Origin of the sequence: Alteromonas halophila (assembly GCF_014651815.1) — a bacterium.
Lineage (GTDB): Bacteria > Pseudomonadota > Gammaproteobacteria > Enterobacterales > Alteromonadaceae > Alteromonas > Alteromonas halophila.
Window position 1 is genome coordinate 1 of sequence record NZ_BMXP01000006.1, and the last position, 57671, is coordinate 57671.

General features: G+C 50.2%; 47 protein-coding genes (1 of these 47 running past the window's edge). 30 read left to right on the forward strand and 17 right to left on the reverse strand.

Annotated features, from left to right (window positions below):
* Positions 1-32: 32 nt before the first annotated feature.
* A complete protein-coding gene (locus IE054_RS11985) occupies positions 33-2039 on the reverse strand; it encodes a methyl-accepting chemotaxis protein (RefSeq protein ID WP_189406701.1) in 2007 nt (668 codons plus the stop codon).
* Between the two features lie 474 nt (positions 2040-2513).
* On the opposite strand from IE054_RS11985, the gene fur reads away from it, so the two are divergent.
* Complete coding sequence (gene fur, locus IE054_RS11990) at positions 2514-2939, forward strand: ferric iron uptake transcriptional regulator (RefSeq protein WP_189406702.1); 426 nt, start codon at positions 2514-2516, stop codon at positions 2937-2939.
* A gap of 89 nt (positions 2940-3028) precedes the next feature.
* Here the strand turns inward: fur and IE054_RS11995 are convergent, their stop codons facing one another.
* From IE054_RS11995 to IE054_RS12010, 4 genes are read right to left on the reverse strand one after another with little or no spacing between them, the layout of a single operon-like run.
* Positions 3029-3895 carry an aminotransferase class IV gene (locus IE054_RS11995; RefSeq protein ID WP_189406703.1) on the reverse strand — a complete coding sequence of 289 codons (867 nt, stop codon included), beginning with the start codon at positions 3893-3895 and terminating at the stop codon, positions 3029-3031.
* A complete protein-coding gene (locus tag IE054_RS12000; protein WP_189406704.1) occupies positions 3892-4845 on the reverse strand; it encodes a 5-oxoprolinase subunit C family protein in 954 nt (317 codons plus the stop codon). The genes IE054_RS11995 and IE054_RS12000 overlap by 4 nt, the downstream gene beginning before the upstream one ends.
* Positions 4838-5530, reverse strand: coding sequence for a 5-oxoprolinase subunit B family protein (locus tag IE054_RS12005; RefSeq protein ID WP_189406705.1), 693 nt, complete (start codon positions 5528-5530; stop codon positions 4838-4840). The genes IE054_RS12000 and IE054_RS12005 overlap by 8 nt, the downstream gene beginning before the upstream one ends.
* 38 nt (positions 5531-5568) lie before the next feature.
* A complete protein-coding gene (locus tag IE054_RS12010; RefSeq protein WP_189406706.1) occupies positions 5569-6321 on the reverse strand; it encodes a 5-oxoprolinase subunit PxpA in 753 nt (250 codons plus the stop codon).
* 65 nt (positions 6322-6386) lie between these two features.
* Here IE054_RS12010 and IE054_RS12015 point away from each other — a divergent pair, with 65 nt between their 5' ends.
* From IE054_RS12015 to IE054_RS12035, 5 genes are all read left to right on the forward strand, one after another.
* A complete protein-coding gene (locus tag IE054_RS12015) occupies positions 6387-7235 on the forward strand; it encodes a CvfB family protein (RefSeq protein ID WP_189406707.1) in 849 nt (282 codons plus the stop codon).
* An 18-nt stretch (positions 7236-7253) separates the two neighbouring features.
* Complete coding sequence (locus IE054_RS12020) at positions 7254-7661, forward strand: OsmC family protein (protein WP_189406709.1); 408 nt, start codon at positions 7254-7256, stop codon at positions 7659-7661.
* A gap of 176 nt (positions 7662-7837) precedes the next feature.
* Positions 7838-8911, forward strand: coding sequence for an efflux RND transporter periplasmic adaptor subunit (locus IE054_RS12025; protein ID WP_189407014.1), 1074 nt, complete (start codon positions 7838-7840; stop codon positions 8909-8911).
* 23 nt (positions 8912-8934) lie between these two features.
* The gene (locus IE054_RS12030; RefSeq protein ID WP_189406710.1) at positions 8935-12228 is read left to right on the forward strand and encodes an efflux RND transporter permease subunit; all 3294 of its coding nucleotides are present in this window, start codon (positions 8935-8937) and stop codon (positions 12226-12228) included.
* The gene (locus IE054_RS12035; RefSeq protein ID WP_189406711.1) at positions 12221-15286 is read left to right on the forward strand and encodes an efflux RND transporter permease subunit; all 3066 of its coding nucleotides are present in this window, start codon (positions 12221-12223) and stop codon (positions 15284-15286) included. The genes IE054_RS12030 and IE054_RS12035 overlap by 8 nt, the downstream gene beginning before the upstream one ends.
* A 91-nt stretch (positions 15287-15377) precedes the next feature.
* Here IE054_RS12035 and IE054_RS12040 read toward each other — a convergent pair whose 3' ends face one another.
* From IE054_RS12040 to IE054_RS12050, 3 genes are all read right to left on the reverse strand, one after another.
* The gene (locus IE054_RS12040) at positions 15378-15701 is read right to left on the reverse strand and encodes a DUF3718 domain-containing protein (RefSeq protein WP_189406712.1); all 324 of its coding nucleotides are present in this window, start codon (positions 15699-15701) and stop codon (positions 15378-15380) included.
* Between the two features lie 401 nt (positions 15702-16102).
* Entirely contained in the window at positions 16103-16897 is a 795-nt protein-coding gene (locus IE054_RS12045; protein WP_189406714.1) for a DUF2189 domain-containing protein, read from the reverse strand.
* 305 nt (positions 16898-17202) lie between these two features.
* The gene (locus IE054_RS12050) at positions 17203-17736 is read right to left on the reverse strand and encodes a hypothetical protein (RefSeq protein ID WP_189406715.1); all 534 of its coding nucleotides are present in this window, start codon (positions 17734-17736) and stop codon (positions 17203-17205) included.
* Positions 17737-17947: 211 nt separating this feature from the next.
* Between IE054_RS12050 and IE054_RS12055 the strand changes: the two genes are divergently transcribed.
* From IE054_RS12055 to IE054_RS12095, 9 genes are all read left to right on the forward strand, one after another.
* Entirely contained in the window at positions 17948-19168 is a 1221-nt protein-coding gene (locus IE054_RS12055) for a pyridoxal phosphate-dependent aminotransferase (protein WP_189406716.1), read from the forward strand.
* 41 nt (positions 19169-19209) lie between these two features.
* Positions 19210-19812 carry a 5'-deoxynucleotidase gene (gene yfbR, locus IE054_RS12060; protein ID WP_189406717.1) on the forward strand — a complete coding sequence of 201 codons (603 nt, stop codon included), beginning with the start codon at positions 19210-19212 and terminating at the stop codon, positions 19810-19812.
* 50 nt (positions 19813-19862) lie between these two features.
* Positions 19863-21233, forward strand: a complete 1371-nt coding sequence (locus IE054_RS12065; RefSeq protein ID WP_189406718.1) for an anti-phage deoxyguanosine triphosphatase — start codon at positions 19863-19865, stop codon at positions 21231-21233.
* A gap of 262 nt (positions 21234-21495) precedes the next feature.
* A complete protein-coding gene (msrP, locus tag IE054_RS12070) occupies positions 21496-22503 on the forward strand; it encodes a protein-methionine-sulfoxide reductase catalytic subunit MsrP (RefSeq protein ID WP_189406719.1) in 1008 nt (335 codons plus the stop codon).
* On the forward strand, positions 22503-23132 hold the full coding sequence (gene msrQ, locus IE054_RS12075; RefSeq protein ID WP_189406720.1) for a protein-methionine-sulfoxide reductase heme-binding subunit MsrQ: 630 nt from the start codon (positions 22503-22505) through the stop codon (positions 23130-23132). The genes msrP and msrQ overlap by 1 nt, the downstream gene beginning before the upstream one ends.
* 367 nt (positions 23133-23499) lie before the next feature.
* Positions 23500-23856: a deoxyguanosinetriphosphate triphosphohydrolase gene (locus IE054_RS12080; protein ID WP_189406721.1), complete on the forward strand. Its 357-nt coding sequence runs from the start codon at positions 23500-23502 to the stop codon at positions 23854-23856.
* 43 nt (positions 23857-23899) lie between these two features.
* On the forward strand, positions 23900-24370 hold the full coding sequence (locus tag IE054_RS12085) for a YchJ family protein (protein WP_189406722.1): 471 nt from the start codon (positions 23900-23902) through the stop codon (positions 24368-24370).
* A 151-nt stretch (positions 24371-24521) separates the two neighbouring features.
* The gene (locus tag IE054_RS12090) at positions 24522-26354 is read left to right on the forward strand and encodes a M2 family metallopeptidase (RefSeq protein WP_189406723.1); all 1833 of its coding nucleotides are present in this window, start codon (positions 24522-24524) and stop codon (positions 26352-26354) included.
* Between the two features lie 157 nt (positions 26355-26511).
* Positions 26512-27606: a DUF2855 family protein gene (locus IE054_RS12095; RefSeq protein WP_189406724.1), complete on the forward strand. Its 1095-nt coding sequence runs from the start codon at positions 26512-26514 to the stop codon at positions 27604-27606.
* Positions 27607-27677: 71 nt separating this feature from the next.
* Here the strand turns inward: IE054_RS12095 and yfbV are convergent, their stop codons facing one another.
* A complete protein-coding gene (gene yfbV / locus IE054_RS12100) occupies positions 27678-28127 on the reverse strand; it encodes a terminus macrodomain insulation protein YfbV (protein ID WP_189406725.1) in 450 nt (149 codons plus the stop codon).
* Positions 28128-28392: 265 nt separating this feature from the next.
* Between yfbV and trxB the strand changes: the two genes are divergently transcribed.
* Genes trxB through infA form a run of 4 tightly spaced genes read left to right on the forward strand, consistent with a single transcriptional unit; the run spans position 28393 to position 31149 of the window.
* Positions 28393-29352, forward strand: coding sequence for a thioredoxin-disulfide reductase (trxB, locus tag IE054_RS12105; RefSeq protein ID WP_189406726.1), 960 nt, complete (start codon positions 28393-28395; stop codon positions 29350-29352).
* A 43-nt stretch (positions 29353-29395) separates the two neighbouring features.
* Positions 29396-30145 carry a leucyl/phenylalanyl-tRNA--protein transferase gene (gene aat / locus IE054_RS12110; RefSeq protein ID WP_189407016.1) on the forward strand — a complete coding sequence of 250 codons (750 nt, stop codon included), beginning with the start codon at positions 29396-29398 and terminating at the stop codon, positions 30143-30145.
* The gene (locus IE054_RS12115; protein ID WP_229805121.1) at positions 30142-30885 is read left to right on the forward strand and encodes an arginyltransferase; all 744 of its coding nucleotides are present in this window, start codon (positions 30142-30144) and stop codon (positions 30883-30885) included. The genes aat and IE054_RS12115 overlap by 4 nt, the downstream gene beginning before the upstream one ends.
* Before the next feature lie 45 nt (positions 30886-30930).
* Positions 30931-31149 carry a translation initiation factor IF-1 gene (gene infA, locus IE054_RS12120; protein ID WP_189406727.1) on the forward strand — a complete coding sequence of 73 codons (219 nt, stop codon included), beginning with the start codon at positions 30931-30933 and terminating at the stop codon, positions 31147-31149.
* 82 nt (positions 31150-31231) lie between these two features.
* On the opposite strand, the gene clpA is transcribed toward infA, so the two are convergent.
* A complete protein-coding gene (gene clpA, locus IE054_RS12125; protein WP_189406728.1) occupies positions 31232-33508 on the reverse strand; it encodes an ATP-dependent Clp protease ATP-binding subunit ClpA in 2277 nt (758 codons plus the stop codon).
* Between the two features lie 22 nt (positions 33509-33530).
* Entirely contained in the window at positions 33531-33851 is a 321-nt protein-coding gene (gene clpS, locus IE054_RS12130) for an ATP-dependent Clp protease adapter ClpS (RefSeq protein WP_189406729.1), read from the reverse strand.
* Between the two features lie 199 nt (positions 33852-34050).
* On the opposite strand from clpS, the gene cspD reads away from it, so the two are divergent.
* A complete protein-coding gene (gene cspD / locus IE054_RS12135) occupies positions 34051-34269 on the forward strand; it encodes a cold shock domain-containing protein CspD (RefSeq protein WP_189406730.1) in 219 nt (72 codons plus the stop codon).
* A gap of 223 nt (positions 34270-34492) precedes the next feature.
* Here cspD and IE054_RS12140 read toward each other — a convergent pair whose 3' ends face one another.
* Positions 34493-36718, reverse strand: a complete 2226-nt coding sequence (locus IE054_RS12140) for an NADP-dependent isocitrate dehydrogenase (RefSeq protein ID WP_189406731.1) — start codon at positions 36716-36718, stop codon at positions 34493-34495.
* A gap of 380 nt (positions 36719-37098) precedes the next feature.
* On the opposite strand from IE054_RS12140, the gene IE054_RS12145 reads away from it, so the two are divergent.
* From IE054_RS12145 to IE054_RS12175, 7 genes are all read left to right on the forward strand, one after another.
* A complete protein-coding gene (locus tag IE054_RS12145) occupies positions 37099-37647 on the forward strand; it encodes a pseudouridine synthase (protein WP_189406732.1) in 549 nt (182 codons plus the stop codon).
* Positions 37648-37860: 213 nt separating this feature from the next.
* Entirely contained in the window at positions 37861-38970 is a 1110-nt protein-coding gene (gene mnmA, locus IE054_RS12150; RefSeq protein WP_268245067.1) for a tRNA 2-thiouridine(34) synthase MnmA, read from the forward strand.
* Positions 38970-39596, forward strand: coding sequence for a high frequency lysogenization protein HflD (gene hflD / locus IE054_RS12155; protein WP_189406733.1), 627 nt, complete (start codon positions 38970-38972; stop codon positions 39594-39596). Before mnmA ends, hflD begins: the two co-directional genes overlap by 1 nt.
* Positions 39597-39610: 14 nt before the next feature.
* Positions 39611-40978, forward strand: coding sequence for an adenylosuccinate lyase (gene purB / locus IE054_RS12160; protein ID WP_189406734.1), 1368 nt, complete (start codon positions 39611-39613; stop codon positions 40976-40978).
* A 62-nt stretch (positions 40979-41040) separates the two neighbouring features.
* Positions 41041-42237 (forward strand): adenylate/guanylate cyclase domain-containing protein, encoded by a 1197-nt coding sequence (locus IE054_RS12165; RefSeq protein WP_189406735.1) that lies wholly within the window; start codon positions 41041-41043, stop codon positions 42235-42237.
* Positions 42238-42263: 26 nt separating this feature from the next.
* On the forward strand, positions 42264-43382 hold the full coding sequence (locus tag IE054_RS12170; protein ID WP_189406736.1) for a JmjC domain-containing protein: 1119 nt from the start codon (positions 42264-42266) through the stop codon (positions 43380-43382).
* 36 nt (positions 43383-43418) lie between these two features.
* Entirely contained in the window at positions 43419-43877 is a 459-nt protein-coding gene (locus IE054_RS12175; protein ID WP_189406738.1) for a GNAT family N-acetyltransferase, read from the forward strand.
* 24 nt (positions 43878-43901) lie between these two features.
* On the opposite strand, the gene IE054_RS12180 is transcribed toward IE054_RS12175, so the two are convergent.
* Both IE054_RS12180 and ydiJ read right to left on the reverse strand, forming a co-directional pair.
* The gene (locus tag IE054_RS12180; protein ID WP_189406739.1) at positions 43902-44330 is read right to left on the reverse strand and encodes a DUF4826 family protein; all 429 of its coding nucleotides are present in this window, start codon (positions 44328-44330) and stop codon (positions 43902-43904) included.
* A gap of 21 nt (positions 44331-44351) precedes the next feature.
* The gene (gene ydiJ / locus IE054_RS12185) at positions 44352-47432 is read right to left on the reverse strand and encodes a D-2-hydroxyglutarate dehydrogenase YdiJ (protein ID WP_189406740.1); all 3081 of its coding nucleotides are present in this window, start codon (positions 47430-47432) and stop codon (positions 44352-44354) included.
* A gap of 174 nt (positions 47433-47606) precedes the next feature.
* Between ydiJ and IE054_RS12190 the strand changes: the two genes are divergently transcribed.
* Complete coding sequence (locus IE054_RS12190) at positions 47607-47825, forward strand: PGPGW domain-containing protein (RefSeq protein ID WP_189406741.1); 219 nt, start codon at positions 47607-47609, stop codon at positions 47823-47825.
* A gap of 49 nt (positions 47826-47874) precedes the next feature.
* On the opposite strand, the gene ppsA is transcribed toward IE054_RS12190, so the two are convergent.
* Positions 47875-50247, reverse strand: a complete 2373-nt coding sequence (gene ppsA, locus IE054_RS12195; protein WP_189406742.1) for a phosphoenolpyruvate synthase — start codon at positions 50245-50247, stop codon at positions 47875-47877.
* A 204-nt stretch (positions 50248-50451) separates the two neighbouring features.
* On the opposite strand from ppsA, the gene ppsR reads away from it, so the two are divergent.
* The gene (gene ppsR, locus IE054_RS12200; protein WP_189406744.1) at positions 50452-51264 is read left to right on the forward strand and encodes a posphoenolpyruvate synthetase regulatory kinase/phosphorylase PpsR; all 813 of its coding nucleotides are present in this window, start codon (positions 50452-50454) and stop codon (positions 51262-51264) included.
* 42 nt (positions 51265-51306) lie between these two features.
* On the opposite strand, the gene IE054_RS12205 is transcribed toward ppsR, so the two are convergent.
* Together IE054_RS12205 and IE054_RS12210 are read right to left on the reverse strand one after the other, a co-directional pair.
* Entirely contained in the window at positions 51307-53286 is a 1980-nt protein-coding gene (locus IE054_RS12205; RefSeq protein WP_189406745.1) for a tetratricopeptide repeat-containing sulfotransferase family protein, read from the reverse strand.
* Positions 53287-53365: 79 nt separating this feature from the next.
* A complete protein-coding gene (locus IE054_RS12210) occupies positions 53366-56053 on the reverse strand; it encodes a TonB-dependent receptor (protein WP_189406746.1) in 2688 nt (895 codons plus the stop codon).
* A gap of 296 nt (positions 56054-56349) precedes the next feature.
* Here IE054_RS12210 and IE054_RS12215 point away from each other — a divergent pair, with 296 nt between their 5' ends.
* Positions 56350-57671, forward strand: the 5' portion of a protein-coding gene (locus IE054_RS12215; RefSeq protein WP_189406748.1) for a BCCT family transporter. 649 nt of this gene lie beyond the right edge of the window; 1322 of the gene's 1971 nt are visible here — the first part of the coding sequence; the start codon lies at positions 56350-56352; its stop codon lies off the right edge, out of view.

Genomic DNA, 57671 nt, shown 5'->3' on the forward strand with positions numbered 1-57671 from the left:
GGTCACACCGTGACCAAGGGGGCGTTTTACGTTTACAGCTTAAATCGCTCTACTGCGTTTCGCAGGCTGTTCATCTGGGCATCAAGCTTCATAGTCGATTCGTTTGCCTGACGGGTGCTCTGAGCGCTCGAGTCGGCCAGCTCAACGATAGTGGTCAGTGTTTGCGCCACATCAGCCAGCAACACATCCTGCTGCTGCGTATCATTCACTATTTGACTGTTAATCTGGCTAAGCTTTTCAATAATTGCACTGATGCTGCCAACCTGTTCATTTACCTGCTCGGTTATCTGAACACTTTCACTGGCTTGCTCGCGCCCTTCACTAATCGCAGACACAGCCTGCTGAGCATCCCGCTGTAAGCTGTCTATCATTGCTTCAATTTCTTCCGTGGAATTTTGCGTACGGGTAGCCAGCGTCCGAACTTCATCGGCGACCACAGCAAACCCTCTGCCCTGTTCGCCCGCACGCGCCGCCTCGATAGCAGCGTTAAGTGCCAGAAGATTGGTTTGTTCCGCAATAGTTTTAATCACATCAAGAATACTGCCGATATTTCTGCTGTTCTCATCCAGCCGGTTTATCACCTGTGCAGACGACTCAGCCTGGGTAGCCTGATTGTTCGCCTGATCGCGATTTTTACGTACCAGCGAGGATATCGCCTGACTCTGCTGAGACACCGTGTTCAAGGCGGCCATCGCCTCTTCAATCTGGGCAAGATTACTATGGCTGGTATTCTGAATATTCTGCGTGTTTTCAGACGTTTCCGTTACCTTTTCGCGCTGGGCATCGACATTCTTTAAGCTGTGTTCACCGAGCGCCACACTTTGTTTCGTTACTTCTACCAGTTGCTTTTCCTGCGCCAGGATATTGCCGACCAGATCCCGCAGGCTGTCGGCAAGCGAATTCACCTTAGCGGACAACGCGGAAAATTCATCATTGCCTTCGTTTTCAAGCTTGACCGTCAGATCGCCTTTACTAAGCTGAGAAAGACCCCGGTTAATGCGGGCAAGGGGCCGGGCAATACTGCGTGTCGCGATAATGGCCAGCACAAACGCGGCGGCCAGACCAATAACGGCTACCACAACATTTTTAACCAGATTATTCTGCACCGATTCCAAAATGGCATTCTGCCCTTCCAGGGTTGAGCTACTGACGTTATCAAATAAAGTATTAATGTTGGCAAGCGCCCCGTCCAGCGCGCTATTCGCGGCCTTACGATGTCGGCTACTGGCGTCAATTTTATCCAGTTTCTCCTGCTGAAGTGCAATGAGCCCCTCTTCGCCCTGAAGCTCAGTGAGTAAGGTGTCGTACTGCTCATTAAATGCCGCCACAGTGCCACCGTCGTCAATCCCTTCCGCCAGCCGGTTAATGTAGTCCTTATCTACCAGCAGGTTACTGAGCTGATACTCAAGGTCTGTAACAATGTTTGTTGTCACCTGCGGGTCAGATGTCGCCGCGAGTTCACTAAAAGCGGTATTCATTGTCAGCAGTTTATTGTCAATGTTGGTGCCCGCCCCAATCAGCGTCTGTACACCACGGATATCCGGATCAAGGTAAGATAAATCCAGCATCAGGGCACTGGCTTCATCCGCGGCCATTAACACAGATTCCAGTTTTGTTTGTATGGCATTTTCAAGACGGATGCGCGCCATTAGGGCGTCGTACATTTTTTTACTCTGCGCCACATATTTCTGACTCAGCGTCACTGCATCATTCGCCGAACCATTGTTTGCAAGGTTTTGTTTCAGTGCGTTGATTTGCGACAAAAACTGAGCCGACAGCGTAACGAACTGCTCCCTGTTTGCGGTAAGACTGTTGACGGTATCTTCGTGGAAGCCATTGGCGGTGATTGTCGACAGCGACAGAATGTCTGTTTTCACGTCGACCATCTTCGCCTGTACGGGCATTTTTACTTCAACCACGTCAAATGCCGATGCGCGGATGTCTTTAAGCCCAAAATAGGACAAGATGCTGGTCAGTAATAGCAAGCAACCAAAGAGCCCAAAGCCAAGGCTGATTTTTCGTATAACCGTTAACTGCATTTTTTTACTCTTATTCAAACTTCCTGCGGTAATTATCGCCAAGGTACAGATATAAATGTTCTGATTGCACTGCCCGAAACGTCAGACCAGTTTAACAGTATGTTAATGCAATGCATGTATTATTTTGCGCTTAAATGAGGGTTCATCTGGCAATAAACCCCTTTGTACCGCCCTGTTCTTCTTATCGGACGCTCTGCGCAAAGCTAAATGCCTGATTGTGTTATTTTTGCGAATTGTTTCAACAATGTAAATTTACATGCTGCACGCAAAGCGCGTGCTGAGGTGGCTGCCTGCAGGCGATTCAGGCACGAAAAATTATATCGCACACGATAAATATTCCACCCGCTACATCGCCATCCGTCATACTGCGCAAAAATCCATCGACCTTTATTACTTAGCGCTGTTTTACTTTCAAATCAGTCTGAGTTACCTATAATAGGTGCATCTTCTGGAAAGGCGTATTTGTGGTAAATAATGGATCAGAATAAAGAACTGAAAAAAGCGGGGCTGAAAGTAACCTTACCCCGCCTTAAAATCCTGCAGATCCTACAGGATCCGGAAAATCAGCATATCAGTGCCGAAGACGTCTACAAGATCCTGATTGAACAGGGTGAAGAAATTGGCCTGGCGACTGTCTACCGTGTTCTGAACCAGTTTGACGATGCCGGTATCCTTAATCGCCATCACTTCGAAGGCGGCAAGTCAGTTTTTGAAATAAGCCACAAAGACCATCATGACCATCTGGTTTGCCTCAAGTGCGGTAAAGTCGTTGAGTTTGAAGACGACATCATTGAGGAGCGCCAGGAGCTGGTAGCGAAGCAAAATAACATGAAGCTCACGCACCACAGTTTATACCTGTACGGCGAGTGTACTGACGATAACTGTGAACAACTTGATTAGTCAGCAATCGCCGATGTCTGTATAGCGCGTCCCTGTGCTGAACAGACAAACGTCCTGATAATAACGCCTGCGTAACGCAGGCGGTGTTTTTACAGAATGAATTTATTGGTGTGATAGGCCTGAATTGCCATCTGCCAACAGGCGCCAACGTCGCCTTTGCCTATTGTTTTACCGCCGACCTCTGTCACCGGCGCAACTTCTTTACTGGAACTGGTAAGCCAGACTTCATCTGCTGCAAGCAGTGCTTCACGACTAATAGGCTGCTGTAATACCTCAACGCCCTGGCTTGCAAGGCTTTCAATTAATAACATCCGGGTTATACCAGACAACAGCTGATGGTCGAGCGGCGGTGTCATTATTTGCTTATTCTTAACAACAAAGACATTACTGGAACTGGCTTCAGTAATTTCACCGTCCCGGTTATACAGAAGGGTCTCCTGTAAGCCTCGCTGATGGCCTTGCTGATAATGCATGATGTTCCCTAACAGCGATGTCGACTTGATATTACAACGCTGCCAGCGTAAATCTTCAGCCAGGTCCACTTGAAGCCCAACGGCCTCAGCACGGGTCTCCGGCTGCGGAGCAGGAAAAGGAAAGGCGTAGGCAAAAACCGTGGGCGGAATACCTTCTGGAAAAGCATGATGACGCCGGATGTCGGCGCCACGGCTAACGTGCAGATAAAGCCCGATATTCGCATCCGGCATCTGTTGCTTATTTTCGCTGATAAGCCTGTCGAGAATCGTTTTCCACACATCAGCCGTCAGCCCGTCACGAATCTGCAACGCATCAAGACCAGCTCGCATGCGCGCCATATGTGCGTTAAAGCCCACAAACCGCCCATTATAGGTTGGAATGACTTCATAAATGCCATCACCGTATAAAAAGCCGCGATCCAGTGGCGAAATCCGGGCGTCTTCCAGCGGCAGATACTCCCCGTTTAAATACGCAATAGTCACGCCTCGCCCCCCGTTAAACGCGCCCGCTTTTCCAGCTTCAGTAAATAAGCTGAACGGGCAGTATTCATATCCGTCTGCCGAAAAGTCACCACATCCCCCGGCACAGCCTGGGCAAAACGGTTAATATCCAGCAGTGTTACACATCCGAGCTTCGGATAACCGCCCAGCGTCTGACGATCACGCATCATTACAATCGGCTGCCCATCCGGCGGTACCTGAATGGCCCCCAGATTAATCCCTTCTGAACGCAGGCTTCTCGAGCGGCACGCGACGGCCGCACCGGATAGCCGGTACCCCATTCGGCTGATTTTGTTCGATACCCGATATTCGCTGTTGTAAAACAGGCTGGTTGTCGCAGACGTAAAATCACGATGCTGATACCCCGCTACCACGGATACCGGTGCTGTCAGATCATAGTCAGGCCTGAATTCTTTATTCAGTTGCCGGATAAGGCGTGGATTTTCAGGTAACATCGCCACCGTATCGCCGGGCTGCAGCGCGTCGCCAGTGCCTGTTAATCCGCCAAGATGTTCCCTGCTCACTGTGCAGACACTGCCAATAACCGACTCTACGGCCCACTCTGCAGCAACCGCCATATAACTTCGCTGTCCAGGACGGTCAGCTTTGACGGAAATCACATCGCCCTCTTTAACAGACAACGTCGTCCAGCTGGGCTGGGGAACCTGGTTGACATGCACATCAGCACTCGGACCGGTAACGCTGAGCTGGACGTTTATATGACTGACAAAATCGGCATCTCCCATCACCTCAAATGCAGTCGTTCCCGGCGTGTTGCCACACAACCAGTTCGCCCACCAGTAGGCGTCGTGATCCATGGGGCCTGATTCGCTAAAACCAAAACGCTGCGTACCCTGTCTGCCACTGTCGACCAGTAAAGTAGCAAAGCCCGCTTGTCGTACTTCAATCCCTGTCGCCGGTACACTAGTCATCCTTCATCTCCCGATAGGTTGCTTCGTCAATCGCCTCAAATGTCACGGTGTCACCCACAGCCAGCCTTGCTGTGTAAGTTTCCGATCCATCAAACATAGACAGCGGGCATAACCCCAGCAGATTCCAGCCACCAGGAGAAGACTGCGGGTATACGGCGCTCTGGTTATCAGCAATGGCAACTGCCCCCTGCGGGACTTTATCCCGTGGTGTCGAAAGCCGTGGGCAGGCAATGCGGTCATCAACCTCTCCCATATACGCGAAGCCCGGCGCAAACCCCACCGCAAATACGCGGTAAAGGGCTTGCTGATGAATGCGAATCACGTCATCGGTAGTGATCCCGGAGTGCGCAGCGATGTGCCTGAGATCGTTCGCGGCAGGCGCGCCATACCAGACTGGCAGTGAATGACGTTTGCCTTCTACCTGACTAGTATCCGACACCACATTGAGCTGGCGCAACGCATGATAGACGTGATGGTTATCCACCTGACGGATATCAAAAACAATAAGCAGCGAATCATAGGCGGGAAGTGTATCTTTCAGCCATGCAAAGGACGCGTTTAACAGCGCATGTTCCCATGCCTGACAATGATTATTTCGGGTTGTCAGCGAGTCACCGCTGAAATACAAAATAATGCCATCCATACCGGCGGGCTCTATGCCACGAATAGCATCAAAGGGTGTCATTACACCTCCTTTTACTTTTTACTTTTAACTTTTTACTATCAGGATGTCGCACTGAGCTTTCGCTTCGTGAGTGCCAGGCGCAGTTGTTGTGCCATGGCAATGGCATCTTCTGAGTCGCCGTGTACACACAGGGTGTCGACTTTGAGCGTGAGCTGCCTGCCGCCTGCGGTGGTGATGTACCCATCATCCATCAGACCCGTTGCCTGGGTGAGCGCCTCAGCTTCACTAAGCACAGCGCCGTGTTTGCGTCTTGACATCAGGTAGCCGTCGTCTTCATAGCGGCGATCGGCAAAGGCTTCAAACTCAAGGGTAAGATCAAATTCAGCGGCTTCATTGAGGTGGGTTTCAAAATCCGGATGCGCCTGCATCATCAGTACCAGCTCTCCTTCCCCCGCTTGTGCAACGGCACGCATAACATTTCGCCGTAAATCAGCGTCGCGCATCAGGTCATTATACAGTGCGCCGTGGGGTTTCACATAGTCCAGTGTCACATTCTGAATGGCTGTCATACCACGCAACGCGCTAATTTGATAATGCAGACAGGTGATAAGCTCACGCTCAGGCATGGTCATGCTTCGCCGGCCAAAGCCCTGTAAATCCGGGTATGCGGGATGAGCCCCTATTGAGACATTGTGTTTTTTAGCCAGAGCAATGGCGTCACTGATGGCAACAGGGTCGCCAGCATGGTAGCCACAGGCCACATTAGCCTGGTCGATATGGACCATGATTTGCTCATCGACGGCCATTCTCCATGCGCCGAAACTTTCGCCTAAGTCGCAGTTTAATTTCATTGTGGTTTAGCTCCCATCATGCTTCAGGTATTATGTTACCCGTTTCTAACTAAAAGTCAGGCCTGATGATTAACGTCGGTAATGTAAATGTACTTCGGGTGACAGATGAGTACCCGTTCGGTTTTCACCTTCACACCACGCAACCTGATAGCACTGCGTCAGAAGCTGTGTTGCTGTCTCATGAGAACGCACCTGATGGCCTTAAGGTTGATGATGTCGTGTCAATGTATGTGGCTACGAATCAACAGGGCGATTTGATTGCCTGGCCAACCCCACCGCAACTGTTAGTGGGTGAAGTTGGGCCACTAAAGGCCGTGAGTGCTACGCATTTCGGCGCCTTCTTTGAGTGGGGCGGACAACAGGATTTACTGGTGCCGAAAGACTGGCAGGAAACGCCCGTGAACCCAGGCATGCAGTATATCGTTCATGTTTTTCATGATGAGAAAACCAACCGGTTGCTCGGCGCGACCCGGCTGCATCGGTTCTATAGTGAAACCTCTGCCTACCTCACGTCGGGCCAACCAGTAGACTGCCTGGTGTATGCCAAAACAGAGCTGGGGTTTAAAGTGCTTATTAATAAACAGGCTCTGGGGCTGCTTTTCCACAGTGACGCATATAAACCATTGAAAGTAGGTGATAATACCTCAGCAGTTATTAAGCAGGTTCGTGATGACGGTAAGATTGACGTGGTGCTGCAACGCGATGACGATGCTGGGCGCGATGCGCTGCAGCAGGCAATTGTGGAAGATCTGATTGCCCATGGCGGCCTCTCTACACTTACCGATAAAAGTAAGCCCGAAGATATCTACGCCCGCTTTGATGTTAGCAAGGGTGCCTATAAAAAAGCACTGGGCGCCCTCTACAAACGCAAAGTGATTACGCTCACTGACGGCGCCATCAGACTGGTTAAATAAAATCAAAAAGGATCATGCATGAAAGCAACCGTAAACTGGGATAAGGACCTTGCGTTCACTGGCACCACCGACACCGGCTACAAAACCGTCATGGATGGCGACGGTAATGCCATTTCCCCCATGGAATCTGTGCTAATTGCCGCTGGCGCCTGTTCCAGTGTCGATGTTGTCGAAATCATGAAGAAAGGCCGGTTTGCCATCACCGATTGCCGCTGCGATCTGGATGCCAGGCGCGCTGAGGATGCACCGCGGGTGTTTACCCAGCTGCATGCCCATTATGTGGTCAGTGGCAGTGGCCTGACTGACAAGGCAGTCGCCCGCGCTGTGTCATTGTCTGTAGAGAAATACTGCTCAGTCATGCTGATGCTTAAAGACAGTGTCGATATTTCCACCAGTTACGAAATTGTCGATACGGATACACAGTAGTCATACCCGCCACCTATTAGCCAATCAGGCTAACTGACCGGTTAGCCTGCTCACCCCCTGCCTGCATAATAAAGCGTAAGATATTGATATAAAAGCCGTTATAATTTGTTAACGTTTATGGCACAAAGGGTGCTTCCTTGCCTGATATTAAAGACTATTACGATCAGGTATTGACCATGGAACTGAAATACACCGCCTTACTCCCTTCTCTTACACTGGCACTTTTGTTATCTGTCCCGCTGTCTGGCTGTGGCAACGTGGGCGCAAGCGATGCTGCAGAAACTGCTGACGAAGACATCGCTCTGAATATTCCGGTTGAAGCCCAGCGCGTTGCTACCGGCACTATTTCATCAAGCTACAACACCACAGCCACGCTGGAAGCAAAAGAAGAGGCCTTCGTCGTGGCCCGTGCATCTGGGATCATCGAAGCAATTTTTGTTGAAGAAGGCGACTATGTTGAAAAAGGCCAGGTACTGGCGCAACTGGATAAAAAGCGCTACGAACTCAATCTCACCAAAGCCCGCGCTGACCTGAAAGGCATAGAACAGGAGCTGGCTAAAATTGATAAGGTCTATTCCAAAAAACTGGTGAGTGATGACACCTATGACAAGCTCAGTGCGCAGTATGAGTCAGCCAAAGCGTCGGTCAAACTTGCAGAACTGGATTTGAATGAGGCCACCATTACCGCCCCCATCAGTGGATATATCGCTGAACGCAATGCCAAAGTAGGTAACCTGACAGAGTCGTTCCAGCGCGAGCGCATGTTCCATATTGTCCAGCAGCGTGAATTGCAGGGGATCGTATATCTGCCCGAGAGTGAGTTGCCGAATGTCGTAAAAGGCCAGCAGGCTGAATTAACCATTGCGGCGCTGAATAATACCCGGGTTAACGCATTTGTAGAACGTATCAGCCCGGTGATTGATGCAGAGACAGGTACGTTCAAAGTCACTCTGCGGGTACCAAACCCTCAGGAAACCCTTAAAGCCGGTATGTTCAGTGATGTCGCCCTTCAGTACGCCACGCACGACAACGCAACACTGCTCCCTCGTCGCGCACTGGTCAGCATTGATAACAAGGTCAGTGTGTTTGTCGTCAAAGACGGCGTTGCCAGCAAAGTGGATATCGCGACCGGCTTTGAAAGCGGCGACATGGTTGAGGTGACCCAAGGCCTTTCCGGTAATGAACAGGTGGTGGTGGTCGGCCATCAGAATCTCAAGGATCAGTCCCCGGTTGACGTTGTAAATGGCTGAGCGCCGGCGTAAAGGAGAACCTCATGCGTATTGTTGATATTGCGGTTAAACGCCCCGTCGCGATGGCCATGTTTACGTTTGCTGTGCTGCTTTTTGGCATGGTGAGCCTGGGCCGGTTATCGGTAAACCTGTTACCAGAATTGTCCTACCCTACCCTCACTATCCGCACCGACTATGATGGCGCAGCGCCAGTCGAGGTGGAACAACTGGTATCCAAACCAATTGAGGAAGCCATCGGTGTGGTAAAAGGGGTACGTTCCGTTACCTCTACCTCCCGCGCCGGCCAGTCTGATGTGGTAATGGCATTTGCCTGGGGCACAGATATGGATTTTGCCAGCCTAGAAGTGCGTGAAAAGCTGGATGTGCTGCAACTGCCACTGGATATCGAGAAGCCCCGGTTACTGCGTTTTAATCCAAGTCTGGACCCAATCATTAAAATGGGGCTTGGCTTTAATCCCGATGCACAGTCTGGAAACGCCAGCATCAGTCAGATGAAAAGATTGCGTCTGTATGCCGAAGAGCAGATAAAACGTGAACTGGAGTCCATAGAAGGCGTCGCATCAGTACGCATTGGCGGCGGACTGGAAAACGAAGTCCAGGTGCTGATTGATCAGCGCAAGGCCAGCCAGCGCAATATCAGTGTCGCCAGTGTGATAGACCGGCTGCAAAAAGAGAACGTCAATACAGCCGGTGGCCGGGTTAAAGATGGGAGTCAGGCGTTTCTGGTCAGAACCTTAAACGAATTTGATAACCTGTCTCAAATCGCCAATATGTACGTCGGACGTTTCGAAGGCAAAAATATCCGCTTACAAGATATTGCCGAGGTCTCAGATACCTACAAAGAACGTGACGCCATCACCCGCTTTAACGGCATCGAAGGTGCTGAAATTGCCATTTATAAGGAGGGCGATGCAAACGCCGTAGATGTTGCTGCGAAAGTCGGTCAGGCACTGACGCGTATCCAGCGTGCACTGCCGGATCAGTATAGCCTGTCCACCGTCTATGATCAGAGCATATTTATCAAGCAGGCTATTGATGATGTGCAGTCAGCGGCGCTAATCGGCGGTCTTCTGGCCATGCTGGTGCTGTACCTGTTTTTACGGGACTTCTGGCCTACCTTCATTATTTCACTGTCTATCCCGGTGTCGGTGATTGCCACCTTTAACCTGATGTACGCCAACGATATCAGCCTGAATATTATGAGTCTTGGTGGTATTGCACTGGCCGTCGGTTTGCTGGTAGATAACAGTATTGTGGTTCTTGAAAATATCGATCGCCATCGTCGTCAGGCGCTTAACGACGAGGCCAGAGCCGACGCTGCCGCTATTGGTACCAAAGAGGTAGGCAGCGCGATTGTCGCTTCGACACTTACCACCATGGCCGTATTTGTACCGCTGATTTTTGTCGAAGGTATTGCCGGACAGCTGTTCCGCGATCAGGCTCTCACCGTCTCCTTCGCCCTGGCAGCGTCACTGCTGGTGGCTATTACCCTTATCCCAACTCTGGCTGCACGACGTCAAAAGCGTCACCAGGCACATGCCGATGTGTTTGATACCCCAGCCCCGGCTAAACCGGAAAGTCGTTCCGGTAAAATTTTCTACTGGCTCACGCTGCCTGTCAGGCTGGTATTTCGTGCCGTTTTTGTGTACCTGCCAGCAATAATCATGACCCTGTCTATCGCCTTGTGGCGCATAACTGGCAAAGTACTGCTGGTAATACTGTCACCGCTGGCATGGCTGTTTCGCCGTGGGTTTGATGCGCTGGCGCGGGTTTATGACACAGCACTCAGCTGGGCGCTAAAAGCACGCGTTGCCGTAATTACACTGGCATTGCTGGCGACGGCCGGTGCTGCGCTGCTCATTCCCCGACTGGGCATGGAGCTTATTCCGGCAATGTCACAGGGTGAGTTTCATGTAGACGTATCACTGCCTGCCGGCAGCCGCATCCAGCAAACCGATCGTATACTCGCACAGTTAGCTGACGTTGCCAGCCAGCAACAAAGTGTGGCGCGCACCTACTCACTGGCCGGCACCGGCAGTCTTGTCAGTGCCGCACCCAGTCAGGGTGGCGATCACTGGGGACGACTGAATGTGGTGATGAAACCCGGCACTGCGCCAGAACAAATCACTGAAGTGAAGACTGTCATGCGGGCTTTTCTGGCGCGTCAGGCGGGCGTGCAAAGCCAGTTCGGCGAGCCAGAGCTGTTTAGTTTTGATGCTCCTGTTCAGATTGAATTGCAGGGCTACGATTTAAACCAGTTGCAACAGGCCAGTCAGCGTCTTACTGAGCAGCTGGATAACGACGATCGTTTCGCGGATATTACCAGTACGCTGCGTCAGGGTAATCCTGAACTTAAAGTTCGCTTTCATCAGGCAAAACTGGCCCGTCTGGGCCTGGATGCGCCAGCTGTGTCAGAACTGATAGCGGCGAAAATTGGCGGCCGTGTGGCCACCCAGTACAGTGTGGATGATCGCAAAATTGACGTACTGGTACGGACCATGGACAGCCAGCGTGACAATGTCAGTGATGTAAAAGCCATCATTATTAATGCAGGCGGTCAGCAGCCGATCCCACTGGGGGCCGTGGCTGATGTCTATATGAGTGTTGGGCCCAGTGAGATTACCCGGGTCGGTCAGCAACGTGTAGCGCTTATCGAAGCAAACCTTGCTTATGGCGATTTGGCAGACGGTGTTGCTGCCGCACAGCAAGCCATTGACGCGCTTAGCCTGCCGCTCTCTATGGATGCAGTGATTGCCGGTCAGAGTGAGGATATGGAACGCAGCTTCTCATCGCTGCAACTGGCGCTTGGCCTGGCAATTTTCATGGTTTATCTGGTGATGGCATCGCAGTTTGAATCGCTGCTTCATCCGTTACTTATCCTCTTCGCGGTACCGCTGGCCGGCGCGGGATCGGTATATGGCCTGTGGCTGACCGGTACCCACGTCAGCGTAGTGGTGTTCATCGGGCTTATCATGTTATCGGGCATTGTCGTTAACAACGCTATTGTTTTGTTCGACCGCATTAATCAGTTACGCCAGCAAGGCATGGACAAACACAGCGCCATCATAAGTGCCGGTAAATCGCGCCTGCGGCCGATTATCATGACCACGCTGACCACTATTTTAGGCCTGTTGCCAATGGCTATCGGGTTTGGTGATGGTGCTGAGGTCCGCACCCCAATGGCCGTTACGGTTATTTTCGGTCTGCTGTTTTCAACCTTGCTGACACTGCTGCTGTTACCGGTACTTTACAGTGTCTTTGATCGCAAGGTGACCGATGCCGACCAGGCCGAAACCAGGGAGCGGGTCTATGGATAAGTTTGCCAATGCCGGCGCGGGCCTGGCCCGCTTTGCGATACAGCGTCCGGTCACAGTCTGCATGTGTTTTTTCTCTATGCTGGTGTTTGGCATTATTGCCGGACGCTTACTGCCGCTGGAGAAATTTCCGGGCATTGATATTCCCGAAATGGTGGTACAAATCCCCTACCGTGATGCCACCCCTGCCGAAGTAGAACGTATGATCACCCGGCCAGTCGAAGAAGCCATAGCCACCATGTCAGGGATCAAACGTCTGCGCGCAAGCTCCTATGAAAACCGTGCACAGATTTTCGTAGAATTCGACTGGGACGAAAATATCAAGGCAAAAAGCATTGAGGCGAGGGAAAAAATTGATGCTATCCGGCATCTGCTACCCGATGATGTCGAACGTATATTGGTATTTAAATTTAATACCAATGATATGCCGATTTTCCAGCTGCGGGTCTCCAGCGATCGTGATCTGTCACTGGCGTACGACTTGCTCGAACGTAACCTGAAGCGTCCGCTTGAGCGGGTACAGGGTGTTTCCAAAGTCGAACTTTACGGCGTCATGAAAAAACAAATTAATATCCGTCTGATGCCCGATAAGCTTGCTGCGTACAACATCGATACCAACAAACTCGGTGAAACCCTGCGTAATGCAAACTTTTCTATGACAGCCGGCCACATTATGGCCGGTGATCAGAAAATTCTGGTTAATCCTGTTGGTGAGTTTACTGATATCAGCGATATAGAGAATCTGTTAGTGCGCGACGGGATCCGGCTACTTGATATTGCCACCATCGCCTATGAAATCCCTGAGCGAAACGAGGGCCGGCATCTGGACAGAACCTTTGCCGTTGGCTTTAACATTTTCCGTGAGTCCGGCAGCAACCTGGTCGAGGTATCAGACCGGGTAATGAATGTTATCGAGCAGGCCAAGCGCGATCCGGAGTTTGCCGGTATCAGCCTGTTTGTGATGGACGATATCGCAGACAGCGTTACCTCCTCGTTGTCTTCACTGGTCATGGCTGGGCTGGTTGGTGCAGGATTATCGGTGATTGTTCTGTTTGCCTTTCTGCGTCAGCTTTCCACCACACTGATTGTCGTGTTATCGGTGCCCTTTTCGATTTGCATTACCTTAGGAGTCATGTACCTGACCGGCTATACCCTCAATATTCTGTCACTGATGGGCCTGATGCTGGCAGTGGGTATGCTGGTGGATAACGCCGTGGTGGTAACGGAAAGTATCTTTCAGGAGCGCCAGCACGATGGCGATGCCAAACGCGCTACGCAGCGAGGCGTGGCAAAAGTCAGCCTGGCCGTTATTGCTGGTACCACCACTACCGCCATCGTATTTTTGCCCAATATTGTAGGTGTCAAAATTGATGTTACGGTGTTTCTCGAGCATGTGGCCATCGCCATTTGTATCTCGTTGTTCGCGTCACTGATTATTGCCCAGACGCTGATCCCGTTGCTCAGCGCCAGATTGCGAGTTCCGGTGCAAGAGCAACCGGTTACGCCCGGCTATATACATCGCTACGGACGCATACTGAAGTGGACACTGCATCATCAGGGTAAAACAGCGCTCATTGCACTGGCTATTTTACTGAGCACCGCGATCCCGCTTTCGGTGGTGAGTGGTGATGAAGAGGGCAATAACAATCAGGAGCGGATATGGCTGAATTACCATATCACGCAAAACTACCAGATGGATGAGGTTGAGAAAGCCGTCAACAGAATGGAAGAATACCTGTATGCCAATCAGGAAGCTTTTCATATCAAACAGGTATATACCTATTTCGAGGCAGGTCATGCCGTGAGTGGTATTACGCTTAACGAAAACCTGCCAATAACAGTGGCTGCCTTAAAAGAAAAAATCCGCGCGTCAATGCCAGCCTTCCCCCGTGCACGCCCCTCATTTCAGTGGGAGTCAGGAAATGGTGGCGGTGTTCGTCTGACATTACTCGGCGAGTCTTCAGGGCGCCTGCTTACCCTGTCTGAAGATATCATTCCCAAACTAGCCAGTATTGAAGGGCTAAATGATGTGCGCGCCGATACAGGCTCAAGGCGTGATGAGCTGCAAATACGTATAGACCGCGAAAAAGTGAACCGGCTTGGACTCAACGTCAACGACATTGCTGGCCTGGTCGGCACTGCGTTGCGAGGCACCAATTTACGTACATTCCGATATGGCGACGCGGGTGAAGTGAACGTCAGGCTGATGTACGGTGAAGATGTACAGTCTTCGGTTGCCGAGCTCAAAAACGTGACAATTTCTACAGCCGATGGCGTACGCACATCACTGGCGATGATTGCCGATATTTCCGTTGCACCTCAGCTGTCAAAAATTGACCGGAATTACCGCCAGACTGCGCTCACCATTGGTGCCAACCTGTCTGATGATCTGACGGTTGAGCAGGCCCGCGAGCGAATTACCCAGGTTATGGACTATGTCGTACTTCCCACAGGCTACGCATGGACGCTGGATGGCAGTTTTCAGCGTCAGGACGAGGCTAATGCCGTCATGCAGATGAATATGCTGCTGGCAATCTGCATGATTTATGTGGTGATGGCGGCGCTGTTTGAGTCATTGCTGTTACCCACGGCGGTCATCACATCGCTGCTGTTCTCGTTTACCGGGGTATTTTGGGCGTTCCTGGTCACCGGCACCTCCATGTCGATCATGGGCATGATAGGAATGCTTATCCTGATGGGCATTGTGGTGAATAACGGCATTGTACTGGTAGATCGCATCAATCAGATGATTGCGCAGGGAACCTCACTGTACAGTGCAGTATTAGAAGGCTGTCAGGACAGGATAAGGCCCATTCTGATGACCGTGGCGACCACCGTGCTTGGCCTGGTGCCCTTAGCCGTAGGCAGCACCAGGATAGGCGGCGATGGTCCACCGTACTCACCAATGGCCATCGCCATTATAGGCGGCTTACTGTTCTCTACGCTGACCAGCTTATTCCTGGTCCCGCTTGCCTATGTCCTGTTGCTTAAGCTGCGCTTTCATACCCAACGTATGGTGGCTAGCAGTCGCGCTAGGGTATCCCGTTGGGTACGGATATGATCCCAGCATAACGCGCCAGCAATAGCCTTTCGCTGACCGGCCTGGTTGACGTCCAAACAGCCAGGCCAGTCGCGCCTTAAGCCTCATCTTATTAGTTCCGAGATGTCAGATAGCGATGCACGGTCGTTGCATTACGTTCCAGCGAAAATTGGATCAGGCTGGTTCCATTACAGGTCAAGCCATCTTCCGCCGTCACCAGACGAAGTACTTCTCGCTTTGATCCGCCAATCAGGCCGACATTTCTGGCCAGACTGGTACGCATTACCCGTACATCGTCCATAACAATAGCTTTGCAGAAACTTGAAAACTGCGTGTCACCCACAAAGCGGTACTCTTTTTCCGGTGTCGCAGCGAAGGCACTAGCACTCACCAGCGTCGCACCCAGAATAGCGGTCAGTGTATTGCGAAGTTTCATGATGTCATCCTCAGTCGTTAATACTCAATAGTTCCAGTGCATTACCGTGACGCCTGAACCGTTATAGCGGTTGCAGGGAGCACAGGAGTTCTGCCCTGGCCCTTTTAGTTATGCACTAACGCAGGACGTTTGTCTGTTTGAATAATGTTGAGACCGGGTAAAACTTCAGTAAATCAATATGTTACCGATTGGTTAACTAAGTAAACCTTTGATTTATAAAGCTATTGCGAAAACAGTTATAACAAAAGTGAATAAGAATAACCTGATGAGGGCAAATTGTTCTAATACTTTAGTCTAATAATTGCGCAGATAATGTAATCAAATTACACATTTAACAAAAAAATAGCCATATTGATAAGTGCAACACCCTCAACACGGCCTTATTTTGTAATTTTATTTCATTATTCGTAGTCACGACCACGCTTAGTAACGATAGTGTCGATGTAAGCATGCCAGGAAGCATACCCCACCAGCGGCATCAAAATAATAAAGCCGACAAACCCGGTGACGAAGCCAATGGCCACGGCGGTGAAAATCATACCGCCCCAAATCAACATGGGTAATTTATTGACCCACACTGCGTTCACACTCGACAGCACTGCAGTGGCCAGATCAACCTTACGTTCCATCAGAATAGGCTGTGTAAAAGCAGTAATGAACAACATGACCAGCGTGAACAGACCACCAATAATTGTCCCAAGAGCCAGGAATGGCAACAGACTCTCAAAATTCTCATCCAGATATGGTGGATACAGAGCATGAATAAGTGAGGCCACACGCAACCAGAAAATCATCAGGACTAGCAATAATATCCCAAACCCCCACTCGTTGACGGCATTACGTTTCATGGCTTTCAGAGAATGAGACAGGGTGGGTTTATGATTTTTTTCGTACTCCCAGCTAATATCGTACAACCCGGCCGCGAGAAAAGGACCAATCAGCATAAAGCACACCATGGCTGGCAGGATCACCAGATGCCACCCGGTCATTTGCACCAGATACATTATCAACCAGGGAATAACGGCAAACAGCAGCCCATAGAAAAATGTGAGGCCCGGACTTCGTAACGCATCGCGCAGCCCCAGCGACAGCCATTTTATAGGATCGCCGATATCGAGCTCTTTACACGGTATAACCCGGGCTATCCCGCTCTCAGTAATGGCATTTTGCGGCGTTTCTTTAAATTGCTGTGACATAATTTTTCACCCTTGATGCTATGTCGGCCTGCCGGCACCGGCCCGTTGGCCGACGCCCCCTTCTCTTCTACGATAGACATAGAATTGCGCGTTCACAATTATTTTACATTATGTGGTTAAAAATCAACCACTAGCAAGTGTTTTAATACAGGGAAGATGCGAAGTAAGTGTAGTATCACTCTGCGAGTCCTGAAACGCGTAGTCGCAGGGGCATATTTTACGCGCTATGACCTGCTATAGTCTGCCCTGAGCAGGCATCTGGCTGTGAGCCTGAGCGGCGACAGACTTGTACGCACCTTCTCTAGTTAAAGCAGACAGGCTGGAATTGCGCAAGGTTGCCAGTGAATAACGGTGGCGAATTGCTGAGATAATGCCGCATTAAACTGCGCGAAGCGGGTGACGTTAGTGGATGTAGCACCAGTACAAGCCAGCGTAAACCGGTGACAATTGTTATCAATAACATCGTAATCTGCGTATTCATAGATCCGGCTAACCGCTCGGTCGGCCGCGCCGTTGGCAATGAGCGGTGTATGATGTTCATCACAGGCCGCATAAATTCGCGATCCCGAACGATTCGCAAGAAAACGGCGTGGTGATATCGCCCGGACCAGACCATTACCATGTCGCTCAATAATATGATCATCAACCCAGATACCGGTGTGCTGAAACACGCCATAAATGCCACAGCACACCACAGTACCATCCTGTGGTTTAACCATTGTGCTGTCCTCGCCGGGAAAATGCTTAATATGCCCGTCAGACACCTGTTTTTCGCGCGCTATTTGCGTACCTGCCCAGGCTGTCAGTCCAACCCCCAGCCATACTAAAGGTAATGCCATCGTTGTCACTCTGTTAAGGGCATCAAGCCATTCGAATCAAAACACCCCCTGTCAATATACCGGGTGTGTAGTAAGTATTTTAATTAATTGACCGGTTGTCCAGTCGGCGCGCCACAATAAATGTATGTAAACGTGTCTGTTGATAATTAGGGCTTAGCAAGTGTGGCCGTTTGCGATACTCTCACCCCTACGGAATTAAGGCAGGTATAGTATGAAAACAGTAGTGCGCTCTCATAAACTGGACAATGTGTGTTATGACATCCGTGGCCCGATTGCCGAGCAGGCCCGGAAAATGGAAGATGAGGGGCACCGGATCCTCAAACTGAACATTGGCAACCCCGCCCCTTTTGGCTTTGATGCGCCCGACGATATCCTTAAAGATGTTATCCATAACCTGCCTACATCTCAGGGGTATTCTGACTCCACCGGTATTTACGGGGCCCGGGTGGCCGTTATGCAGTACTACCAGCAAATGAACATTAAGGATATTCGGATTGATGATGTTTACATTGGTAATGGGGTGAGCGAACTCATAATGATGGCGATGCAGGCACTATTAAACCATGGCGACGAAGTGTTGCTCCCTGCGCCGGACTATCCGCTGTGGACGGCGGCCGTCAGTCTGTCTTCAGGTGCGCCGGTCCATTACCGTTGTGACGAGCAGGCTGGCTGGTTCCCGGATATTGACGACATCAAGAAAAAAATCACCAGTAAGACCCGGGCAATCGTGCTGATAAATCCTAACAACCCAACCGGCGCCGTGTATGACAAGGCGTTACTTGAGGAGGTAGTTAAACTGGCGCGGGAGCACTCGCTGGTCATCTACAGCGACGAGATTTATGACAAGATTTTGTATGACGGTACAAAACACACCTGCATTGCCTCGCTGGCTGATGATGTCTTCTGTGTGACGTTAAGCGGCTTGTCGAAAAATTACCGGGTCGCCGGGTTTCGCGCTGGCTGGCTACTGGTTAGCGGTAACAAACGTGTTGCCCGGGAATACATTGACGCACTGAATGTGCTTTCGTCTATGCGTATGTGCGCCAATGTGCCCTGCCAGAGCGCAATACAGACCGCGCTGGGTGGGTATCAGAGTATTCAGGATCTGGTGCATGATGGCGGCCGGTTAAAAATCCAGCGGGATATCGCCAGTACCATGCTGAATCAGATTGACGGCATAGAATGTGTGACACCGAAAGGCGCCATGTATTGTTTTGCGCGGGTTGATGCAAAAAAATTCAATATTACCAACGATGAGCAAATGATTTTCGATTTGCTAAGCAAAGAAAAAATTCTGCTGGTACACGGACGGGCGTTCAACCTGAACGAAGGCGTGTATTTTCGTCTGGTGTTCCTGCCCCACAGCGATATGCTGATCCCCGCCATGGAACGCATTGAGCGGTTCTTCTCGCAATACCGCCAACAGGTCTGAAGGTAAAGACGTTTGAAGCCCAAAATGAGATAACGATAACGATGAAACAAAGCACATTTTTAGCCTGGATCCTGCGCATGCCACTGATAAAGCGCTGGGCACTGATGCATACCATTAAAGGCGAAAATATTGCCGAACATTCACATCAGGTCGCGGTGATAGCGCACCTGCTTACGGTCATAAAAAACACCCACTACGATGGCGATCTGAGTGCAGAAAAAGCCGCGACCATTGCGCTGTATCATGAAATTTCAGAGACCAAGTTACAGGACGTCAACCACGTTACCAAATACCATAATCCTGAAATTACCCGTGAATTTAAAAAGCTTGAGAAGCTGTCAGAAATTGAATGCCAGCGTTCACTGCCTGACACGTTGCAGGCCATGTTTTCGGATTTGCTGATTCAGGATAATGTTGATCCCGCGTACAAAAAAATCGTAAAAGCGGCGGATCTCATCTCGGCTTACTTAAAAGCCTGTGATGAGATCCGTTTTGGTAACAGCGAATTTGAGCCGGTTAAAGCGCGCTTAAACAGGATGCTGGCCACTTTTAAAGAGGAAATGCCCGAAGTAAATCACTTTATGGATGTGTTTGCGCAAAACTGCCTGGTCAGTGTTGATGAGCTCTCCGAACAGGATCATTAACCGCGTCAACTGTCTATCGCCTTAAGAGAGTGACAAAGAGCACAACGCTTATGGATGCCGAATTTAACGCTACATCTCACCGCCACCATGACTGGGAACAGGCCTTATTTGAGCGCCGCCTGCCCCGCTCACAGTCACGGGATGGTGATCACCGTAATCCTTTTCAGCGTGATAAAGCACGGGTACTGCATTCTGCCGCTTTTCGCCGCCTGCAGGCGAAAACGCAGGTGCTGGGGGTGGGTTTAAGTGACTTTTACCGTACCCGACTAACCCATTCGCTGGAAGCCGCCCAGATAGGTACGGGTATCAGTGCGCAACTGGCGGGCAAATTCCCTGAGCTGGCCGATACCCTGGCCATCGACAGCAACCTTATCGAAACGCTCTGCCTCGCTCACGACATTGGGCACCCACCCTATGGCCATGGTGGCGAAATTGCCCTTAACTATATGATGCATGAACATGGCGGCTTTGAAGGTAATGGCCAGACGTTCAGGATCATCACGCAACTCGAACCGTATACCGCTGACCACGGCATGAATTTAAGCCGTCGCAGTATTCTGGGGCTGATTAAATACCCGAATTTCATTGATGCACTGACCAACCCGATGCTCTGTGGTGCACGGCCGGCCTCATTACGTCAGGTCAGGGCCAGTGAATGGCACCCGGCCAAAGGCTTGTTCCGCTGTGACCAGAACTTATTCAAGTGGCTGCTTGAACCCTTTTCTGATAGCGATGCAGAGCATTTCTCACGGTTTGACACGGCCGACAATAAGCATGGAAAAACCCGTTACAAATCTTTCGATTGCTCGATCATGGAACTTGCTGACGATATTGCCTATGGTATTCACGACTTAGAAGACGCCATTGTCATGCATATGGTCGAGAAGTCAGAATTTATCCAGGATGTTGCCCGCCCACTTTCAGAAATGGAAGTACCATGGCTGTCTGAACATTGCCTGACACTGACTGAGCGTTTGTTCAGTGCCCATCACCACGAGCGTAAAAATGCAATCGGTGCACTGGTGAACAGTTTTATTACATCGATTTACATTCGCGAGGTTGATGGGTTTGACCATCCGCTACTGCGTTATAACGCCAGCTTTCCGGAAACATTCGAGCAGGCACTGGGCTTATTCAAACGCTTTGTTTTCAAAAAAGTGATCTGCCGGCCTGACGTGCAAACGCTGGAATATAAAGGTCAGTTAATTGTTATGGAGCTGTTCGAGGCATTCAGTGCCGACCCTGCCCGCCTGTTACCTGACAATACTCAGCGCCGCTGGCGAACTGCTGAACAACAGGGCCAGGGGATGCGAGTTATCGCTGATTACATCTCTGGCATGACCGATGAATTCGCCTCGCGCCTGTACACCTCGCTATTTGTACCCAAGACGGGAGGCGTCAACGACAACCTGCATTTCTGATAATACAGTACGAACGCCAGCGTAAATGAAGGAAGAGCTTTCTTACCAAGGGCGATTGCCATTGCCCGCGAAACCTGCCTTGCGACTACGCACTTCAGGACTCGCTGAGTGATGATAGACTTATTCGCATCTTCCGTAAACATCGTTAATCAGGAAAATGAAATTGTTCTGGCCTGTCACCGGTCTTAATACGTAGTAAGCAGGAACCTGAAGTCCCGGTGCGCCCGTGTGCGCATAGTATCTGAAGTTGAGGAAGTTGCGTATGCCATCGCCATTTAAGCCGTCCGTGAAACTCACCGATAATGACGTGACTGACGAACGTGTCTATCGCTCCCGCCGGCGGATTCTCAAGCAATTAGGTTTTGTCGGTGCAGGCGCACTCCTCGCCTCGAGCACCCGTGCTGCCGACTGGTTCTGGGAAGATGATGAAAAGAAGTCTGCCTTTCAGCGTCAGGCGCTCACATTCGATTCGCCGGAAAAATATCAGATTGATGCCGAAAAAACGCCATACAGTAAAGCATCGACATACAACAACTTCTACGAATTCGGCACAGATAAAAGCGCGCCAGCTGAGCGTGCCCAGTCTCTTACCGTGGACCCCTGGACGTTAAAAATTGATGGTATGGTGAAAAAGCCACTGACACTGGATTATGATGATCTCTTCAAACGCTTTACCCTGGAGGAGCGCATTTACCGACTTCGGTGTGTTGAGGCCTGGTCAATGGTGCTCCCCTGGGTTGGCTTTGAACTGGGTAAACTTATCAACCTCGCTGAGCCAACCGGCAGTGCCCGCTACGTCGCTTTCGAAACACTGTACGATCCTGATCAGATGCCCGGACAGAATAACCGGTTTATGGGAGGCGGTATTGAGTACCCGTATGTTGAGGGATTACGTCTTGATGAAGCCATGCATCCGCTGACACTGATGTCGGTCGGCCTTTATGGGAAAACATTACCTCCACAAAACGGCGCCCCGATTCGCCTCACGGTGCCCTGGAAATATGGTTTCAAAAGTATAAAGTCAATTGTAAAAATCACGCTGACAGATAAACAGCCACCGACTACATGGAACCGGCTGGCCCCCGATGAGTATGGTTTTTATGCGAATGTGAACCCGAACGTTGATCATCCGCGCTGGAGTCAGGCCAGCGAACGGCGCATCACAACCGGTGGACTGTTTGCCAGAAACCGAATAGAAACCCAGTTATTCAACGGTTATCAGGAAGTCGCGCCAATGTACAAAGGCATGGATTTACGCCGGTTTTATTAATGGTTACGTTGCTCAGTAAACCGCTGCGCCTGTCGGCGCGCGTTCGTAAAAGTGTGAAAGCACTACTTCATGTTGCTGCCATTTTATTTCTGGCTGGCCTTTTTTATCTGGGCGTCACAGATCGGCTGGGGGCAGATCCGGTTGATACATTGCTGCACTATACCGGTATCTGGACATTAATTTCGTTGTTTATCTGCCTGACTCTGTCACCGTTGTCTAAACACCTGCCGTGTGGCGATCTCATGCGCTTTCGCCGCATGACCGGAATATATGCTTTTGTATTTGCCTTCTGTCACTTTCTTACCTATGCCCTGTTTGAATTGCAGCTTAATATCTCCTTGCTGGGAGAAGAAATTGTCAAACGCCCCTACATCACCGTAGGAATGGCCGCCTTACTTATTTTGCTGGCCCTGACCGCTACCTCTACCAGCAATATTCGTCGCAGAATGGGAAAGCGCTGGCAGCAACTTCACAATAGTATTTATCTGGCAATGCTCCTGGGCCTGCTGCACTTTACCTGGTCGCAGAAAACATTCTGGCAGGAGCCCGTTTTCTACTGGCTCATCGGCCTGAGCCTGCTGATACTGCGCAAAGATAAGTTTCAGCGCCTGCTTCGCCGCCGGCGGTAATGTCGCTGGACAACCAACCAACAGCACACCCACTTTTTACGAACACAAACGTGGACACCCACTGCGCATAGCAAAAATCACGATTCAGGCGGAGCCTGTCCGCAGAAACACACCCTCCTCACAGCTGCCACCGTCAGCCTGAGAAGATGCACATCCAGGACACCCACCAGCGATGGAAACAGCAGGTGGTATGTCGGATGTAATAAAGCCGTATTAAAAGCCCTGAAATCTCTAATTCGCGCATCACCACTGGCCAGCAACAATGCGGTTCACTTCACTGTTCACATTTACCGCAAAAAAACCTTGCGTAATCCCCTGACACAAACTACTGTATATATATACACTGTATTAATAAACAGGAATAACCATGCATATCATTAACAACAATATTGTTCAGCTTCCATTGCCTTTCGAAGGGTTTCCCAGTGACAATGAGGGACGTGATAAGGGCTGGTCTTATCTGTTATCTGATTCATTGGCTTTTAAAAAAGACATGGCTTACGGTATCCGTATGCAGAAACCAGACAGAGAAACGGTGCCAGTGTGGATAAAAAAACTTATCACCGCTGGTCAGTGTAAAACGATTTATGTCGAAAACCTGTCGCTGGCGCCGTCCGAAAGTGAAATGATCAGACAGTTGTGTTCGCAGCATGCAGTCGCGTTAGTAAATGTGAATAATGACGGGTGTACACCAACGAATAATGTGCTTGCCGGTCCATGGTAAGCAACACGATGTCACAGCTGCTCTGAAGTGAAAGAGGTATGTTATGCGATGCTATTGTTGTTCTGAGCTTACATTCAACAGCTGTTGTAAACCATTGATAGAGGGCATCAGGCACGCGCAATCGCCAGAGGCGCTGATGCGTTCCAGATTCAGTGCCTATTGCATTAAAGACTACGCTTATATTCTGGCGACCTACGCCCATGAGAAAAAAGCTGAGCTAACCGAACAGCAACTGGAAGAAAGCGCGAGCGGTACCCAATGGTTTGCGCTGCAGGTTGATACGCGTTCCGCCATACAATCAGAAGTTACGTTTAAAGCCTATTACTTCGCAAATGGTAAACCCGCGCAATTGCACGAGACGTCACAATTTATCATCGAGGAAGACCAGTGGCGGTACCTGGACGGCGCAATTCATGTTGATACCGGAGTTGTGAAGCTCGGTAGAAATGAGCCTTGCCCTTGCAATAGCGGTAAGAAATTTAAGCAGTGCTGCCTGAAACGCACCAACCGTTAAACTCCGTTCTTATTGTTACAATCAGCCGGATCGATTCACATAACCATTTGCCCGGCCTGTCCCCTTCCTATATCTTAAAGCTGTCCTACAGCAGAACAGTCAAATGATTACGCTGCAAAAATATAACGACGACAGGTTCAAAGGAAACAACATGCACACATTATCTAAAACACTGATTGCCGCAATAGTTGGCTTAAGTGTATCAGGTTGTATCGATGAGGCAGTCTCTACTCAGTCACATGATACTACTTCGACACAACTGACCGCTGCTGATGCCAAAGCATTTCTGGAAATAGCCCAAAACGATATTTATAAAATGCAGGTACCGGCGGCGCATGCACAGTGGAGTTATGCCACATTTATTAACTACGACACTCAGGCGGTCAGTGCTTATATGGGAGAGCAACTGTCTACAAAAGTAGCCGGATACGCCAAGGAAGCCGCCAGGTTTAATGATGTTAAGGTGGATAAGGATACACGACGTCAGCTTGAGTTGCTTAAAAACAGCCTGACAATGCCCCCTCCTGCTGATCCTAAAAAATCTGAGAGACTGGCGAAAATAGGCTCGGAACTTGATGGTATGTATGGCTCAGGGTCGTACTGCAGAACCGAAGATGACTGTCTCAGCCTGGTTGAGATGAGCAGCGAAATGGCGACGTCACGCGATGAGGCGTTGCTGCTTGAGTACTGGAAAGGCTGGCGGGAAGTATCGGTTCCCATGAAGGATCTGTACGCCGAGCAAGTTACGCTAGCCAATGAGGGCGCGAAGGAGCTGGGATTTGAGAACGTCTCTGCGTTATGGCGCGGTCAGTATGATATGCCTGCAGACGAGTTTCCGAAAGAGCTGGACAGACTATGGGGACAGGTAGAACCCTTCTATGAAGCATTGCACTGCCATGTGCGGGCAAAGTTGGGAGAGCACTACGGAACAGATGTTGTTCCGCAGGATAAAGCAATTCCGGCTCACCTGCTCGGAAACATGTGGGCGCAAACCTGGGGCAATATCTACGATCTGGTAAAGCCAGAACAGGAAATGACCGTACCTGATGTCACGGCAGCACTCAAAGCGCAGAATTATGACGAAGTGAAAATGGTTAAACAGGCTGAGTCTTTCTTCTCCTCCCTCGGTTTTGAAGAACTGCCAGAGACATTCTGGGAGCGCTCTATGTTTCAGAAGCCAGACGGTCGTGATGTACAGTGCCACGCTTCAGCCTGGAACCTGGACGATAAAGACGATTTGCGCATCAAAATGTGCATTCAAAAGACTGGCGAAGAGTTTAATGTCATTCACCACGAACTGGGCCATAACTATTACCAGCGCGCCTATAACCAGCAACCGCTGCTCTATCGCGGCTCAGCGAATGACGGTTTCCACGAAGCCATCGGCGATACAATCGCATTATCAATTACACCCAAATACCTTAAAGAAATTGGCTTAATTGATACCATTCCGGATGCGTCAAACGATATAGGCATGCTGATGCAGGTCGCACTGGATAAGATTGCCTTTATCCCGTTTGGGCTGATGGTAGACCAGTGGCGATGGAAAGTGTTAGCAGGTGAAGTCACGCCAGAGAACTACAACAAAGTGTGGTGGGAACTCCGCAACAAATATCAGGGCGTGATGGCCCCTGTCGAGCGCCCGGCTGACGCGTTTGATCCGGGTGCAAAATACCACGTGCCTGCAAACGTGCCATATACACGGTATTTCCTGGCACATATTCTCCAGTTTCAGTTCCACAAGTCGTTATGCGACATTGCCGGTGACGAAGGCCCATTAAACCGTTGCTCGATATATGGCAGCGAAAAAGCCGGTAAAGCACTGAATGACATGCTGGAAATGGGAATGAGTAAGCCCTGGCAGGATGCACTGGAAACGCTGACCGGCAGCCCCCAAATGGATGCCAGCACGATTCAGGACTACTTTCAGCCACTTAAAGACTGGTTAGATAAACAAAACCAGGGACGTCAGTGCGGCTGGTAACAAGTCTGCAATGATTTCCACAACATAAATAAACGCGGGCCTGGTCCCGCGTTTTTTATTACCTTTCCCTATTAACACACATTAGCAAACAGTATTCGCGAATACTGAGTGATCCATTATGCTGACACTCTGACGTCAACGTTTCCGGAGCTCAACTATGCCGCGATATACCCAAACTCAACTACTTATTGATAAACAGCATCTGGATAAAACCCGGCTGGAGCATAATGAGATTAGCAGCGATACACTAGGTGAAGGAGAGGTATTGCTGAGGATCAGTGACTTCGGCTTATCGGCGAATAATATTACCTACGCTGTGCTAGGGAAGATGGGGTACTGGGGCTTCTTCCCTGGTGGCAAAAACGAGGGAATAATGCCTGTATGGGGCTTCGCCGATATTATCGCCTCTGAACATCCTCAGCTCGAGGTTGGAGAGCGGCTTTACGGCTATCTGCCATTTGCCTCTCACCTTGTTGTGCGACCAGATAACGTAGACAACTACAGCTTTGTAGACACCCACCCTGAAAGAAAGAGTATTCATCCGGTCTACGACAGGTACACCCGGTGTTCAGCCGATCCAGCCTATGATCCGGACAATGAAGCCTGGCAAATGGCTTTCCGTCCGCTGTTTATGACCTCTTTTGTGCTGGATGAGTCGGTATCCGTTTTCTCAGACCATGACATTGTGATCACCAGCGCCTCCTCCAAAACAGCCTCAGGCACAGCGTGTTTACTCGCTCACAACAGACGTCAAAGACAATCCGGCTACCGTATTGTTGGTATCACGTCTGCCGCAAATCGTTCATTTACAGAGTCCCTTGGCTTTTACGACAGCGTAGTTACCTACGATGATATAACCGCCTATGAAGGAAACGCGCCGATTATTGTTCTGGATTTTGCTGGCAACAGTGATGTTTTATTCAGGCTACAGGCCCACTGTGCTGAAAAATTCAGGACATTGTGGATGATAGGCGCAACAGACTGGGATGCGCGCTCCGGTGGACGTCCCGACGGTGTCGATGCCAGTCTGTTTTTTGCGCCTGAGCATGTCTCGAAGCTTCAGAGCCATTGGGGCACAAAGCAATTTATGCAGCGCTACGCAGACGCGTGGAAAACATTTTCTGAGAACGTACTTGACCAGTACCATGTTACTCGTCTCAGTGCGGACACGGCAGCGCAGAAGACCTATCTTGCGCTACTCAACGGCTCATCTGCACCAGACGATATACTTATAATGCAATGGCAAAGGTAAATTAATGCCGCATACAAACGCTATCTGTGCAGTTTCGTAGTAAGAGAGAGGATATGTTTAAGCCTTTCGGCTTAGCGAAACCAGGACTGCGTGAATGCGCTGTCCATGTCGTCAAAGGCATTCTTCAGTAGCGTTGCCAGCTCCATATAACGCGGTCGGGATCTGGCCGCGGTAACTTTACAGCCCTGCAGCCGCATTTTCGCATGGATGTCCTGATACCACTGGCGCAAAGAAGGCGGTAACTGCTGATTTGCCCGGTGACCAAGCCATAGCAGGCCCTGAACAGGTATGCTCATAAAAAACAAACCGATTGCAATGATTTGAGGCAGGTAGGATTGTCCTTGCGTATTAAATAATACCGCGCAGGCCAGGATAGAGACAGGTGGCATAACCTTCATTGCGAAACGGGTACCCGCAATGACTCTGCACTCTGGGAACAGCGCATACAGCTCTTTTTTCATGGGCCAGGTTTTTAAATAATCCTGACCATCCTTTAACAATGTCATAAAGGGTTGGGCCATTGCCTCTGCTCCAGTTACATCTTAGGTTGAAACGCACCGCTCTTCTGGATGTGTAGTCCTGTAATGTCTTATACGTCTTTGTTCGCATTATAGCTTAGTTATCGACACAAGTGACATTCATCTGAGATAAAGGCATCATATTAATTGGCATCCACAAAGTTATCCGGGCTACATAGTTGAAATTAGCTTCTAAAAGCCCCAACTAGATTGCATCTTAAATTCATCAAGTCTGGTCCATAGCGGACCACTACGAGCGGAGAGTAAAATGGCAGAAAGCAGACATGTTCGTCTTCTTATTCTAGGATCTGGTCCAGCGGGATATTCCGCCGCGGTTTATGCGGCGCGGGCTAACCTTGAACCTGTACTGCTAACCGGCATTCAACAGGGTGGCCAGCTAACCACGACCACCGATGTTGAAAACTGGCCCGGTGATCCTGAAGGCCTGACAGGGCCGGATCTTATGGTTCGCATGCAAAAGCATGCAGAAAAATTCGATACTGAGATAATTTTTGATCATATTAATAAAACTGATCTGAGCAAACGCCCTTACACGCTGTATGGCGACAGCGGAACGTATACGTGTGATGCGCTGATTATTGCAACCGGAGCATCTGCCAAGTACCTTGGTCTGGAGTCTGAAGAGGCCTTTATGGGTAAGGGCGTATCGGCGTGCGCTACCTGTGATGGCTTTTTCTACCGCAATCAAAAAGTGGCGGTTGTCGGCGGCGGTAATACTGCCGTTGAAGAGGCGCTGTACCTGTCCAATATTGCGTCTGAAGTCCATGTTATCCATCGTCGTGAAGAATTCCGTAGTGAAAAAATTCTTGAGAAACGGCTGCGTGACAAAGCAGAAAATGGCAACGTCGTACTGCATCTGAACCGTACCCTCGACGAAGTCCTTGGCGATGAGATGGGTGTGACCAAAATTCGTATTAAGGATACCCAGAGCGACGCAACCGAAGAGCTGGATATCATGGGTCTGTTTATTGCCATCGGCCATAAACCCAATACCGACATCTTTGACGGTGAGCTCGACATGAAAGACGGGTACATCACGGTAAACAGTGGGTTACAGGGCAATGCCACGCAAACCAGCGTGCCTGGCGTGTTTGCCGCAGGTGATGTTTCTGACCATGTTTATCGTCAGGCGATCACCTCGGCCGGCACCGGTTGTATGGCGGCCCTGGATGCAGAAAAGTATCTTGACGGTCTGAACGACGATTAACGTCCGAATGGCGGGGCACCTGCCCCGCTTATCACCACGACCTATGGCCATTGCGCTTCCCTTTCTTGGGCAACATTCCCCCTTTCCGGCTGTAACGACTGCACTGGCAGAGCCAAATGGCTTACTGGCATACGGTGGCGATCTCAGTGTCGGCAGGCTTTTATCTGCCTATTCACAGGGTATTTTTCCCTGGTACAGCGAGCTCGAGCCGATTTTGTGGTGGTCCCCCTGCCCTCGGGCAATTATTGAACTGGACAACTTTCATGCGTCGCGTTCACTGCGCAAACTTGTACGTCAAAAGCAATATAGGGTGACCATGGATCATGCGTTTGCCGACGTCATTGCTGCCTGTGCGTCCGTCCCGAGACAGCTCCCTGGTGAGGAAGGTGGATATCAGGATACCTGGATTACAAAAGAGATGAAGCGTGCCTACAATGACCTGCATGACGCAGGTTTCGCGCATTCTGTCGAAGTGTGGGATGAAAGCACGCTCGTTGGCGGCCTCTATGGGGTAGCAATCGGACAGGTCTTTTGTGGCGAGTCAATGTTTCATTGCGCTGACAATGCATCAAAACTGGCGATGTATGCGCTGGTCAGGCACATGCAAACGCACAACCTGGCGTTTATTGATTGTCAGATGCCGACCCCTCACCTGTCATCACTGGGCGCAACGACGCTTTCCCGTTCGACTTTTATTGCAAAATTAGCTCAGCACAACCACACTTTAGATCCTAAAGGCAACATTCTCTCAGGCTACAGGACGAGCTGGAGGCGAGGAGATATCACGCCGTGAAGTTTGGCATAACACAGTCATTTTCCTGCAGTTACCTGCCTGATGAGCAGGAGCAGTTACTCGTATTCGCGGGGCAAACCGAACACTTACCCTGGCGATACGGACAACTCATTCAGTTGGGATTCAGGCGCAGCGGCGAACAGGTTTATCGCCCACACTGCCCAAGCTGTCAGGCGTGCCAGTCTGTTCGGGTACCCGTCAGGGAATTTCGCTATTCCCGCAGTCAGAAACGCTTACACAACCGCAATAAGCATTTCTCACGGTTACTCAACACTCAGATCAGAGACAGCTACTACCCCTTGTACGAACGCTACATCAACGCACGGCACAAAGATGGCGCGATGTATCCGCCAAGCCGAAGCCAGTTCGACAATTTTATTCATTGTCAGTGGAAACCACCGCTTTTTCTGGAAGCCTGGCATGATGATAAGCTTATTGCCGTGGCTGTGACCGACAGTATTGATATTGGCGAAGAGCAGCATGCCCTGTCGGCACTGTATACGTTTTTCGACCCGGACTACGAAGCTCACTCCATTGGCACCTGGATGATCCTCTCTCAGGTTGAAACTGCCCGGGAACTGAAGCGCGACTATCTGTATCTGGGTTATCAGGTCGACGGGTGCCAGAAGATGGCCTATAAACAGAAGTTTCAGCCTTTTGAGAGCTTTATTAACAACAAATGGCAGCGATTTGATAAAAAAAGCGCTGTCAATCTTTACACGCCGCCCGATATTGGTTAATGTTCGCGCGACAAAAATTTTGAATTACTGAGGTAACTGCTTTACATGGCGAAAGAAGATTGCATTGAAATGGAAGGCGTGGTGCTCGACACCCTGCCTAATACTATGTTCCGCGTTGAACTGGAAAACGGTCACGTGGTGACTGCGCATATTTCCGGAAAAATGCGTAAAAACTATATCCGAATCCTGACCGGTGACAAAGTCACTGTAGAAATGACGCCATACGATTTGACCAAAGGTCGTATCGTATACCGCGCCAGATAATGCGCCAGTAAGCGGTAACACGCACAAAAAAAAGCCCGGTGTGATTATTCACCGGGCTTTTTTGTAGCTAGTGCCAGACGCCTTAGTTTGACTCTGCCTCTTCACTGCGTTCGTCTGCATTGCTGTAGTCGAATACCAGTGCATTGTCTTTCAGCGTTACAGAGACGTTTCCGCCCTTTTCTAAATCGCCAAACAGCAAGGCGTTTGCCAGCTCTTTCTTGATTTCGTTTTTAATCAGGCGGGCCATGGGACGCGCGCCCATCGCTTTGTCGTAGCCTTTCTCAGCCAGGTACTGCCGCGCGTCGTCTGAAACATCAAGGCTCACACCTTTAACATCCAGTTGCGCCTGCAGTTCAATAAGGAACTTATCCACGACCTGCAGAATGACATCCATACCCAGATGATTAAACCAGATAATGGAATCCAGACGGTTACGAAACTCCGGTGAAAACACTTTGTTGATTTCTGCCAGTGCGTCGTGACTGTGATCCTGCTGCTTAAACCCAATCGATTTGCGAATGGTTTCCTGCACACCCGCATTCGTGGTCATAACCAGCACCACGTTACGGAAGTCGACTTTACGCCCGTTGTTATCAGTGAGCGTGCCATGATCCATCACCTGCAACAGGATATTGTAAATATCACTGTGCGCTTTTTCGATTTCATCAAGCAGCACCACTGAATACGGATGTTTGATGACCGCATCGGTCAGCAATCCGCCCTGGTCAAAGCCCACATAGCCTGGAGGTGCGCCAATCAAGCGGCTTACCGCATGGCGTTCCATGTACTCTGACATATCAAAGCGGGTCAGTTCCACGCCCATAATTTTTGCCAGTTGCTGGGTAACCTCGGTCTTTCCTACCCCCGTGGGGCCGGCAAACAGGAAGCTGCCAATAGGTTTTTCTTCGGCACCAAGCCCAGAGCGTGAAAGATGAATCGCATCGGTGAGGTTCTCGATGGCATCATCCTGGCCAAACACCACCATTTTAAGGTTGCGATCCAGATTTTTAAGCACTTCTTTGTCTGACGCTGACACTGACTTCTCAGGGATGCGCGCCATTTTAGCAATAATCTGTTCGATATCGCCCACATTGATGGTCTTCTTACGTCTTGACTGAGGTAACAAGCGCTGACTGGCACCGGCCTCATCCATCACATCAATGGCCTTATCAGGCAGATGACGCTCGTTAATGTAGCGTGCAGAGAGCTCTGCGGCGGCTTGCAGGGCTTTTTGCGTAAAACGCACACTGTGGTGTTCTTCATAGCGCGATTTCAGCCCCTGCAGGATCTTGGTCGTGTCGGTCACACTCGGCTCAGACACATCAATTTTCTGGAAGCGACGCGCCAGGGCCCTATCTTTTTCAAAAATGCCCTGATATTCCTGATACGTGGTTGAACCGATACAACGCAACTCACCACTTGATAGTTTGGGTTTCAGCAGATTTGATGCATCCATAACACCACCTGAGGCAGCACCCGCGCCGATAATGGTATGGATTTCATCGATAAATAAAATGGCGTTGGGATCATCACCCAGCTCTTTCAGAATACTTTTCAGCCGTTTTTCAAAATCACCACGGTACTTGGTACCGGCCAGCAGCCCGCCAAGGTCCAGTGAATAAACACTGGCATCGGCAATCACATCAGGCACACTGCCGTTCACGATACGATAAGCCAGACCTTCAGCAATCGCGGTTTTACCTACCCCGGCTTCACCAACCAGCAATGGGTTGTTTTTGCGACGACGGCACAATACCTGAATGGTTCGTTCAAGCTCTGCATCACGGCCAATCAGCGGATCGACCTTTCCTTCTTTGGCCTGACGGTTCAAATCGGTGGCGTATTTGCCTAATGCAGAGCTGCTATCGTCGCCTTCAGCTGACTCTTCACCTGCTTCACTTGCCGCTCCCTCATCGTCATCGGCCTTACTTACCCCGTGACTAATGAAGTTGACCACATCCAGACGGGTCACATCCGCCTTTTTAAGGATATACACCGCCTGCGATTCCTGCTCAGAAAATATCGCAACCAGTACATTGGCCCCGGTCACTTCATCTTTTCCGGATGACTGGACATGAAACACGGCACGTTGTAACACACGCTGGAACCCAAGCGTTGGCTGTGTTTCCCGTTCATTTAACTGCTCATCAAGAATAAGCGGCGTGGTGTCTTTTACAAAATCAATCAGTTCATCTTTGATTGCATCAATATTTGCACCACACGCCTTGAGGGCCTCCTGAGCAGCCGAATTATCCAGCAAAGCAAGTAACAAGTGCTCAACTGTCATAAATTCGTGGCGGTGCTCTCTGGCAAACACAAACGCCTGATTTAATGTTTGCTCTAACTCTTTGTTCAACATATTGATCGCCCTCTAACTAGCTTTACGCCTGTTCCATCGTACACATAAGCGGATGTTGATGCTTACGTGCATACTGATTAACCTGCATCACTTTGGTTTCGGCAATTTCTGCGGTAAATATGCCACATACGGCCTTGCCCTGATAATGCACCGTCAGCATAAGCTGATTGGCTTTTTCAGTATCCATATTGAAAAACCGCATGAGTACGTCGACGACAAAGTCCATCGGGGTGTAGTCATCGTTGTTTAACAACACTTTATACATCGGCGGTTGCTGTGTCTTCTTGCGTTCCGCCTCTTTCTGTTTTTCCCGCTCTATGCTTATCGCGTTGTCTTTACTCATAATATAAGAATAGTGGTTTCAAACCTGACTCGTTGGATTTTTTACCATTTAATTAATTCTACAATTAAGCCTTGACATAATATGGTTAAAAAATCTACATTTTTAAAGTGGAGGTGTAGATTACTACGCTCCAAGAACCCTTATGGCTTATTGTGGGGTCATAGGGGTGTTAGTTCAAGGATCAAGAGGAAGTCGAAGTATGGCGGTTGGTAAAGTTAAGTGGTTTAACAACGCAAAGGGGTTCGGATTTATTGTTCCCGAGGAAGGTGGTGAAGATATTTTTGCACACTACTCAACGATTCAAATGGAAGGATATCGCTCTTTGAAAGCAGGACAGGAAGTCACCTTTGATGTTCAGCAAGGCCCAAAAGGTCTGCACGCTGAAAATATTGGTATCGTTGACGAACCCGAGCGTTAAAACAAGAAACGTACACGTTTTAGCAAAGAGGCCTTTGTTGCACTTGTGCAATCACGGCCTTTTTTATTGCCTGAAAACTGATCCCACTCAGGCAACTCTTCTCGCCTGACGTTTCACAGATTCGCCGCCCCTCCCGCTCATCGTGTTAAATCCTTACTCGTGACAGATAAAAAAACCGGGTGCCTGGCACCCGGTTTTTATTAGTCAATGTTCATTAATGCCATTAGCTGCCCAGAATTTTGTGCAGTGTTTCACTGGGTGACATTGCCTGCGCAACTTTCTTGGTATCGGGGTAATAATAACCGCCAATATCCTGCTCTTTACCCTGTGTTGCATCAATTTCAGCCAGAATCGCATCAATGTTTTCAGACAGCTGGGTATACATAGGCTTAAACTGCTCGGCCAGTTCTTTATCTTCTGTCTGGTTTGCCACAATTTCGGCCCAGTACATACCAAGATAAACATGGCTGCCGCGGTTATCCAGCTCTCCGGCTTTACGCTTCGGTGATTTACCTTCATTAAGCAGCTTTTCAGTGGCCTGATCCAGAGCCTGACCAATGATCCGCGATTTAGGGTTGTCATGCTTAATCGCGACGTCTTCCAGAGATACCGCAATCGCCAGGAACTCTCCTAATGAATCCCAGCGCAGATGCCCTTCTTCAACGAACTGTTGTACGTGCTTAGGCGCGGAACCACCTGCACCGGTTTCGTACAAGCCACCACCGGACATCAGCGGTACAATTGACAGCATTTTCGCACTGGTTCCCAGTTCAAGAATTGGGAACAGGTCGGTCAGATAGTCGCGCAGTACGTTGCCGGTAACCGAAATGGTATCCAGCCCACGAATCGCACGCTCCATGCTGTAACGCATCGCACGCACCGGTGACATGATCTGAATATCCAGCCCCTCTGTGTCGTGCTGTGGCAGGTATTTGTTTACCTTTTCAATGAGCTGTGCATCATGCGGGCGCTCATCATCCAGCCAGAAAATAGCAGGCATGCCTGACTGACGCGCGCGTGTTACGGCCAGTTTTACCCAATCCTGAATAGGATCGTTTTTGACCTGACACATACGCCAGATGTCGCCTTCCTCAACCTTATGCTCGGTCAGAACATTGCCGTCCTGATCGACAACCTGCACCGTGCCGTCCGCTTCCATCTCGAACGTCTTGTCATGCGAGCCGTATTCTTCCGCTTTTTGCGCCATCAGGCCGACATTAGGCACCGTTCCCATAGTCGTTGGGTCAAACGCGCCGTGCGTCTTGCAGAAGTTAATCACTTCCTGGTAAATGGTGGCGTAGGTACTTTCCGGGATCACCGCTTTGGTGTCGTGAGGCTTTCCATCTGGTCCCCACATCTGACCCGAGTTACGGATCATGGCCGGCATTGACGCATCAACAATGACGTCACTGGGCACGTGCAGGTTTGAAATACCTTTGTCGCTGTTAACCATCGCGATGGGCGGACGGTCCGCGTAGACAGCATTAATGTCTTTCTGGATTTCAGAGCGTTGCGACTCAGGCAGCGAAGCAATCTTGTCGTAAACACTGCCAAGGCCGTTATTCGGGTTAACCCCAATCTCATCAAACAAGTCGCCCCACTTATCAAACAGCTCTTTATAAAAGACCTTGACACAGTGGCCGAAAACAATGGGATGCGACACTTTCATCATGGTCGCTTTTACGTGCAGAGAGAAAAGCACACCGGTGTTTTTGGCATCTTCGATTTGCTCTTCAAAAAAGTCACACAGCGCCTTTTTACTCATGAACATGCCGTCGATAACTTCGCCCGCCAGCAGATCAACACGTGGCTTCAGGGTTTTCTTATTGCCCTGCTTATCGGTGAACTCAATGCTTACATGGCCCGCTTTTTCTACGGTCAGGGATTGCTCACCAGAATAAAAATCACCACCACGCATGTGCGCAACATGAGAGCGTGATGCCTGGCTCCACTCGCCCATAGAATGCGGGTATTTTTTCGCGAAGTTTTTAACAGCAGTTGGCGCACGGCGGTCAGAGTTGCCTTCGCGCAACACCGGGTTAACGGCACTACCCAGGACCTTACCATACCGTTCACGAATGTCTTTTTCTTCATCTGACTTCGGTGCTTCCGGGAAAGCAGGCACATTGAAGCCCTGCGCATTCAGTTCTTTAATGGTGGCACGAAGCTGAGGGATCGAAGCACTGATATTAGGCAGTTTAATGATGTTCGCGTTTGGATCCTGAGTGAGTTCACCGAGCTGCGCCAGTGCATCCGGTACACGTTGCTCATCTTCCAGATAGTCTGGAAAGTTAGCAAGAACACGTGCAGCCAGAGAGATATCACTCAACTCCACCTCGATGTCTGCTGCCGCAGCAAATTTCTCAACGATAGGAAGTAGCGAATAGGTCGCCAGCATCGGCGCTTCATCGGTTTTCGTGTAAATGATTTTCGACTTGGCTTTGGTCATTATATACCTCAATGTTGTCGGTCTCTGTGTACCGGAATTAGTCCTTGTTGACGTGCCGGCAATAATCAGGCATGCCTGCAGGCGCAGCGAGCTTCCTCCTGCGCCTGACGTACGTCGTTGCTGACTCGTTCAGCGTATTTTGCCGAAGGTTTATTCTAACGCCGTTTTGTTTTGCGCAGCATTTGCTACACTGCGCCAGCCTGTCAGGCCCTAAAATGCGCAAGAACATCAGCGAATGTTCACTGCGTCCATTAGTATAGGGTCGAATAAAGTAGTTACAAGTCATACCATTGGCGTACGTCGACAGATCAACCAATCTGGGCGTAATTGGTGTTTTTATGTACGGAATCGTGTCCGTACTTTTTATGCGGAGATGTGGAATGGGTCAGACGACGCGCGTAATTTTATTTAATAAGCCTTTTCAGGTGTTAACGCAGTTTACTGATGCAGAGGGTCGCGCCACCCTGAAAGACTATATCGACATTCCCGATGTGTACGCTGCAGGGCGTCTTGACCGCGACTCTGAAGGTCTGCTGGTTCTGACCAATAATGGCAAGCTTCAGCATAAACTTGCGCATCCCGAGGCAAAAACAAGTAAAACCTATTGGGTGCAGGTCGAAGGCGAACCGGATGAACATGCAATCAATGCGCTGTGTGAGGGCGTTGAACTTAAGGATGGTCTGACCAAACCGGCCAAAGTAAAGGTAATGGACGCGCCCGACGTATGGCCACGCACCCCGCCCGTACGCTATCGCAAGGCTATCCCGACAACCTGGCTGTCTGTCACCATCAGCGAAGGACGAAACCGACAGGTAAGAAGAATGACAGCGCATGTTGGCCACCCTACCCTGCGCCTGATTCGCTACCGGGTTGGCAACTGGACTATTGATGGCATAGAGAACGGCAAGTATCTGTCTTTTGATATGTAACGCACATCAGGACACCCACTTATTGAAGCGTGATCCGGCTCGTCGCATCGGACACACTGCCACCGGACACGCCCCACACAAAACGCGTAAAGCGAATCACTGGCAACCGTCAAACCGGTTCTAACTCATAAGCGATTGGGTCGTGAATAACGTGAATTATTCTGGTAAAATCCGCGACCCTAAATTCAACCTACAGCGAGTGATTGTTCAACGGTGTCTGCAGAAAGTAATCCAGCCAGTAAAAAAGTGATCGTCGGCATGTCCGGCGGCGTTGATTCGTCCGTGTCAGCCTACCTGCTTAAGGAGCAGGGTTATCAGGTTGAAGGCCTGTTTATGAAAAACTGGGAAGAGGACGATAATGACGAATACTGCGCGGCAGCAGAGGATTTACAGGACGCTCAGGCTGTGGCAGATAAACTTGGCATTGAGCTTCACACCATCAATTTTGCTGCTGAGTACTGGGACAATGTGTTTGAGTACTTCCTTGCCGAATACAAGGCAGGCCGGACCCCAAACCCGGACATCATGTGCAACAAAGAAATCAAGTTTAAAGCGTTTCTGGAGTTTGCCGCAGAAGACTTAGGCGCTGATTATATTGCGACCGGCCACTACGTCAGACGACGCTATCAGGACGGTCACTGGCAGATGCTGCGGGGCCTGGATGACAACAAAGATCAAAGTTATTTTCTGTATACACTGGACGAGCATCAGGTAGGTAAAACGCTGTTTCCGGTTGGCGACATTGAGAAACCACGGGTTCGTGAAATCGCGCTGGAACAGGATCTTGTCACCCACGACAAAAAAGACTCAACAGGTATATGCTTCATCGGTGAGCGCAAGTTTAAAGATTTTCTGTCGCAATACCTGCCCGCGCAGCCCGGTGTGATTGAAACCGCTGAAGGCGAAGAAATTGGTCAGCACGACGGCCTGATGTATCACACACTGGGTCAACGAAAAGGCCTGCATATTGGCGGGCGCAAAGAACATGGGGATGAGCCTTGGTACGTCGTGGATAAAGATGTTGAGCGCAATGTTCTGATTGTAGGTCAGGGTGCAGATCATCCACGCCTTTATTCAAATGGCCTAATCGCAAACCAGATGCACTGGGTAAACCGCACGCCTCTGTCAGCGCCGGTTCGGGCGGTTGTGAAAACTCGCTATCGTCAGAATGATATTCCGTGTCTCATTACGCCCGTTTCTGAAGACGAAGTACGTGTTGAATTTGACAGCCCACAGAAAGCTGTTACTCCTGGCCAGTCTGCGGTGTTCTACCAGCAGGAAGTCTGTCTGGGTGGGGGCATTATTGAGAGTTATATCCGTTAATGATTGATGCTGACATAGAACATTATTTAGGCCTCGCTGGCGTGTGCCAGGCCGCTGCTCTGGTACAAAAACTCGCACGACGCGGCGAGTCTGATACTGAGGCGTTTGAGGCCAGCCTGTCGAGTATTTTAGTGACCGAACCTGACTCGCCACAACATGTGTTTGGCCAGTTAAGTAATCTGGATCTGGGCTATCGTACTTTATATGCGCAGCTTGCGGATAAATCGACCGGTAAAGATACCGAGCTGACCCGCTATATCGCCAGTATTCTGGGCCTTGAGCGGAAGCTGGCTAAAAAACCAGCTGCCATGAAAGAATTGTCGACGCGTATCGCACATGTTCAGCGCCAGCTGGCGCATGTCGATTTTGACAATGTCCAGATTGTTTCATCTTTGGCCAGCATTTACAGCGACATTATCAGCCCGCTTGCTCCGCGCATCCAGGTGGCGGGCAATCCTGACCATTTAAGTCAGCCTACCAATCAGCACCGCGTGCGGGCGCTGCTTCTGGCGGGTGTGCGCGCTGCAGTGATGTGGCGACAGATGGGCGGCAAGCGCCGGCACATTTTATTGAATCGTAAGAAAATCGTTAGTAGCGCCCGTAAAGCGCTTAACCTGATTAACTAGTTGAGGAGCTCAAGGTGGAACTGACCCAGTTAACCGCTATTTCCCCTATTGATGGCCGCTATGCCGGCAAAAGTGAAGCGCTGCGCAGTATTTTCAGTGAATATGGTCTGCTGAAATACCGCGTACAGGTAGAAGTTCGGTGGTTACAAATGCTTTCAGAGCATGAGGGCATTTCCGATGTCCCGGCATTCAGTGAGACCTCCAACAAGCTCCTTAATACCATTGTCGATACCTTCAGTGTGGACGATGCAAACCGCATCAAAGACATCGAGCGCACCACTAATCATGATGTTAAAGCGGTGGAATATTTCCTGAAAGAGAAAGTCGCCGAGAATAGCGAACTGCTGGCCGTTACTGAGTTTATCCATTTTGCCTGTACGTCAGAAGATATTAACAACCTGTCTCACGGTCTGATGCTAAAAGAGGCCCGGGATGCCGTTATACTGCCGTTCTGTGATGCGCTGATAAAAGAAATCACCGACCGCGCAAAAGCATTCAAAACCATTCCTATGATGGCCAGAACACACGGACAGCCAGCCTCGCCCACCACAATGGGTAAAGAGCTGGCAAACGTGGCGATGCGCCTCACGCGCCAGCGCGATCAGATTGCCGACATTGCCCTGCTGGGTAAAATTAACGGTGCGGTAGGTAACTATAACGCGCACCTGTCCGCCTACCCGTCGGTAGACTGGCATGCCACCTCTGAACAGTTTGTGACCAGCCTGGGCCTGACCTGGAACCCGTTCACGACGCAAATTGAGCCGCATGATTATATTGCGGAACTGTTTGACGCAGTGGCACGCTTTAACACAATCCTTATTGATTTTGATCGCGACATCTGGGGTTACATTGCTCTTGGGCACTTTAAGCAAAAAACGGTTGCCGGTGAAATTGGTTCATCGACGATGCCCCATAAAGTTAACCCGATTGACTTTGAGAACTCTGAAGGCAATCTGGGGCTGGCCAACGCGATGTTTGACCATCTGGCAAGCAAACTGCCGATCTCCCGCTGGCAACGCGATCTGACCGACTCTACCGTGCTACGCAATCTGGGCGTAGGTGTTGGTTATGCCGTGATTGCCTATCAGGCCACACTAAAAGGGATCAGCAAGCTGGAAGTCAATGAAGCCAGCCTGCAGGCGGAGCTCGACAATAACTGGGAATTACTGGCTGAGCCCATCCAGACGGTTATGCGTCGTTACGGCATCGAAAAGCCCTATGAGAAACTTAAAGAACTGACCCGCGGTAAGAAAGTCAACGCCGACGCCATTGCGGTATTTATCGACACGCTTGAGTTGCCAGAGGCCGCTAAGGCCGAGCTTAAAGCCCTGTCCCCCGCAAACTATATTGGTGATGCAATCAGGCTGGTCGATCAGTTATAAAAACACGATATCTCATTAGACTATAAGAGCGGCATAAGCCGCTCTTTTTTTTGGAGATAACGATGGGGCGATCCCAGTACGCCGATGAACACCTGACGACGCAAGTACGTAACACGGCCGGACTACTGCTAATTGCACTGGCCTTACAGTTACCGGTTACCCTGACGACCGCGCCCCACCCTGCTATAGCTGGTGCGAATATTCTTTTTCACCTTTTTTGCATTGGGTTATCAGTCTACCTTGCACATCAGCACCGCGCACTTTGTCTGCCACGCTTTATTCTGTGCCTGAGTTTCCTGTCGTTTTTATGCTGTTCGGTGTTTATCTGGCGTAACGACGTATACACACAGCACTTTCTGCTGGTTGGGGCCATGACCTCGGGATTTCTTTTTCATCGTACCGAACAGGCGTTGCAATATGGCTGGACGCTGCTTTTCGGACTGGCTTTTTTAACCATTGAGGCTATGTACATTTTCCCACCTGATTCAGCCATCGGCTGGGTAAGGTTCAGTAACAGCGTTACCCTTACGCTGACCACGTTTGCCATTGTGTATACCCTGGGCAAAATGAATATTCAGCGCTGGCGACAAGTGCGGGCTACGTACGAAAAAACGCGTGCAGCCATGGCGAAAATTGTGCCGGAAGAACCCATCCCTGAAATTGCCGCCTGTGGTGTAGGAGACCGTATTCGTCTGCCTCAGGTCTGTGTGCTGTTTGCCGACCTGGCAGGCTTTCAGAAGCTCAGCGCCAGTTACGATGATGATGCGCTGGTCAGTATTCTGGATGCCCTCTACCACGAGTTTGACAGCCTTGCCCATGATGCCGGTGTCACACGCCTGAAAACAAATGGTGATGAGTATATGGCGGCTACCGGGCTTTCTCAGCGCAGCCCGGGCACCGCAGAGCAGCAATGCATGGCTATGAGTACCTTCGCGCAGGCACTGCTACAGGGGTTTCAGCGCGTTGCCGCGCAGTTAACTCTGCCCTGCCATATCCGCATTGGTATTGCTTGTGGCCCGGTTACTGCGGGTATCCTGGGCCGTCAGCGGCCGACGCTGGACATCTGGGGCAAGACAGTAAACCTGGCCTCTGAACTGGAACACACTGCAACGCTAAACAGTATCCTTATTGACCAGCAAATGTATAATCATGTCATAAACAACAAGCTTTTCCTGCTGCGGCCAAGAGTGGTATCGACCAAGACAGGGCCAGCCAGCGCCTGGTGTCTGACTGCGGCACTGAGATATAAAACCCGGTAGGGAAGCTGTGATATTAAGGCAGGACAATGGATTTTTCACCGGCGACATTCCTTTACAACGACTGGCAGCAGGCCCCCTGTGTGTTTCGGAGTTTCTTTGATAGTTTCGCTGATCCGGTCGACGAGCATGATATCGCGGGCCTTGCCCAGGAAGAAGGTATTGATGCACGTATCGTCAGCCATCAGGATGGCAACTGGACGGTCACCGACGGCCCTTTCGACGACTACAGTGACCTGTGTCACGGACATTGGACCTTGCTGGTGCAGGGCGTTGATAAATACATCGATGAAGTCGCTGCGCTGACACACAATTTTCGCTTTATTCCTGACTGGCGAATTGATGATGTGATGGTGAGTTTTGCGACCTCTGGGGCAGGTGTGGGACCTCACGTCGACCAATACGATGTGTTTCTCATACAGGGGCGTGGCCGTCGCCGCTGGCGTGTGGGTGCCCCCGGCCACTATCAGACGGTTTACCCTCACCCAAAACTACGCCAGATTAATGGGTTTGAGACACATTTAGAGGTAACACTTAATCCGGGCGATGTACTGTATATTCCGCCGGGCTGGCCCCATGATGGCGTTTCAGTGGACGACAGCCTGACCTACTCTGTGGGTTTTCGGGCGCCGGATACCCGGATACTTTGTGATGCACTTAGCGAGATTGCTGATAAACAACCCGCTGAACTTTTTCGGGACCCACTTCGCCGCCCGGCGAAACAACCGGCCTGTGTTTCGGCTATGGATCGCCAGGCACTAAAAGGCATGCTGCATGACATGATTGCCAGCGACGCCTTTGATGATGAACTTATGCGTAAACTAAGTGAACAGCATCTTCCGGTCTGGCCATCTGAGACACTGTATACCGCACAGTCGTTGCAACAACGTCTGGCGCAGGGGGTCAGCCTATCACCTGTGCCAGGCTGCCGGCCATTATTCAAAGACACCCTGACGCAAAGTCCGCTTCACTTTTATATCGACGGTACTGCCTACACGCTGACAACTACGGACGTTAAGTTTGTGGAACATTTCGCCCGTGGAGAGACGCTGCATGTTGATACCATGGGGACGCCGCCCTCGCTGGCAATTTGTGAAACATTGGCTACACTGGTTAATAAGGGGTATTGGCTTCTGGAAGAAGTGTGAGTGCAATACAACAACATATTCATTTGCGGAGCAGGTATGGCGTTTCACGTAGAGCATATAGACTGGCAACTCGGACAGGAGAGACTCAGAGAGTTGCGAGAGAGCGTGTTTATTATTGAATGGCAGTTACCCCGCGATACGGAATTTGATGAGCATGATGAGCACGCTTTTCATGTGCTGCTCAGTGACGAAAACCAGCGTCCTGTTGCCACCGGCCGGCTTACCCGTGATGGTCAGATTGGCCGGATTGCGGTCTCTCCCCGTCACCGCACCAAAGTCGTCTATCAACAACTGTTTGCAGCACTTATTGCCATTGCTAAAGCCCAGAATGTGCCGGAATTACAGGTTATCTGTGATTTAGACAGTGTGAAGTACCACCGCCAGCTTGGCTTTGCTCCGCGAGGCCCCGCCTTTATGGAGGCAGGGATCCCCCGACAGCGAATGGTATGCGACAGCCAGTCTTTTCCATTGCCTGACGTGCTTCATATGCACTAAAGAAAGCCCCCGAACTGTCGCACTTCAGGCTTTAGCCGGATTCCACAGTTTGTCCATCTCATAGATATCAAACAGCCCCTCTGCACGAGACTGTAACAAATTTGCATAATCCTGTTGCACTTTATCCTGAATACCACTCTGACGGATATTTTCTGCTTTGACCTGCCAGTGCATAGAAAAATAGCGAATTGCATCACGGGCATTTTCAGCATTAGATTCAATAGTAAAATCTGCCGGCAGATCACCACATATTACCCAATAAGACTTTTTGTCCTGCGCCCGAATTTTCCAGACAGCAACGAAAGGCGCCAGGTAACGGCTTGAATTGGTATTGACAGTATCAAACAGCACACCATTTTCTGCCAGGTGTTTGTTGGCACGCTGAAATTGCTCTCTAACCCAGGCGTCATGCTCTTGTTGAGTTAATTTACCACTTTCCTGATATTCAGACATAAACGTTAGCTTCTCTTTTTTTTATAGTTGATTGTTATCAAGGCAGCGCAGAAGCAATTGCACAGGGTGTCTGGGCTTAAATTGCTCGATGCGCTTAACCTGACTGCGACAGGAATAGCCGGTTGCCATTATCTTGTCTTTAGGATAACGCGCGACAGCCTGCTGCCAGCTTAATTCGTAAATTCCCAGCGACTTCGCCTTCTGATCAGCCTCATGGCCATAGGTACCGGCCATACCGCAGCAACCTACGGCCACGCTGTCGACGGACTGCCCGACTTTAGCAAAAATTGCCTGCCATTGCTTCTCAGACATCGGCATTGCGGTTTTTTCTGTACAGTGGGACAACAACGCCAGTGGCGAGCTGTCTGACTCACCGTGCGATGCTGGCCACACCTCCTCTGGTAATGCGCCCAGATATTCATGCACCGTCAGCACATTGAAATCGCCGCGCTTTTCACCCAGCGCCTTGGTATATTCATCACGATAACAAAGCACCAGTGAGCTATCGACACCCACCATTGGAATGTCCAGTTCTGCAATGTGATTTAAGAAGCCGGCTGTGGTCGAGGCCGTGTCATCAAAGCGCTGCAAAAACCCTTTCACATGCTCCGGCTTGCCATTTGGTTTAAATGGCAGCAACACTGGTGTCAGTCCCAGACGACGCAGCAGGCTCACAAAGTCTGCCACTACGTCCGCTTCATAGAAGCTGGTAAAGGGGTCCTGAACAATCAGTACGGTTTTTTTACGGCGTTCTGCGTTAAGTTGTTGTAACTCACTCAAATCGAACCGGTGCGCCGTATCTTTTACCCTCTGTGTCAGCGCCGGGGCTGATAAAACGGGGGTGTCGACGTAGCCCAGGGTGCGGTTTATCAGCTTCTGAAACCAGCCCCGCTTAAGAAACAGATTGACCAGCGTCGGTGCTTTTGCCATCAGCGGTGCCATTTTCTCTATGTTTGCCACCATGTAATCTTTTAAAGGCCGACGGTAACGCTGATGATAAATAGATAAAAAACGGGAACGAAAATCCGGAACATCCACTTTTACCGGGCACTGACTGGAGCAGGATTTACAGGCAAGACACCCATTCATCGCATCCAGAACTTCATGAGAGAAGTCTGGTTCGCGAGAGAATGAATTGCGTAAGCGTTGCCACCAGGACGAGGTAAACTGCCTGGCGTCCAGCGTGTGGGTGTCCACACCACTTTCAGCTAACAGACGCAGCCATTCACGAATAAGACCCGCCCGGCCTTTTGGACTGTGACGGCGATCACGGGTAATTTTACTGGACGGGCACATTGGCGACGTTGGCTCATAATTGAAGCACAGGCCATTACCGTTGCACTCCATCGCGGGGGCAAACGATTCTTTAAACGTCACAGGAATGGTGCGGTCATAGGTGGCCCGCTTGGTATCACTGACTTTCACCAGCGATGCCTCACTGCCAAGCGGCGTACAAATTTTGCCGGGGTTCATTTGGTTGTGCGGATCAAACACCTGCTTGATTTTTCTAAGCTCAGTGAACAGCGACTCCCCAAAAAAGGCAGGGCCATACTCACTGCGATACCCTTTGCCATGCTCTCCCCACATCAGGCCGCCATATTTGGCAACCAGCGCCACCACCTCATCAGAAATCTGATGCATAAGCTGCTCTTGTTGCGGATCACACAGGTCCAGCGCGGGCCTTACGTGCAACACCCCGGCATCGACATGACCAAACATGCCATATTTGAGTCCGTGGCCATCCAAAAGCGCACGGAATTCCAGAATAAAGTCAGCCAGGTTTTCAGGCGGTACCGCAGTATCCTCAGCAAACGCAATGGGTTTCTGGTTGCCTTTCGTCTTGCCCAGCAGCCCTACCGCCTTTTTACGCATCGCATATATTTTACCAATGTCGCTGGTGTCGAAGGTTACCTGATAGCCGATAACACCGCTGCCTTCAGTGTCAGCAGCCTTTTTTAGCCGGGCTTCCAGCTCACTGATGCGGGCCTTTATTTCCGCTTCACTCTCACTGTTGTACTCCACCATATTCAGGCCGAGCAGCGTTTTGTCCGGCACGTCGGTAATTAGCTCTTCGATGGAATGCCAGATAATGTCAGTTTTTGCCAGATTCAGCACGGTTGAATCCACTGTCTCCACCGACGTAGCGTTGGCAGCCACCATCTCGGGCGCGTGACGCAGTGCCGCCTCAAAGCTGTCGTATTTAATATTTACCAGGGCTTTATGCGTCGGTATTTTTGTCAGCGATACTTTTGCTTCTGCGACCATCGCCAGCGACCCCTCGGCCCCGGTGATCAGGCGGCTCACATCAATTTTCTGGTTTTCATCATCATACGCGTGTTCTAAATCGTAGCCCGTCAGAAAGCGGTTCATGCGCGGAAATTTAGCGATAATTTCATCACGCTTATCGACACAACTGGCAATTACCTGGCGTAATATTCTGGCATAGGTGCTCTCCCCCTTGCTCAGGCGTTTTGCTTCGTCCATGGCGAGTGGCCGGGAAGCCAGCACTTCACCGTTTGCCATAACGGAGGTGAGCCCAAGAATATGGTCACTGGTTTTGCCGTAGACCAGCGAGCCCTGACCCGATGCATCGGTACTAATCATGCCGCCTAATGTGGCACGGTTACTGGTGGATAAATCGGGAGAGAAAAAATATCCATAGGGCCGCAGGGCATCATTCAGTGCGTCTTTTACAACACCGCTTTGCACCCTGGCCCAGCCTTCCTCGGCATTGATTTCAAGCACTTTATTCATGTGCCGGGACGTATCCACCACAATGCCGTCAGTCAGGCTTTGCCCGTTAGTACCGGTACCGCCTCCGCGCGCCGAAAAACGCACATCAGTGAAGGTGGCGGCGAGTTTACCCAGGCACTGCAGGTCATTAATATTACGGGGAAATACCACGGCCTGAGGCAGCTTTTGATAGACCGAATTATCCGTCGCGACAGCCAGGCGACTGGCATAACTGTATTCAATCTCGCCACTGAAACCAGCACGGGTCAGTTGCTTAAGATATGAACGGTACTCGGAAGCAACCGTTTGTTCGGGCGAGACACGGGGTAAACTCAAGGACAACTCTCCTCCTACGACAGTCTGGCGCATGCCACTTTTATTTGCGCATATACGCGCTCAGTATACCGAGTGCGCGCGGGACTCTCTAGCCGATTACGTAAATTTCACCCGCTTGTCGCCGTCATATCCGCTTACATCTTTGTACTTGCGCATTTATCGCGGTCGCCCAATAGTATATACAGGACAATGCTATGGATATCTGCGATGCGTAAAATCCGACTACTGAGCGGCGCGGTGCTGGTTGTGGCAGGGTTACTGCTTACCCTGCTACCAGGCTCAATATTGGTGCTACTGGCCGGACTAATGCTGTTAAGTGTTGACTGGCCGCCGGCCCGTCGCTATCTCACTCACTGTCAGCGCGGCATGACAACCAGTGCCCGGCGCCTTGACCGGTACCTGCTGCTCAGAAAACTGCGAAAATAAAAAAACGCCGGCGTTTAAAAGCCGGCGTTTTGTTTTGCACGTTCGCTTATTAGCCGTGGTTTTCCGCCAGATACAACCAGGTTTCGACCACAGAGTCCGGATTCAGCGATACGGAATCAATGCCTTCTTTCACCAGCCAAGCCGCAAAGTCTTCATGATCAGACGGGCCCTGACCACATATACCGACGTACTTGCCGCGCTTCTTAGCTGCCTGAATAGCCATCGACAACAAGGCTTTTACCGCCTCGTTACGCTCTTCGAAAAGGTGCGCAATAAGCCCAGAGTCACGATCCAGCCCCAGCGTAAGCTGTGTTAAGTCATTCGAGCCAATCGAGAAGCCATCAAAGATGTCCAGGAACTGATCGGCCAGCAGTGCGTTGGACGGCAGTTCGCACATCATAATGACACGCAGGCCATTCTCACCGCGCTTCAGCCCCTGCTCTTCCAGCAATTCAATGACCTGTTTTCCTTCCTCTACCGTGCGCACAAATGGGATCATAATTTCCACGTTGGTAAGGCCCATTTTATTGCGTACCCGCTTAATAGCTTCACACTCAAGCGCAAAACAATCACGGAAGTCTTCAGACACATAGCGGCTCGCGCCTCTGAAGCCCAGCATCGGATTTTCTTCATCAGGCTCATACTGATGACCACCCACTAAGTTAAAATACTCGTTGGATTTGAAGTCTGACATTCGAACGATGACTTTTTCCGGCGCAAAAGCGGCACCGATTGTCGCGATCCCCTCAACCAGCTTTTCAATGTAAAATTCGGTGGGTGAGTCATAACCGGCAATCATATCGCTGATTTCTTCTTTCAGCTCCTCAGGCTGGCTGTCGAAGTTAATCAGCGCCTTAGGGTGAACGCCAATCATACGGTTAATAATAAATTCAAGACGCGCCAGACCAACACCTTTATTTGGCAGACGTGCGAAGTCAAACGCGCGATCAGGGTTACCCACGTTCATCATCACATTAAGTGGCAGATCTGGCATTGCGTCGATGCGTGAGGTTACTACATCAAATTCCAGCTCTGCACCATAGATATAGCCGGTATCGCCTTCGGCACAGGACACGGTGATTTTGTCGCCATTTTGTATCGACTGTGTCGCATCACCGCAGCCAACCACAGCCGGAATACCCAGCTCGCGGGCAATGATAGCGGCATGACAGGTACGCCCGCCACGGTTAGTGACAATGGCCGAGGCTTTTTTCATAATCGGCTCCCAGTCGGGATCGGTCATGTCTGTCACCAGCACATCGCCGGCCTGGATTTTATCCATTTCATCTATTGAGCCCAGAACTTTTGCAGTACCAGCACCAATTTTGTGCCCGATAGCGCGGCCTTCACACACAGTTTTGCCCTGACCTTTCAGGTGGAATCGTTCAATGCTTTGTGAGTCTTCACGGCTGCGTACCGTCTCAGGGCGGGCCTGAACAATGTACAGTTTGCCGTCGATGCCGTCTTTGGCCCACTCAATATCCATTGGCCGCTGATAGTGCTTTTCGATGATCTGTGCCTGTTTCGCCAGTTCCATCACTTCTTTGTCATTCAGTGAGAACTGCATACCGTCGCTGCGTTCAACGTCAATAATCTCAACCTGCTTACCGTGCGACTGATCGTCTGAGTAAACCATCTTGGTCATTTTGCTGCCCAGGTTGCGACGCACAATGGCAGGCAGATTTTTATCCAGTGTTGGCTTGTGCACGTAGAATTCGTCTGGATTCACTGCGCCCTGCACAACCATTTCACCCAGACCGAAGGAACTGGTAATAAACACTACGTCTTCAAAGCCAGATTCAGTATCGATCGTAAACATAACGCCTGATGAGGCAATGTCACTGCGAACCATGCGCTGAATGCCGGCAGACAAGGCTACGCCTTTATGATCATAGCCCTGATGGACACGGTAAGAGATTGCCCGGTCATTAAAGAGCGAGGCAAACACATGCTTAATCGCAACCAGCACATTCTCGTAACCTTTCACATTCAGGAAGGTTTCCTGCTGACCGGCAAACGATGCATCCGGCATATCTTCTGCGGTGGCAGAGCTGCGCACGGCGAACGAGGCTTCATCTCCGGCATCCCCCTGAAGTGTGACAAATGCCTGTTCGATTTCTTCTTCCAGTTTACCCTGAAACGGTGTATCTACTATCCATTGACGGATCTTCTTACCGGCTTCAGTGAGTGCACTAACGTCATCCACATCCAGCGCATCAAGCGTTTCATGAATTTTCGCGTCCAGACCACTTTGTTCCAAAAATTCATTAAATGCCTCTGCTGTGGTAGCAAAACCGCCCGGGACCTGTACCCCTGCATTGGCAAGGTTTGAAATCATTTCGCCTAACGACGCATTCTTTCCGCCAACACGACCTACATCGTGCATGCCCAGATCCTGATACCAAAGTACGTATTCTTGCACTGCCTTAGCCTCCAGCTTTTTTAAGGTTGTTCAGTAAGGCGCTTGCGCGTATGGTTAATCCTTACTCAACGTCGGTTGTGACCAGAAAAAACGGGCGACCGTAATCTCTGGCTTTTCAACAATTTCATCTTAGAATGGGAAAAATTCTAAAGTAAAATTTTTATTACTCCTGTAATAAAATTACAACAAAGTTAAGGAAATGTTGTGCGTACAGCGTTTTATATTTCTGATGGTACTGCGATCACTTCTGAGGTGTTCGGCCACGCCCTGCTGTCTCTGTTCCCTGTTCAGTTCAATCACAAAACCTATCCGTTCATAGAAACAGAGGAAGAAGCGGAAAAGATCCTCGAGAAAATTTCTGAAAGTTTTCAAGACACGGGGGAAAGACCGCTCGTTTTTTATACAATTGTGAATGTCGATGTCCGCAAAGTAATCGCGAAATCCGTCGGTATTAATTACAACTTTCTGGATCAGTTTGTGGCGCCACTGGAAAAAGTCCTGGGCGTACCATCGAAGCCTGAAAAACACCGGACTCACAGTATTCACGAAACCACCTATGATATCCGCATAGAAGCCGTGAATTATGCACTGGCCAATGACGATGGCTCGAACCTTAAAGACTATCACGAGGCCGATATCATTCTGGTAGGCGTATCCCGTTCAGGCAAAACGCCGACCAGCTTGTACCTGGCACTGCAGTACGGGATAAAAGCCGCCAACTACCCGTTTACCGAAGATGATATGGGTGACATGCTAAAGCTGCCTTCAGCCCTCAGGCGATATAAAGATAAACTGTTTGGGCTGACCATTCACTCTGAACGGCTACATCAGATCCGGTCAGAGCGGCGCGCTAACAGCCGGTACGCATCATTGCAGCAATGCAGAATGGAGCTCCGCGAGGTAGAGAACCTTTATCGCCGGGAAAAGATCCCGTTTTTAAACAGTACCAAGTATTCCGTAGAAGAAATCTCAGCCAAAATACTGGCACAGACCGGCTTGCAGCGACGTAAGTACTAGGGAAGATACGTTATACAAAAAGAGCGCCTACGGCGCTCTATTTTATTCCTTCAGCGGTTTTTCCCGCCCGTTCAGGGCATCGATTAATGGCATTAAATGAATCTCGAAATTTTTCCACTGTGTCATACCCGAGCGATACAGCGGCTGGCGTACCTGTTCTGAGCTGGGCGTTTTAATGACCCGCTGCGTTTCATAAAACTTCAGGCACTGGTGCTCAAAATCAAGATTACAAAAATCCAGGATGCGCTGCACCTGACCTTCCAAATCATCTAACACATCTTCATGCTGCACTGTCAGGATCTCCCCCGGCAGAACGTTGTGCCAGTGATCCATCAATGACTCATAGGCCCGGTAATAACGGCCAATATCTGATAGCGTGTAACTAAACTCCTGCCCTTCACCAAACAGCTGTTTAAAGCCACTGAAACAACACGCCATCGGGTCGCGTCTGGCGTCGATTATTTTCGCATTCGGCAGGATCCGTTTGATAAGCCCGACATGAATAAAATTGTTCGGCATTTTATCGATGAAAAATGGCGCGCCCTGACGGTAATCGCGGGTTTGCTGAATGTACAGTTCTCCCAGCTTTCTGCAGTTTTCATCACTGAGTTCCGACAGGTTATACGGATAAGGGGTTTTGTGACCGCTGAGCCGCGAAGCAATACCCAGAATGTCATGCAATTCCATCGTGCCGTCGACCTGTGAATGTGAAGCCAGAATCTGCTCCAGCAAGGTCGAGCCAGCGCGAGGCAACCCGACAATAAAAATGGGATCAGGGGACGGGCAGCCGGCCTCTTTATTTTTAAACAACTCTGCCGTGCATGCCTGTTTCTGCGCCTGCATGGCGGCTTCGGTGCGCTCAATAGAAAACTGCAGCGTCTGACGCTTTAAGTGATTCCCCCGTTCATAGTGCTTAAACGCATCACGATAACGCTTTTTATCTTCATACGCTTTGCCCAGAGCGAAACACAGGTGCACCCGGTCATCCAGACTGGTGGAACTGCGCTTTTGGATATCACTCATGGTTGCAATGTCTTCCGCACTAAAAGTGTACGTTTTGGTGTTGGCCAGACTCCAGTACGCATCGCCAAAATCAGGCATATACTGTGCCGATTTTTTATAGGCATCAATAGCATTATCCAGTTCCCCTTTGGCCTTGTATGCATGGCCTAACGATAGCCAGGCTGCAGGGCGATCGGCAGATGACGCCAATAACGAACGATAGATGTCAATGGCTTCCTGAAGCTCCCCGACGCCAACCAGCGCGTTAGCCAGCGCCATCTGCACTGACGTATTGTCTGGCTGATTGTCACGCCGCTTTCTGGCAAATGCTGCGGCCTGCGGAAACTTCCCCAGTTTGGCCAGTAATGACTGATAGGCAACGGCCGCACGTTCATTGTCAGGATAGAGTTCAACACAGCTTTCCAGCAAAAACTCGGCATCATGATACACCTTCAGGCGCATGCCAATTTCGGCCAGCAGCATCATCGCTTCAGGATCATGGCGGTGTTGCTGCAAAAACTGCCGGCAAACCGCTTCGGCCTTATGTAGCTGGCCTTCATACATGAGGTCGTACGCGCCCAGCACCGGCGCCGGTAACCCTTCAAGGAAACTCAGATGCTGACGTGCCAGGGCCAGTGCATCGGCATTGCCCTGTGCCTGATACGTATTCAGCAATTGTTTCCAGGCCGGAACCAGTGCCGTATTAAAACGGGTGGCTTTATAGAAAGCACTGGCGGCGTCATTATTGTGGCCTAGCGCCTGATAGCAATAGCCCATTTCCTGATAGGCGCGGCCATAGTCAGGTCGCAGCTCGATTAATTTGGTTAAATCATCCAGCGCCGCCTGTGGCTGTCGGGTCAGACGGTGGATAACTGCCTGCATGTAGAGCAGCTCACCTTGCATTTCCTCGCCGGGTTGCTGGCCTGATGCCTTTGCAACAAGCGATAACGCCTGGTCAAACTGAGACTGGCCGATGGCCTGTTTGATTTGGTGTAAAGTCTGCTGGTCGTCTTTGGTCATTGTTAAATCTTTTTATCCCGTCTAAACAAAAAAACGGCAAGCCGTGAGGCCTGCCGTTTTTATCTGCTACGTCACGAACTTAATAGTAATCGTATGAAACACGAAGACCAATAGTTCTTGGACGGTTTGTTACTACCTTCGGTGTGAACTGTTGCGTATCGATGTTTAATACGGCGCGCTCATCAAACAGGTTGTCGACATACAGCTCCGCTTTCCAGACATCGTTAGTAACACCCACCGCAACGTTGGTAATCACGTAAGATTCCTGAATATACCGTCCGCCGCGAATGACACGGTTTTCAGAGTCAGTATAACTTGCGCCTTCATACACGGCAGCCTCATCCTGAATTGGCAGGCCAGAGCCTGTGCCGTAGATAAGCTGAGTGGCATCTTCCATCGCATAGGCATCCATTGCCATACCCGACAGACGGTCTCCGGTATAAGCCACTGACGCGTTTACGTAACCACGACGGCCTTCTTCCATTTCAAAGAAGTAGCGCGCGTTAATGTTACCCGAGAACTCGGCTGAGTAAGGAAGACGTGCGCCAACCCCTGGCGAAATGCCATCCAGCTCTTCATTAATTCTTGTCAGCTCTGTATCAATCCAGCTGAATGCTGAGTTGATTACCAGGTCATCCGTGGCAAGCCAGGTGATGTCCGCATCAATACCTTTAACTTCTGCATCACCCACGTTGTCGGTGAATACCAGGAAGCTGATATTGGTCGGGTCGAAACGCGATGTTTGCAGATCGGTGATTTCTGAATAGTAAGCCGTTGCGTTTACACGCACGATGCCATCCAGAAAGTCTCCTTTCAGACCCAGCTCATAGTTATCCAGGGTATCGGTAGTTGAGTACACCGGAATACGGAAGCCTTCAAATTTGCCTGACTGAATTTTCGCCTGACCACCACCAACGCGATTGGTTACCGGCGGACGGAAGCCTTCTGAATAGTTGGCGAAAAGCAATACATCATCAGTAACTTTCCAGTCCAGCGAGAACTTGAAAATAGTGTCGCTGACCGTCAGTACGCCATCAGAGTCAAGCTCTGACACGTCAAGCTGGCCACTTTCAACCGCTGCAAGTACCGCGTCAGGATCTTCCCCGACCGCGGCAAGTTCATCCGGATTTAGCGAACCGAACGCTTTTAACCGGCGTGATACGTCAACCGTAGAGGTCGAGCCTTTATACTCATCATCGATTTCATACCAGCGCGCACCGATGCTCGCAGTCACCGTGTCAGTGATGTCATATTCAAGCTGACCGAATACGGCAACTTGTTCAATGGTGTGCGTGATATCGTTAACAAAGCCAACTTCAGACGGGAAAGGACCGCCATCACTGTTGATACCTTCATTACCAACCAGCGTGCGCTCAAGATCGTTAAACAGCTCTGTGTTAGGGATCTTGAACTGGCCTACCGTGGCAATTTCCTGATTATCATAGAAAAGACCTGCAGTGACACGCCATGGTGTACCCATGGTAGTGTTGAAGCGCAGCTCGTGCGTATCACGAGTTGTGGTGGTGTCTTCACGCATGAATTTAGTTGGATCCAGACAGCGTTCATCTTCCGGGGCAACATCGGAGCCATAGTTACAAACATAGAACGCTGAGAACGCACCACCGTTTGTATAACCGGTATAGTCGGTCAGTGTATCGATTTCGCGATCCAGATAGCCACCGGTGTACACCACATCCAGTTTGTCCAGGCGCCCTTCCAGGGTCCAGGTTGTCAGACCAAACTCATCACGGTTTTCATCAGGCTGGAAGCGGTTTGTGGAGGTCTCACCCGCCAGGTTCGGATCGTAAGAGAACACCCCTTCGGTATTCAGAGTTTGCTGAGTATGCTGTACCAGCAGATCCCAATCCTCGTTAAAGATATACGACAGACCGAAGCGCGCGCCAGAGTAAGTCGCGTCATTGTGGTCGTCTTCTACCAGGTGATCATTGTTTGGTGAAACAACGGCCGCTTCATCCATGGTGTCAATGTCTGGATTTGTAATGCGGTTCGCGTCCATCCCAGCCGGGTCTGATAACACACCGCCTGATATACGGCTGATAACCTGCGCACTGCCAATATAACCACCCTCACCAGGTACGTTACGGATGTTATCGATCCAACCGCCCTGGAAATCGTTATAGGCAGCGACACGTACTGCCAGGTCGTCTGTCAGTGTCATGTTGAAGTAGGCTTCAACGGCGTTACTCATTTCACCGCCGCGAGTCGTGCTGATGTCAGCATCCATGCCCGCTTCGAAGCCAGAATGATTTGGCTTATTGGTTATCATCCGTACGGTACCCGCCTGAGAGCTGGCACCAAACAGGGTTCCCTGTGGTCCTGGCAGTACCTCTACGCGCTGAATATCTGTCGCGTATACGTCGAGGTTACGGCCTGCCATCGATACAGGCTGCTCGTCCAGATAGAATGCAACTGACGGCTGCAATGCCTGAACAGATGATAAATTAATGTTCGACTGGGTAGTCGCAGCACCACGAATGTAAATCTCATTCTGGCCAGGTCCGGTGCCCTGGAACACAACATTTGGTAAGAATTCGACGTATTCCTGGAAATTGTCTACGCCTAAATTTTCGAGTGCTTTGCCATCCAGCGCAGTCACTGAAACGGGAACATCCTGAATCGACTCAGTCCTTTTGGTCGCCGTGACTTCGATTGTTTCAATTTTGGCGTTTGAGGAGCTTTCCTGCGCGGCAGCGGGCGTCGCTGCCAAAGCCGCAACAATTGCACAGCTTAGCTGAGATTTTCGCATGGTGTGTGTTTCCTTTGATGTCCAACTAATTCTTTTTTGTTCGAATTTTTAATTACTTCAAATCCGACTTTTAGATCATATCGCACTGAATATATTTGTCACTACCATTACTGCTCTAATTATATTTCAAAGTATTTTCTACACGTTTTTCATGATCTCACTCAATATTAGCCTAGTTTTTAAGCGTAAATAGTTGCAATCACAAATAATTTCTACAAAAGTTTAATAAAACTGCACCGTGCGTTATATTTTGCCGTAACAGCAACAGGTCTAACTTTAAGAGGAAGCGATCTATCGTGAGCGAAGCGAAGCAAAAAACGCATCTTAACAAGCCGGTGTTTGGTACCGCATCCGTCCTTATAGTACTCATGCTGCTGTTTGCAGCGTCTGTCCCAGAAACAGCCGATTCCGTGTTTCAGGCTATGCAGTCGTCCATAGTAGATAACGGCAGCTGGTTTTATGTTTTTGTTGTAGCAGTCGTGCTTCTCTTCGTCATATATCTCGGTATGTCACGCTACGGTGAGATCAAACTTGGTCCCGACCATGCTTCACCACAGTTTAGCTTTGGTACCTGGTTGTCGATGCTGTTCGCGGCGGGTATGGGTATAGGTCTGATGTTCTTCGGTGTAGCCGAGCCTCTGATGCATTATCTGTCGCCACCAACCGCTGAGTCTGGCACGGTAGAGGCCGTGAAAGAGTCAATGAAAATGACCTTCTTCCACTGGGGCGTGCATGCCTGGGCAATTTATGCGGTGGTGGCACTGGTACTGGGTTACTTTGCCTATCGCCACAACTTACCCCTTACTCTGCGCTCTGCACTGTATCCCATGATTGGCGAGAAAATTTACGGCTGGCCCGGGCATATCGTCGATATTTTCGCTGTCACCTCAACGGTGTTTGGGGTGTCGACGTCCCTTGGTCTTGGCGCATCGCAAATCAACTCTGGCCTGAATTATCTGTTAGGGGTGCCAGAGTCGACCGGGGTACAAATATGGTTAATGGTCGGGGTTGTCGCGCTGGCAGTAGTGTCAGTCGCCACAGGTCTGGAGAAAGGCATCCGCCGGTTGTCCGAAACCAACATGATCCTTGCGTTACTGCTACTGCTGTTTATTCTCATCGCAGGGCCAACCGTATTTTTAATGCAGGCATATATGCAAAATACCGGGGCCTATCTGGCCGATCTGGTACGCAATACATTCAACCTTTTCGCCTATGAAAAGACCGACTGGATTGGTGGATGGACAATTTTTTATTGGGGCTGGTGGCTGGCATGGGCACCGTTTGTCGGCCTGTTTATCGCGCGTATTTCTTACGGTCGCACCATTCGTGAATTCGTTCTGGGTGTATTACTTATTCCGTCTGCGTTTACCTTGTTCTGGATGACCATTTTCGGGAACGCGGCAATAGATTTGGTGTTTTCCGGTGGGCAGGAGGCACTGGCAACCATGGTCGAGGACAATACCTCCGTGGCCCTGTTTGTGTTCCTTGAGCAGTTCCCGTTCGATACCTTTTTGAGCTTTGTGGCCGTAGTCATGATTATCGTCTTCTTTGTCACCTCCTGTGACTCGGGCGCCATGGTGGTCGATATGCTGTGTTCACACGGCGAAAACAATACACC

Coding starts and splice junctions, on each gene's coding strand:
- IE054_RS12055 (WP_189406716.1), top strand. CDS start 17,948: ATGAAAACAGTAGTGCGCTCTCATAAACTGGACAATGTGTGTTATGAC.
- IE054_RS12050 (WP_189406715.1), bottom strand. CDS start 17,736: ATGGCATTACCTTTAGTATGGCTGGGGGTTGGACTGACAGCCTGGGCA.
- clpA (WP_189406728.1), bottom strand. CDS start 33,508: ATGTTGAACAAAGAGTTAGAGCAAACATTAAATCAGGCGTTTGTGTTT.
- IE054_RS12170 (WP_189406736.1), top strand. CDS start 42,264: ATGGATTTTTCACCGGCGACATTCCTTTACAACGACTGGCAGCAGGCC.
- IE054_RS12030 (WP_189406710.1), top strand. CDS start 8,935: ATGCGTATTGTTGATATTGCGGTTAAACGCCCCGTCGCGATGGCCATG.
- yfbR (WP_189406717.1), top strand. CDS start 19,210: ATGAAACAAAGCACATTTTTAGCCTGGATCCTGCGCATGCCACTGATA.
- IE054_RS12190 (WP_189406741.1), top strand. CDS start 47,607: ATGCGTAAAATCCGACTACTGAGCGGCGCGGTGCTGGTTGTGGCAGGG.
- IE054_RS11985 (WP_189406701.1), bottom strand. CDS start 2,039: ATGCAGTTAACGGTTATACGAAAAATCAGCCTTGGCTTTGGGCTCTTT.
- IE054_RS12000 (WP_189406704.1), bottom strand. CDS start 4,845: ATGACTAGTGTACCGGCGACAGGGATTGAAGTACGACAAGCGGGCTTT.
- IE054_RS12015 (WP_189406707.1), top strand. CDS start 6,387: ATGATTAACGTCGGTAATGTAAATGTACTTCGGGTGACAGATGAGTAC.
- IE054_RS12005 (WP_189406705.1), bottom strand. CDS start 5,530: ATGACACCCTTTGATGCTATTCGTGGCATAGAGCCCGCCGGTATGGAT.
- msrQ (WP_189406720.1), top strand. CDS start 22,503: ATGGTTACGTTGCTCAGTAAACCGCTGCGCCTGTCGGCGCGCGTTCGT.
- IE054_RS12165 (WP_189406735.1), top strand. CDS start 41,041: ATGGGGCGATCCCAGTACGCCGATGAACACCTGACGACGCAAGTACGT.
- IE054_RS12085 (WP_189406722.1), top strand. CDS start 23,900: ATGCGATGCTATTGTTGTTCTGAGCTTACATTCAACAGCTGTTGTAAA.
- hflD (WP_189406733.1), top strand. CDS start 38,970: ATGATTGATGCTGACATAGAACATTATTTAGGCCTCGCTGGCGTGTGC.
- yfbV (WP_189406725.1), bottom strand. CDS start 28,127: ATGGCCCAACCCTTTATGACATTGTTAAAGGATGGTCAGGATTATTTA.
- IE054_RS12210 (WP_189406746.1), bottom strand. CDS start 56,053: ATGCGAAAATCTCAGCTAAGCTGTGCAATTGTTGCGGCTTTGGCAGCG.
- IE054_RS12045 (WP_189406714.1), bottom strand. CDS start 16,897: ATGTCACAGCAATTTAAAGAAACGCCGCAAAATGCCATTACTGAGAGC.
- trxB (WP_189406726.1), top strand. CDS start 28,393: ATGGCAGAAAGCAGACATGTTCGTCTTCTTATTCTAGGATCTGGTCCA.
- IE054_RS12065 (WP_189406718.1), top strand. CDS start 19,863: ATGGATGCCGAATTTAACGCTACATCTCACCGCCACCATGACTGGGAA.
- msrP (WP_189406719.1), top strand. CDS start 21,496: ATGCCATCGCCATTTAAGCCGTCCGTGAAACTCACCGATAATGACGTG.
- IE054_RS12090 (WP_189406723.1), top strand. CDS start 24,522: ATGCACACATTATCTAAAACACTGATTGCCGCAATAGTTGGCTTAAGT.
- IE054_RS12205 (WP_189406745.1), bottom strand. CDS start 53,286: ATGACCAAAGACGACCAGCAGACTTTACACCAAATCAAACAGGCCATC.
- IE054_RS12095 (WP_189406724.1), top strand. CDS start 26,512: ATGCCGCGATATACCCAAACTCAACTACTTATTGATAAACAGCATCTG.
- aat (WP_189407016.1), top strand. CDS start 29,396: ATGGCCATTGCGCTTCCCTTTCTTGGGCAACATTCCCCCTTTCCGGCT.
- cspD (WP_189406730.1), top strand. CDS start 34,051: ATGGCGGTTGGTAAAGTTAAGTGGTTTAACAACGCAAAGGGGTTCGGA.
- IE054_RS12180 (WP_189406739.1), bottom strand. CDS start 44,330: ATGTCTGAATATCAGGAAAGTGGTAAATTAACTCAACAAGAGCATGAC.
- IE054_RS12020 (WP_189406709.1), top strand. CDS start 7,254: ATGAAAGCAACCGTAAACTGGGATAAGGACCTTGCGTTCACTGGCACC.
- IE054_RS12145 (WP_189406732.1), top strand. CDS start 37,099: ATGGGTCAGACGACGCGCGTAATTTTATTTAATAAGCCTTTTCAGGTG.
- IE054_RS12025 (WP_189407014.1), top strand. CDS start 7,838: ATGGAACTGAAATACACCGCCTTACTCCCTTCTCTTACACTGGCACTT.
- ydiJ (WP_189406740.1), bottom strand. CDS start 47,432: ATGCGCCAGACTGTCGTAGGAGGAGAGTTGTCCTTGAGTTTACCCCGT.
- fur (WP_189406702.1), top strand. CDS start 2,514: ATGGATCAGAATAAAGAACTGAAAAAAGCGGGGCTGAAAGTAACCTTA.
- IE054_RS12175 (WP_189406738.1), top strand. CDS start 43,419: ATGGCGTTTCACGTAGAGCATATAGACTGGCAACTCGGACAGGAGAGA.
- IE054_RS12010 (WP_189406706.1), bottom strand. CDS start 6,321: ATGAAATTAAACTGCGACTTAGGCGAAAGTTTCGGCGCATGGAGAATG.
- IE054_RS12080 (WP_189406721.1), top strand. CDS start 23,500: ATGCATATCATTAACAACAATATTGTTCAGCTTCCATTGCCTTTCGAA.
- clpS (WP_189406729.1), bottom strand. CDS start 33,851: ATGAGTAAAGACAACGCGATAAGCATAGAGCGGGAAAAACAGAAAGAG.
- IE054_RS12035 (WP_189406711.1), top strand. CDS start 12,221: ATGGATAAGTTTGCCAATGCCGGCGCGGGCCTGGCCCGCTTTGCGATA.
- IE054_RS12040 (WP_189406712.1), bottom strand. CDS start 15,701: ATGAAACTTCGCAATACACTGACCGCTATTCTGGGTGCGACGCTGGTG.
- infA (WP_189406727.1), top strand. CDS start 30,931: ATGGCGAAAGAAGATTGCATTGAAATGGAAGGCGTGGTGCTCGACACC.
- IE054_RS12140 (WP_189406731.1), bottom strand. CDS start 36,718: ATGACCAAAGCCAAGTCGAAAATCATTTACACGAAAACCGATGAAGCG.